General features: G+C 69.1%; 44 protein-coding genes. 16 read left to right on the top strand and 28 right to left on the bottom strand.

Going from position 1 to position 57,671, the window contains the following annotated elements; all coding sequences use genetic code 11:
- Together TSH20_RS01550 and TSH20_RS01545 are read right to left on the bottom strand one after the other, a co-directional pair.
- The gene (locus TSH20_RS01550) at nt 1–213 is read right to left on the bottom strand and encodes a hypothetical protein (protein WP_085089665.1); all 213 of its coding nucleotides are present in this window, start codon (nt 211–213) and stop codon (nt 1–3) included.
- Between the two features lie 169 nt (nt 214–382).
- On the bottom strand, nt 383–2,371 hold the full coding sequence (locus tag TSH20_RS01545) for a PAS-domain containing protein (RefSeq protein WP_109073073.1): 1,989 nt from the start codon (nt 2,369–2,371) through the stop codon (nt 383–385).
- 265 nt (nt 2,372–2,636) lie between these two features.
- On the opposite strand from TSH20_RS01545, the gene TSH20_RS01540 reads away from it, so the two are divergent.
- Nucleotides 2,637–3,101, top strand: a complete 465-nt coding sequence (locus TSH20_RS01540; protein ID WP_109073072.1) for a hypothetical protein — start codon at nt 2,637–2,639, stop codon at nt 3,099–3,101.
- Nucleotides 3,102–3,369: 268 nt separating this feature from the next.
- Here TSH20_RS01540 and TSH20_RS01535 read toward each other — a convergent pair whose 3' ends face one another.
- The 22 genes from TSH20_RS01535 to TSH20_RS01430 form a co-directional block, all read right to left on the bottom strand.
- The gene (locus TSH20_RS01535; protein WP_109073071.1) at nt 3,370–6,489 is read right to left on the bottom strand and encodes an efflux RND transporter permease subunit; all 3,120 of its coding nucleotides are present in this window, start codon (nt 6,487–6,489) and stop codon (nt 3,370–3,372) included.
- Nucleotides 6,486–7,751, bottom strand: coding sequence for an efflux RND transporter periplasmic adaptor subunit (locus TSH20_RS01530; RefSeq protein ID WP_109073070.1), 1,266 nt, complete (start codon nt 7,749–7,751; stop codon nt 6,486–6,488). The genes TSH20_RS01535 and TSH20_RS01530 overlap by 4 nt, the downstream gene beginning before the upstream one ends.
- Nucleotides 7,752–7,792: 41 nt before the next feature.
- Nucleotides 7,793–8,401 (bottom strand): TetR/AcrR family transcriptional regulator, encoded by a 609-nt coding sequence (locus tag TSH20_RS01525; protein ID WP_109073069.1) that lies wholly within the window; start codon nt 8,399–8,401, stop codon nt 7,793–7,795.
- A gap of 243 nt (nt 8,402–8,644) precedes the next feature.
- The gene (locus TSH20_RS01520; protein WP_109073068.1) at nt 8,645–10,210 is read right to left on the bottom strand and encodes a BON domain-containing protein; all 1,566 of its coding nucleotides are present in this window, start codon (nt 10,208–10,210) and stop codon (nt 8,645–8,647) included.
- 268 nt (nt 10,211–10,478) lie between these two features.
- Nucleotides 10,479–10,880 carry a response regulator gene (locus TSH20_RS01515; protein ID WP_109073067.1) on the bottom strand — a complete coding sequence of 134 codons (402 nt, stop codon included), beginning with the start codon at nt 10,878–10,880 and terminating at the stop codon, nt 10,479–10,481.
- A gap of 73 nt (nt 10,881–10,953) precedes the next feature.
- Complete coding sequence (locus tag TSH20_RS01510) at nt 10,954–11,292, bottom strand: STAS domain-containing protein (protein ID WP_085089672.1); 339 nt, start codon at nt 11,290–11,292, stop codon at nt 10,954–10,956.
- 104 nt (nt 11,293–11,396) lie between these two features.
- Nucleotides 11,397–13,550 (bottom strand): PP2C family protein-serine/threonine phosphatase, encoded by a 2,154-nt coding sequence (locus TSH20_RS01505; protein WP_109073066.1) that lies wholly within the window; start codon nt 13,548–13,550, stop codon nt 11,397–11,399.
- A 9-nt stretch (nt 13,551–13,559) separates the two neighbouring features.
- Entirely contained in the window at nt 13,560–14,993 is a 1,434-nt protein-coding gene (locus TSH20_RS01500) for a HAMP domain-containing protein (RefSeq protein WP_109073065.1), read from the bottom strand.
- A complete protein-coding gene (locus tag TSH20_RS01495) occupies nt 14,990–15,880 on the bottom strand; it encodes a hypothetical protein (RefSeq protein WP_247871532.1) in 891 nt (296 codons plus the stop codon). Before TSH20_RS01495 ends, TSH20_RS01500 begins: the two co-directional genes overlap by 4 nt.
- Entirely contained in the window at nt 15,881–16,672 is a 792-nt protein-coding gene (locus TSH20_RS01490) for a GNAT family N-acetyltransferase (protein ID WP_109073063.1), read from the bottom strand.
- 10 nt (nt 16,673–16,682) lie between these two features.
- The gene (locus TSH20_RS01485) at nt 16,683–17,765 is read right to left on the bottom strand and encodes an ABC transporter substrate-binding protein (protein ID WP_109073062.1); all 1,083 of its coding nucleotides are present in this window, start codon (nt 17,763–17,765) and stop codon (nt 16,683–16,685) included.
- Between the two features lie 5 nt (nt 17,766–17,770).
- Nucleotides 17,771–19,927, bottom strand: a complete 2,157-nt coding sequence (locus tag TSH20_RS01480; RefSeq protein WP_109073061.1) for an MFS transporter — start codon at nt 19,925–19,927, stop codon at nt 17,771–17,773.
- Nucleotides 19,924–20,694, bottom strand: a complete 771-nt coding sequence (locus tag TSH20_RS01475) for a hypothetical protein (protein WP_109073060.1) — start codon at nt 20,692–20,694, stop codon at nt 19,924–19,926. The genes TSH20_RS01480 and TSH20_RS01475 overlap by 4 nt, the downstream gene beginning before the upstream one ends.
- 30 nt (nt 20,695–20,724) lie before the next feature.
- The gene (gene tssK / locus TSH20_RS01470; RefSeq protein ID WP_109073059.1) at nt 20,725–22,059 is read right to left on the bottom strand and encodes a type VI secretion system baseplate subunit TssK; all 1,335 of its coding nucleotides are present in this window, start codon (nt 22,057–22,059) and stop codon (nt 20,725–20,727) included.
- A gap of 54 nt (nt 22,060–22,113) precedes the next feature.
- The gene (locus TSH20_RS36080; protein ID WP_109073058.1) at nt 22,114–23,394 is read right to left on the bottom strand and encodes an FHA domain-containing protein; all 1,281 of its coding nucleotides are present in this window, start codon (nt 23,392–23,394) and stop codon (nt 22,114–22,116) included.
- 4 nt (nt 23,395–23,398) lie between these two features.
- Nucleotides 23,399–23,968 carry a hypothetical protein gene (locus TSH20_RS01460; RefSeq protein ID WP_247870529.1) on the bottom strand — a complete coding sequence of 190 codons (570 nt, stop codon included), beginning with the start codon at nt 23,966–23,968 and terminating at the stop codon, nt 23,399–23,401.
- A 64-nt stretch (nt 23,969–24,032) separates the two neighbouring features.
- The gene (tssI, locus tag TSH20_RS01455; protein ID WP_109073056.1) at nt 24,033–26,153 is read right to left on the bottom strand and encodes a type VI secretion system tip protein TssI/VgrG; all 2,121 of its coding nucleotides are present in this window, start codon (nt 26,151–26,153) and stop codon (nt 24,033–24,035) included.
- Between the two features lie 145 nt (nt 26,154–26,298).
- Nucleotides 26,299–26,775, bottom strand: coding sequence for a type VI secretion system tube protein Hcp (locus tag TSH20_RS01450; RefSeq protein WP_109073055.1), 477 nt, complete (start codon nt 26,773–26,775; stop codon nt 26,299–26,301).
- Between the two features lie 155 nt (nt 26,776–26,930).
- Nucleotides 26,931–29,621: a type VI secretion system ATPase TssH gene (tssH, locus tag TSH20_RS01445; RefSeq protein WP_109073054.1), complete on the bottom strand. Its 2,691-nt coding sequence runs from the start codon at nt 29,619–29,621 to the stop codon at nt 26,931–26,933.
- A gap of 152 nt (nt 29,622–29,773) precedes the next feature.
- Nucleotides 29,774–30,877, bottom strand: a complete 1,104-nt coding sequence (locus TSH20_RS01440; protein ID WP_109073053.1) for a methyltransferase domain-containing protein — start codon at nt 30,875–30,877, stop codon at nt 29,774–29,776.
- 4 nt (nt 30,878–30,881) lie between these two features.
- On the bottom strand, nt 30,882–31,265 hold the full coding sequence (locus TSH20_RS01435; RefSeq protein ID WP_109073052.1) for a PAAR domain-containing protein: 384 nt from the start codon (nt 31,263–31,265) through the stop codon (nt 30,882–30,884).
- 18 nt (nt 31,266–31,283) lie between these two features.
- Nucleotides 31,284–31,595, bottom strand: a complete 312-nt coding sequence (locus TSH20_RS01430) for a hypothetical protein (RefSeq protein ID WP_109073051.1) — start codon at nt 31,593–31,595, stop codon at nt 31,284–31,286.
- 279 nt (nt 31,596–31,874) lie between these two features.
- Between TSH20_RS01430 and tssA the strand changes: the two genes are divergently transcribed.
- The 9 genes from tssA to TSH20_RS01385 all read left to right on the top strand — a co-directional run bounded on the left by tssA (nt 31,875) and on the right by TSH20_RS01385 (nt 42,667).
- Nucleotides 31,875–33,014: a type VI secretion system protein TssA gene (gene tssA, locus TSH20_RS01425; RefSeq protein WP_109073050.1), complete on the top strand. Its 1,140-nt coding sequence runs from the start codon at nt 31,875–31,877 to the stop codon at nt 33,012–33,014.
- A gap of 44 nt (nt 33,015–33,058) precedes the next feature.
- On the top strand, nt 33,059–33,565 hold the full coding sequence (tssB, locus tag TSH20_RS01420) for a type VI secretion system contractile sheath small subunit (RefSeq protein ID WP_085089690.1): 507 nt from the start codon (nt 33,059–33,061) through the stop codon (nt 33,563–33,565).
- A 4-nt stretch (nt 33,566–33,569) separates the two neighbouring features.
- Entirely contained in the window at nt 33,570–35,063 is a 1,494-nt protein-coding gene (gene tssC / locus TSH20_RS01415; protein ID WP_085089691.1) for a type VI secretion system contractile sheath large subunit, read from the top strand.
- Between the two features lie 7 nt (nt 35,064–35,070).
- Nucleotides 35,071–36,621, top strand: a complete 1,551-nt coding sequence (gene tssC, locus TSH20_RS01410) for a type VI secretion system contractile sheath large subunit (RefSeq protein ID WP_109073049.1) — start codon at nt 35,071–35,073, stop codon at nt 36,619–36,621.
- A gap of 37 nt (nt 36,622–36,658) precedes the next feature.
- Nucleotides 36,659–37,456, top strand: a complete 798-nt coding sequence (locus TSH20_RS01405) for a type VI secretion system accessory protein TagJ (RefSeq protein ID WP_109073048.1) — start codon at nt 36,659–36,661, stop codon at nt 37,454–37,456.
- Between the two features lie 151 nt (nt 37,457–37,607).
- Nucleotides 37,608–38,084, top strand: a complete 477-nt coding sequence (gene tssE / locus TSH20_RS01400) for a type VI secretion system baseplate subunit TssE (protein ID WP_085089694.1) — start codon at nt 37,608–37,610, stop codon at nt 38,082–38,084.
- Nucleotides 38,077–39,909, top strand: coding sequence for a type VI secretion system baseplate subunit TssF (tssF, locus tag TSH20_RS01395; RefSeq protein ID WP_109073047.1), 1,833 nt, complete (start codon nt 38,077–38,079; stop codon nt 39,907–39,909). The genes tssE and tssF overlap by 8 nt, the downstream gene beginning before the upstream one ends.
- Entirely contained in the window at nt 39,873–40,958 is a 1,086-nt protein-coding gene (gene tssG, locus TSH20_RS01390) for a type VI secretion system baseplate subunit TssG (protein ID WP_109073046.1), read from the top strand. The genes tssF and tssG overlap by 37 nt, the downstream gene beginning before the upstream one ends.
- A gap of 167 nt (nt 40,959–41,125) precedes the next feature.
- Nucleotides 41,126–42,667 carry a class I SAM-dependent methyltransferase gene (locus TSH20_RS01385; RefSeq protein ID WP_109073045.1) on the top strand — a complete coding sequence of 514 codons (1,542 nt, stop codon included), beginning with the start codon at nt 41,126–41,128 and terminating at the stop codon, nt 42,665–42,667.
- Between the two features lie 22 nt (nt 42,668–42,689).
- Here TSH20_RS01385 and TSH20_RS01380 read toward each other — a convergent pair whose 3' ends face one another.
- A complete protein-coding gene (locus tag TSH20_RS01380) occupies nt 42,690–43,406 on the bottom strand; it encodes a tetratricopeptide repeat protein (protein WP_247874414.1) in 717 nt (238 codons plus the stop codon).
- A 300-nt stretch (nt 43,407–43,706) separates the two neighbouring features.
- On the opposite strand from TSH20_RS01380, the gene tssJ reads away from it, so the two are divergent.
- From tssJ to TSH20_RS34500, 6 genes are all read left to right on the top strand, one after another.
- Nucleotides 43,707–44,399: a type VI secretion system lipoprotein TssJ gene (gene tssJ, locus TSH20_RS01375; RefSeq protein ID WP_109073165.1), complete on the top strand. Its 693-nt coding sequence runs from the start codon at nt 43,707–43,709 to the stop codon at nt 44,397–44,399.
- Nucleotides 44,396–45,919, top strand: a complete 1,524-nt coding sequence (icmH, locus tag TSH20_RS01370) for a type IVB secretion system protein IcmH/DotU (protein WP_109073043.1) — start codon at nt 44,396–44,398, stop codon at nt 45,917–45,919. The genes tssJ and icmH overlap by 4 nt, the downstream gene beginning before the upstream one ends.
- A 17-nt stretch (nt 45,920–45,936) precedes the next feature.
- A complete protein-coding gene (tssM, locus tag TSH20_RS01365; RefSeq protein WP_109073042.1) occupies nt 45,937–49,578 on the top strand; it encodes a type VI secretion system membrane subunit TssM in 3,642 nt (1,213 codons plus the stop codon).
- Complete coding sequence (locus TSH20_RS01360; RefSeq protein ID WP_109073041.1) at nt 49,560–51,566, top strand: serine/threonine-protein kinase; 2,007 nt, start codon at nt 49,560–49,562, stop codon at nt 51,564–51,566. The genes tssM and TSH20_RS01360 overlap by 19 nt, the downstream gene beginning before the upstream one ends.
- Nucleotides 51,567–51,592: 26 nt before the next feature.
- A complete protein-coding gene (locus TSH20_RS01355) occupies nt 51,593–52,024 on the top strand; it encodes an ATP-binding protein (protein ID WP_158281934.1) in 432 nt (143 codons plus the stop codon).
- Between the two features lie 397 nt (nt 52,025–52,421).
- On the top strand, nt 52,422–52,607 hold the full coding sequence (locus TSH20_RS34500) for a hypothetical protein (RefSeq protein WP_136704195.1): 186 nt from the start codon (nt 52,422–52,424) through the stop codon (nt 52,605–52,607).
- 40 nt (nt 52,608–52,647) lie between these two features.
- Here the strand turns inward: TSH20_RS34500 and TSH20_RS01350 are convergent, their stop codons facing one another.
- The 3 genes from TSH20_RS01350 to TSH20_RS01340 are packed head-to-tail and all read right to left on the bottom strand — an operon-like array spanning nt 52,648 to nt 57,343.
- The gene (locus tag TSH20_RS01350) at nt 52,648–52,842 is read right to left on the bottom strand and encodes a hypothetical protein (RefSeq protein ID WP_109073039.1); all 195 of its coding nucleotides are present in this window, start codon (nt 52,840–52,842) and stop codon (nt 52,648–52,650) included.
- 59 nt (nt 52,843–52,901) lie between these two features.
- Entirely contained in the window at nt 52,902–54,800 is a 1,899-nt protein-coding gene (locus TSH20_RS01345) for a response regulator (RefSeq protein WP_109073038.1), read from the bottom strand.
- Between the two features lie 8 nt (nt 54,801–54,808).
- On the bottom strand, nt 54,809–57,343 hold the full coding sequence (locus TSH20_RS01340) for a response regulator (RefSeq protein ID WP_247871530.1): 2,535 nt from the start codon (nt 57,341–57,343) through the stop codon (nt 54,809–54,811).
- Between the last annotated feature and the right edge of the window lie 328 nt (nt 57,344–57,671).

Genomic DNA, 57,671 nt, shown 5'->3' with positions numbered 1-57,671 from the left:
TCAGGTCCGCTTGGATCCGGCGGTCATCTTCCAAATGGCGACGAAGAACAGCGCGGTGCCGAGAAGGGCGGCGTAGAGGATGATGCTCGGGTGGAAGATGAAGCCGATCGGCAGGATCAGCAGCATCAACGCCGCAGCCAACAGCCCGAGCAGGAAGATGCCGGGGTTGAAGTGCTCATAGATCGGGGCGTTCAGGTCGGTGTGGGTCGCCATGGTATGTGCTCCATTCCGGTGCCGCGATGCGCGGCTTTGATGGGTAATATGAGCACAGCCTAATGAGTCAATGATCGGGCGGCATTGCGAATTCGCAAGGGTTTGGCAGTTCCTGTTGATTTGCATTGATGGCACAGGTGGACATCTCCGCACGCCGCCAACGTCTGCCCTACCCCACCGGAAACCGCAGCACGAAGCGCGTGCCCTTCCCCTCGCCATCCTCCAGCGCGATGCTGCCGCGCATGGTGCCGGTCATGATGTTGGCGCAGATGCTGAGGCCCAGGCCGCTGGCGCCCAGGCCGCGCTTGGTCGTGAAGAAGGGGTCGAAGATGCGGGAGCGGATGTCGGCGGGAATGCCCTTGCCGTCGTCAGCGTAATGCATTTCGATCCAGCCGGCCGGCTGCTCGCGGGCGGACAATAGGATGCGGCCAGGCTCGCCCTCGTCAAAGGCGTGGACCAGAGCGTTGATGATCAGGTTCGACAGCACCTGCGCGAAGGAGCCGGGATAGCCGTCGACGATCAGGCCGGCGGGAATGTCCAGTTCCACAGTCACGCGGGTGCGGCGCAGGCGCGGGCGCAGACTCAGCAGCACTTCGTCGACATAGGCGGCGAGGTCGAAGGCGCGGCGCTCGCCGCTGGCCTGGTCGGAGGCGACCTGCTTGAAACTCTGGATCAGGCCGGTGGCGCGCTCCACGTTCGACAGGATCATCCGCGTCGATTCCCACGCGACGTCCAGGAAGTCCCGGAAATCGCTGCGGCGGATGCGGTTCTCCTCGAACAAGGTGCGGATGCGGCCGACCTCCTCCGCCAGATGAGAGATGGCGGTCAGGGTGACGCCGATGGGGGTGTTCACCTCATGCGCCACGCCGGCGACCAGTTGGGCCAGCGAGGACAGCTTCTCCGCCTGGATCAGGCTGGCCTGGGCGTCGCGCAGTTCGGCCTCCGCCCGCTTTCTCGCGGTGATGTCGAGCGCCACGGTAACGATGTGGGTGACCTCGCCGTCATCGTCGGTCAGCGGCATCTTGGTGGTCAGCCAGTCGCGCATCGCGCCATCGCCGTCGGGGGCGCGGTCCTCGTGGAAGGGGACGCCCTGGCCGCTGTCCACCACCAGCCGGTCGAGAGCGGTGGCGCGGTCGGTGGAGGGGCCGGGCGGCGGAGCGGCAGCGGGGCCGTAGGTCTCGCGGTAGTAACGGTTGGTCAGGCGCACCGTGCCGTCGCGGTCCTTCACGTCGATCAGGGCCGGGATGGCATCGATCACCCCGGTCAGGATCTCGCGGCCCTGACGCAACGCCTCGTCGGCGATCAGGCGGTCGGTGATGTCGGTGAAGGTCCGCACCTGCCCGCCGTCCGGCAGCGGCACCACCCGCACCTCGATGAACCGGCCGTCGCCCTGGGGCCGGGCATAGACGAACTCCCGCTCCGGCCGGCCGATACGGTCCATCAGATAGACGGTCTTGGCGTCAAGGTCGTCGCCGAAATCGGGGGCGCCGGACGGCAGTCCGACGATGCCGTTGGCGATCTGGTGCCGCACCACGTCGGGCAGCGCCGGGTTGGCGCGCATCAACTCCTCGCCAACGCCCAAGATGTCCAGCGCGTTGCTGTTCCAAGCGATGTAGTGCAGGTCGCGGTCGAGCAGGACGATGCCCTGCCCCATATTCTCCAGTGTCAGGCGCAGCAGATGGCGCTGGGTGGCAAGCTCGTCCTCCGCCCGCCGACGCTCGGTCACGTCGGAATAGGTGCGGAGGAATCCGCCGCCGGAGGTCGGACGGGTCCGCACCTCCAGCACCCGGCCATTGGGGCGGCGGTGCTCGTACAGGGGCGGATCGCCGCGGCGCGCACGATCCAGATTGTGGGCGGCAATGGCTTCGGGGTCGCCGGGACCGTATTCGCCGCGGTGGGCGAGGTAATGGACGATGCGGGCATAGTCGGCGCCGGGCATGTAGCCGCGCGGCACCTCGAACATCTCGTAAAGCCGCCCGTTGATGACGCGCACCGTCAGGTCGGCATCGACCAGCATCACGCCTTGGTCCATCTGCTCCAAAGCCAGCACGGCGAGATCGTCGCCGGTTGCGGGCTCCGGCCCAGGTCCGTCACCCGGAAGAGGACGGGTCGCCAGATATTCAGGACTCTGGGGAAGGTCGGGAATCTGGGCCGGCAAGGTCTGGGTGCCATCCGTCGTTTCGCTGGTCCGCTATCGAACGGGCTACTGTAACAGCCCCATTCCCTCCTGCCGAGTTCTCCTCTGCGCCATGGAGTCGCAATACGGAGACATTTGTGGGGCATTTTAAGTATTTCGGAACCTTTGCCACACTACCCTGTTTCGAATCGCAGGTGGTTTGTGCAAGATCGCCGGATGAGCAATACTGCGTCGGCGCTGCTGCGCTTCTCCCGTGTTCCATCGGCTGTTTTGAGGTAACCGCCCCTTGTCCGGACTGGCCGCCCTTCCCGCACCGACCGGCACGTCGCCCAACGCGGGCCTCGCGAAGCTGCGTCAGATGCTGGCGAGCGACGCCGCGGCGGTGCAACCAATCCGCCGCATCCCGGGCGAAGAGGAACGCAAGCGCGGCAAGGACGGCACCGAGGCGACCGGCGACGCCCTGCAGAGCAGCGGGCGCGCCGATGCCGACTCGACGGCGACACGGGCGAAATCGTCGGCGGGTTCGGCCGGCGGATTTGCCATCGGCGGTGCGGATGAGAACGCCGGACCGGTCAATGGCGGGCCGGTGCCGCTGAACGCTCTTCCCAATGCCGGCTATGTCGCGCAAAGCATCCATCAGGAAGCCATGGGCAGCGGCCTGACCATCGAACCCTGGTCGGAGGCCATCGACGCCTACCGCCGCGCCGATGCCGGGGTGAACACGCCGATGGTCACGCAGATCGCGGTGTAAGGTTCCGGACGGTTGCCCCCGGCTATGGCGTTCATCCACTTCCAGACATAGCTAAGTCTCTGGAAGCAAGGGAACTTCGCGTCATCCCCGCGAAGGCGGGGATCCAGAGTCTCCAGTGCAGGTGCTTCCAAAGTCTGGATTCTCGCCTTCGCCGGAGAGACGGCCAATGAAGTAATTTTATTCCAATGCTTCACACGACGCCGAGATGTGGCCGAGATGTGTAAGTTGATCTCTCCCACCAAGGGAGAGGGAAATACAGTCTCCCCCATCAATCGTCCCCGCTGGCCGGCATCGGGCCGTGGGGCAGGTCCGCCTTCCGGCTGCGGAACAGGTTGCCGACGAAGTGGCCGAAATCCTCCATGTAGAGGTAAAGTGACGGCGTGATGTAAAGCGTCAGCACCTGCGACACGCACAGCCCGCCGACCACGGCGAGACCCAGCGGCTGGCGCAGTTCGGCGGCGGCGCCGTGGGCGATGGCGATGGGCAGGGTGCCCATGATCGCCGCCATGGTGGTCATCATGATCGGGCGGAAGCGCAGCAGGCAGGCCTGCTCGATGGCGTCGCGCGCCGCCATGCCGTTGCGCCGCGCCTCCACCGCGAAGTCGATCATCATGATCGCGTTCTTCTTCACGATGCCGATCAGCATCAGGATGCCGATGATGGCGATGACGCTGAGTTCGGTGTCGAACAGAATTAGCGTCGCCAGCGCGCCGATGGCCGCCGAGGGCAGGCCGGACAGGATGGTCAGCGGGTGGATGAAGCTCTCGTACAGCACGCCCAGCACGATGTAGATCACCAGCACCGCCGCCGCCAACAGCAGCGCCTGCCCCGCCTGAGCGTCCTGGAACACCTGGGCGGTGCCCGCGAAGCCGGTGGTGATGGTGGCGGGCAGCCCCATCTCGCGCTCCGCCCCGCGGATCAGGTCGACCGCCTGCCCGAGCGAGGCGCCGGGCGCCAGGTTGAAGGACAGGGTGACGGCGGGAAGCTGCCCCTGGTGGGCCACCGCCAGCGGACCGGCCGTGCGCTCCACCCGCGCGAAGGCGTCGAGCGGCACCAGCTTGCCGCTGGTGGTGGAACGGACATAGATGCGCGACAGCGAACTGTCGTCGCCCTGGTATTTCGGCTCCAGTTCGATCAGCACCTGATAGTCGTTGCTGGGGGTGTAGATGGTCGAGACCTGCCGCTGGCCGAAGGCGCTGTAGAGGGTCGAGCGCACCTGATCGACGCCGATGCCCAGCGTCGCCGCCTTCTCGCGGTCGATGTGGACATAGGCCTGGGGGTTGTTGAGCTGAAGGTCGCTGGTGACGTCCTGCAGGATGGGGATGCCGCGCAGCGCCTGCTCCAGCCGGCCGGACCATTGGTACAGCTCGTCCAGGTCCAGGCCCTGGATGGTGTACTGATAGAGGCTCTTGGATGCACGGCCGCCGATGCGCAGGTTCTGCACCGGCTGCATGTAGACCGCCATGCCCGGAATGCCGGCGACCTGACGGCGAAGCTGCTGGATCACCTCGGTCGCCGACGGACGCTCGTCGCGCGGCTTCAGGGTGATGAACATGCGGCCCTGGTTGCCGGTGTTGCCGCCGGTCCCGACGGAGGAGATGACGTCGACCACCGCCGGGTTGGCCTTGACGATGGCGGCGACCTGCTGCTGCCGTTCCGCCATCGACGGGAAGGCGATGTCGGCCCGCGCCTCCGTCGTCACGAAGATCTGGCCGATGTCCTCGGTCGGGAAAAAACCCTTGGGGATCGCCTGATAGAGCAGTCCGGTACCGATGATGGTGCCGATCATCACCAGCCCCATCAGCGGCCGGTGGCGCAGGGTCCAGCGCAGGGTCCGTCCATAGCCGTTCAGCAGGGCGGAGAAGCCCGCCTCCAGCGTGCGGCCGAACCACCCTTCCTTCTGGTCATGGGCGTGGGTGAGGAAGCGCGAGCACATCATCGGCGTCAGCGTCAGCGACACGAAGGCCGATGCGGCGATCGACATGGTGACGACCAGGGCGAATTCATGGAACAGACGCCCGACCACGCCGCCCATCAGCAGGATCGGGATGAAGACGGCGACCAGCGACAGGGTGATCGACAGGATGGTGAAGCCGATCTCGCGGGAGCCCTTGATCGCGGCCTCGAACGGCTTCATCCCCTCTTCGACATAGCGGACGATGTTCTCCATCATCACGATGGCATCGTCCACCACGAGGCCGACCGCCAGGGTCAGCGCCATCAGCGAGATGTTGTCGACGGAAAATCCCAGCAGATGCATGCCGCCCGCCGTCGCGATCAGCGAGATCGGCACGGCCAGTGCCGGGATCAGCGTCGCCGACAGCCGGCGCAGGAACAGGAAGATCACCAGAACGACCAGCACGATGGTCAGGCCCAGGGTGAACTGCACGTCCTCCACCGCCTGACGGATCGACTGCGAGCGGTCGTTGACCACCTGGATGGCGGCGGCGGCCGGAAGCTGGGTCTGGAAGACCGGGACCAGCTCGCGCACGCGGTCCACCACGTCGACCGTGTTGGCGTCGGGCTGGCGCTGGACCGCCAGCATGATGCTGCGGGTGCCGTTCAGCCAGCTGGCGGTGCGGTCGTTCTCCACACTGTCCAGCACCTTCGCCACGTCGCCCAGCCGCACAGGGGCGTTGTTGCGATAGGCGACGATCAACTGGCGGAAGGCGTCGGCGTCGGGAAGCTGCGGGTTGGCGGCGATCACCAGCTGCTGCTGCTGGCCTGTCAGGGTGCCGACGGGGGTGTTGGCGTTGGCGGCGGCCAGCGCCTTCTGCAACTCGTCGATACCGATGCCGCGCAAAGCCAGGGCGTTGGGGTTGACCTGAATCCGAACGGCGTATTTCTGCGAGCCGTAGATCTGCACCTGGGCCACGCCCGGCAGGGTCGCGACCTTTGGCTGGATCAGCGTCTCGGCGATGTCGTTCAGGCGAGCCAGCGGCAGGGTCGGCGAGTTCAGCGACAGGAACAGGATCGGCTGGTCGGCCGGGTTGACCTTGCGGTAGCTGGGCGGCGTCGTCATCTCCGCCGGCAGCCGGCGCTGGGTGCGGGCGAGGGCCGCCTGCACGTCGGCCGCCGCCGCGTCGATGTCGCGTTCCAGCACGAATTGGATGGTGATGCTGGTGTTGCCGAGCGTGCTGTTCGACGTGATGGTGTCGATGCCGGCGATGGTGGAGAACTCGCGCTCCAGCGGGCTGGCGATCGACGCCGCCATCGTCTCCGGCGAGGCACCGGGCAGGCTGGCGCTGACGCTGATGACCGGGAAATCCACCCGCGGCAGCGCCGCAGTGGGCAGCTGGCGGTAGGCCGCCAGACCGCTCAGCACCAGCGCCGCCGTCAGGAGAATGGTCATCACCGGACGGCGGATGCAGAGTTCGGAGAGGTTCACGTCGCACCCCCGGTGGTCTGCGTCCGGGTGCCGGCGGTCTCCTCAACGGCGGAGCCCTGCCGCCGGCCGCCTTCGGCCGTCTCACCGGATGGGGGTGCGGCCGGCTTGCCGGCGCGTTCGCTGATCTTGGCGCCGGGGAACAGGCGCGACTGGCCGTCGACCACCACCCGCTCCCCGGCCTGCAGGCCGGAGGCGACGACGCTGAGGCCGCCATGGCTGCGCTCGACGGTAACCGGGCGGACCTCCACCGTCTCGTCGGGCTTGACGACATAGACGAAGCGGCCCTTCTGGCCGGTCTGCACCGCCAGATCGGGGATGGTCAGCGCGTTCTGCTCGACCCGCAGGGTCAGGACGGTGTCGACGAACTGGCCCGGCCACAGCCGGGTGTCGGCGTTCGGAAACTCGCCCTTGACCAGAATGGTGCCGGTCTGCTGGTCGACCTGGCTGTCGACGAAGGACAGCTTGCCCTGCGCCGTCTCGCCGTGACTGCCGGCGATGCTGGCAGTCACGGCAGGCGAGCCGGCGGCCATCGCGGCGCGGATCGCCGGGAGGTGCTTTTCCGGAACGTTGAAGGCGACGTTGATCGGACGAAGCTGGGTCAGGGTGACCAGCGGGTTGGCGTCGGCGGCGCGCACCATGGTGCCGACCTTGGCGGTGATGGTGCCGGTACGGCCGTCCATCGGCGCGGTGATGCGGGTGAAGCTGAGCGCCACCTTCGCCGCCTCGATCGCCGCGAGGTCGGCCTTCACCGTGCCTTCCAACGCATCGGCGGTGGCGACGGCGGCGTCATAGGTGGTGCGGGAAATCGCGCTGGTGCGCACCAGCTCCCCATAGCGCTTCACGTCGCCCTTGGCCTTGTCCAGATTGGCGCGGTCGCGTTCCAGATTGGCCTGGGCCTGACGCAGCTGGGCGTCGAGCGAGCGGCTGTCGAGCGTAAACAGAATGTCGCCGGCCTTCACCTCCTGCCCCTCGGTGAAGGCAACGGTCTCCACGACGCTGTCGACGCGGGCCTTGATGGCGATGGCGGCGATGGGCTGGACGCTGCCGATGGTGACGATCTGCTCCGGCACCGCCTGCACCGCCACCTTTTGGGTCACCACCGGCACGGTGCGGGCGGATGCCTGCGCCTGGGTCTTCGCCCCATTCGCCGCCCCACCCGCCGTGGTCCCGCTGCCCGCCCCGCCGGTGTGGGACGCATACCAATAGTACCCGCCGCCGCCGATCAGTGCGGCAACAAGCAGGACCAGGAAAAACCGTCTCATAGGCGAGGACTCCAGACGCCGGAGCCGGGGTCCGGCAGCGCTTATATGAAGGGGGGCAGGTTGGTGATGCCGGACATCAGAAGATCGATGACGGAGCGCTCCAGCGCCTCGCGCGGGCGGTCGCCCACCTGCATGATCCCGCCACGGACCATGCCGATGATCAGCAACGGAACGATCTCCAGATCGATCTTGCGGAATTCACCCGACTGCATGCCCTCCGCCAGGACCTGTTGCAGGGCCGTCGCGCTGCGCTGGCTGCGGCGGCGTAGGATGCGGCGGCTGCGGTCGGCCAGATCGGACTGATCGCCGCCCAGCAGCTTCAACGTCTGCAACTGCTCGCTCAGCGTGCCGACCAGGGCGGAGACCATCGCCGACAGGCGGACGGAGGCGGGAACCTGCTGCGGCGCCAGTTCGGCGTTCAGCTTGTGCTCCAGCCCGCCCAGAGCCCGTTCGAGCGATTCCAGATACAGCTCTTCCTTGGAGGGGAAGTAGCGGTAGAGCGTGGCCTTGCCCACGCCAGCCCGCTTCGCCACCTCCTCCACCTGGACGGAGGCGTAATCGCGGCCGGCAAACAGCTCCGCCGCGGCGTTGAGGATCACCTCGCGCCGGCGAGCGCGCCAGTCAGGTATCTCTTCCGCATCAAGAGGCATGAATGGAACTCACGGGTTTCAAAACTGACGATAGTCGAGATCCTTAGAGTGTCAAGGAACCAGTCTCCAAGAAAAATGAATTCCGCGTCATCTGCGGAAAACCCTTGCCCGGCAAGGGACTGACGGCGTGACGACGGCAGGCGCCGTTCCCTCGCGAAAAAGGCGCGAAGCCCGACCTGCCCAGGCGGAGATGCCTGGGAGGCCGGGCTTCGCGCCCTTGTATCGGAAGGCGATGCCTGCCGGTCAGCTTCGGGTGCTGGGAGAGCGGCCGGTGCCGGTGGAGCCGGTCACGCCCGTGGTGGAGCCGGCCATCGACCCGGTGCCTGCGGAGGCTCCGGCCGGGCCGCCACTGGTGCCGGCGCCGGTCCCCGTGCTGGTCGGCGAAGCCGAGCCGGTGTTGGCGCCGGTCCCCATGCCGAGCCCGGCGGCGCTGCCTGCGGTGGTGGTGTCGGAGCCCTGATGGCCGCCGGTGGTCCCGGACATCGACGTGGAGGTGGTGCCGCCGCCCGCGGTCGCCATGGCGGAGGCCCCGGCGCCGGTGGAACTGCCCCAGCCGGTGGCGCTCTGGTTGCCGGTCTGGCTGCGAACGCGCAGGTTGTTCTGCACGTGCGACACGCCGGACACCGATTCGGCGACATCCTCGGCCCGGCGCTTGGTGTGGCGGTCGGGCACCATGCCGGTCAGCGTCACCTCGCCGCCGCTGACCGTCACCTCGATGTCGGAGGCGTCGATGTAAGCGTCGTCGGTCAGGCGGTCGCTGACATCCTCGCGCACGCGCTCGTCGGAACGGCTGTAGCCGCGCGGGCCACGGCCGCGATGCTGGGAGGCACGGCGTTCGTCCTCGCGGCGGCGGCGTTCGGCATCGTCGTCGCCGAACCAGGAGGCGATTTCGTCGCCGGCCTGTTCCCAGAAGCCGCGATCACGGTTCCGGCCACGGTCGTCGCCCCGGCGCTCGTACCGGTCGTCGGCATAGCCCCCGCCATAGTCGCTACGGCTTTGCCCGCCGCGGAGCATGCTGCTGCGATCCTCGACCCAGGAGCGGTTGCGGTCGTCACGCTCGTAGCCGCCGCCCCCTTGGCCGCCGCCGTAGCTGGTGGAGGAGCTGCCGCCGAAATCGCGCCGGCTCCAGTCGCCACGCTCCCAATCGCCACGGTCGCGGCCGGCTTCGTAGCCGCCGCCATAGCCGCTGCTCTGGGTGCCGCCCTGGGAACCATAGCCGCGCGAGCCGTAATCGCGGTCACGTTCGCCATACTCGCGCCCGCCATAGCCGAGCGTGCCGCGGCCACGCACGCCACGGTCGCCCTCGCCATAGGGGCGCACGCCGTAATCGCGGTCGCGGTAATCGGCGTTGCCGACATCGCGGTTGGTGTAATTGCCCTCGGTCCCGGCATTGCCGGCGCCGGCATAGCCGCCATAACCGCTGGACCCGGACCGCCCGCCATAGCCGGCGCCGTAGCCGCCGCGGCTCATGTCACGGCCACCGCCGAAGCTGCGGTCATAGACGCGCTCCATCTCGCGGGAGGTATCGCCGCGGCGGTCGTCGCTGTCGGAATAGGACTCGCGGCCGTAGCCGCCGGATTCGTTGCCGACGTGCCCGCCATAGCCGGCGTCGCGGTAGCTGCGGCCCTGGTCGTCCTGGTGGCGGTGGGCCTGCGTGCGATACATGCTTTCGTGACGGCGGTCGTCGTCTTGGCCATAGACGCCGGTGCGCTGCGGCCCCTCGCCCCAGTCGCGATGCCGGTTCGGCTCCCGGTCGTCGTCGCGCCAGTCGCGGCCTTCGCCCCGCCACCGATTCTCGTACTGCGCCATCGTGGTCGGCTCCCTCTTTTCCGGATTCTTGGAGTGCGGGCTTCGCGCCACGAAAGGCGTGGGCGCGCCCGTCCTTCCCCGAACAACAGGAGCGGTCAAACGGCGTTCCGGATTTTCAGCGGCCGCCCCCCGGCGATATCGAGAGTTCTGGCACGGCGCTTGCGTGGTGCAGAGCGGTTGGTTCCACGCATCACTTGCGGCTTCGGCGCTTCATGCACCGAAGCCGTTTTCTTTTGCGCCCCATTATTGGGCAGACGTGTCGATCTGCTTAATTTGGCAGCGGACGGTCGAGCAGACGGGCAACCGCGGCCCCCAACTCTTCATTGAGGAAGGGCTTGTAGATGATCTCATCCGCATTGAACATGCGCGTCATCTTCAAGAGATAGCCCGCCGGCATGTTGGGCGCCCCGCCGGACATGGCCAGGATCTTCACGTCGGGCTGAGCGCTGCGGGCAGCCTTGATGAGTTCGATCCCGTCGACCTCCGGCATCAGCACGTCGGTGACGATCAGGTCGAAGCTGCGGCGGTCGAGCGCGCGGATGGCCGCGCGTCCGTTCTCCGCCTCGGTCACCTCGAAACCGCGCCCTTCCAGATAGCCGGCGACGGACAGGCGGACGGCCGGAGAATCCTCCACGACCAGGATGTTGGGCCGAATGGCACTTCCCATCATACACCCGGTTCCTTTTGGGAACCGCCTTATCGAAAAGCCGGCAACGGCCGGCGGAAGCCCGCCCCTTATCCCCTCACCCGCCGAGCGCCGCAACCGCCGCAGCCGCGTCGGCATGGATCTCGAACAGGGACGAGAAGCCGCTGACGTCGAACACCTCGCGGATGTGCGGCGCCATGGCTGAAAGGGCGATCGAGCCGCGCTTCGTCCGTGCCGCCTTGGCGGCGACCAGCAGGCAACGAAGCCCGGCAGAACTGATGTAGGAAAGCTGGGCCATATCGACAACAAGCCGCGTGCCTTCGGCGCCGATGGCCGACAGCAGAGCCGATTCGAATTCGCCGGCATTGCCGCTGTCGATCCGCCCCTCCGCCCGCAGAACGGTGACGCCGTTGACCGACTGTTCGGTGATGTTCATACCCTGCCCTCGCCTCGAATTACCACGTTGGTGCTTATACCATGTCGGCTGGCGCCCGACGATGCATTCGCGGTGCAGCGGATGCTTCCTCCCGGCCGCCGCCGTCAGGCGACCGGATCGGACAGCGCCGCCAGGGCGGACACCGGAGCGTCCGCCGCCCCGCGCCAGCGCAGGACGAGACAGGTGATGTCGTCGGACTGCGGCGCCCCGGCGGTGAAGCGGGCCACATCGGTCAGCACCCCGTCCAGCCCGTCGCGGGCGGACGCGCTGGACTGGCCGGCGACCGCGGCGGCAAGGCGGGGGTCACCGTACATCACCTCCTCGCCGTTGAACGCCTCGGTGACGCCGTCGGTGAACAGGAAGACCATGTCGCCGGTGTCGAGCATGACGCTCTTCTCGCCGAAAGGCATGTCGGGCATGGCGGCCAGCGCGATGCCGGGGGTGCGCTCCAGCTCCTTCACCGCGCCGGACGCGGTCATGCGCAGCGGCGGGTTGTGGCCGCCGTTGGAATAGGCCAGCACGCCGGTGCGCAGGTCCAACTCGCCATAGAAGACGGTGACGAACATCATCTGTTCGTTCTCCGCCGCCAGCAGGTTGTTGACCCGGCGCATCGTCTCCGCCGGGCCGACGCCCGATTCGGCGATGGCGCGAAGCATCGTGCGGGTGATCAGCATGAAGAAGGCGGCCGGGATGCCCTTGCCCGACACGTCGGCGATGACCAGCGCCACCTTGTGCTCGGAGATCGGGAAGAAGTCGTAGAAATCGCCGCCGACCTCCTTGGCCGGGATCATGCGCGCCGCAATGTCCAGCTCGGCCAGATCGGGGAAGACCTGGGGCAGGATGGTCAGCTGCATGGTTCGGGCGATCTCCAGCTCCTGCTGCAGGCTGATGAGGCGGCGCTTGTCCTCCAGGGCCTCGCGCAGGTCGCGCACCATCTGGGTCAACTGCACCTGCTGGGTGCTGACCCGCGTCGCCAGACGGGAGAAGCCCAGCGCCAGCAGGCCAAGCTCGTCGCCCACCCCCTTGGATTGCGAGGACTGGGCATCGTGGGTCTCGGCCTCGATCTGGCGAAGCTCCTCCAGCAGGGTCTGGCGGGCATCCTCCTCCAGCGTGACGGCCAGCGCCTCCATCTGGCGGCGGATGAAGCGTTGCTGACGGCGCAGGCGGCGCTCGCGCTGGCCGGCGCTGCGCTCGATCTCGCGCATCACGCCGCGGAAGACCTCCACCGCGCCGGCGATGCGGCCGATCTCGTCATTGCCGGCCGGCAGTTCGACATAGCCCATGGACCGACCGTGGGAGAGGTCCTGAAGCGCCTTCACCGCCCCGTCGAGCGTGGAGAAGTTCCGCCGCAGGAAGCCATAGAGCAACCCCAGCGCGCCCAGCAGCACCAGCCCGACCGCCGCGACATAGGCGACCGACCACAGCGCCTGCTCCTCCACCGCCTGGGTGACGTCGGTGGCGATCAGCACGGTGGCGACGCGGCCGCCGGCGAGATCGGCCACCGGCAGGCTGGCCAGCGCATAGCGGCGCCCGCCATCGGCGACATGGGTGATGCTGCGCTCTGCCGGTCGGACCAGCGGCTTGACCGCCGGCCAGAGCGGATCGGTCTCTCCATCCAGGGCGGCGCCGCTGCGGCTGACGGCGAAGACGCGCCCGCCGGTGGTCCGCCGCAGCACGTCGAGCGCGGCGACGAAGTCCAGGCCGGCCACCGCCGCACCGGTGACGCCGGCCCCGCTGCCCGCGCCGCCGCCGGCCCCGGTCCCGGCATAGATCGGCACGCCGGCCACCACCACCAGGCGCTCGCCATCGACCAGACGGACGCCGCGCGCCAGCTTCTGCCCGGACAGGATGGCGTCGAGCGCGCCGCGATTCAGCAATGGCGCCGGATCGAAGGCCGGATCGCTGCTGTAGAGCAGGTCGCCCGACTTCGACAGCAGGTTGACGTCGGTGATGCCACCGGTGGCGGGGGCGGCGAGAATCCCCAACGCGGCGACCCGGCGGTCGAGCGCGCCGCGCTCCTCCACCTCGACCGCGCGGGCGATCTCGGCGTCGCCGGCCAGCCGGCCAAGCCCCTGGTCGATGCGGCCGACGGCGCCCGAAACGGCGAGCTGCCAGGAGGTTTCGAGCCGTGCCAGTTCAAGCTCGCGCGCGCGCTCGTCGGCGGCGTCCTCGCGCAGGGCGGCGAACCCGAGAAGCAGGCCGGCCACGATGGTGACGGTGGCGAGCACGAACAGGATGATGCGGGTCTGGAGCAGCATGGGGGCCTCTCAGCTCCGCGGAACAACGATAGGCCGCGCCAGCAGCAGGGCCAACCCGGCGGGAAGCAGGGCCGACGCGGTAAGCAAGCCGCCGTCCCAATCGACCGCCACCGCCCAAAGCAGCGCGGCCAGGACACCGACCGCCAGCGCCCGCAGGATCGATGGAAGACCACCGTCCCCGGTCTGCCGCCGCACATAGGACAGCGCCAGCCCGGCGGCGAAGCCTCCCGACGCCGCACCGAGCAAGCCCGGAGCGAGCGCCGATAGGGCGCCGATCGCCAAGACGGCCGCCGCCAGCAGAAGCAGCGCGGTCAGCAGGGCGGCAATCCGGCGCAGGCGGGCGGGAACCGCGTAACCGGCGGCCAGACCGGCAAGCGCGACCGCCGGCAGAGCGGCGAGCATGCCGCCGGACAGGTCCGCGGCACCCGCCCCAATGCCCGGCGCCAGCATCGCCGCGGCGGACGCCGCCAGCAGGGCGAAGGAATGGATGTCGTCGGCGCGGGAATCGACCTCGCGCCGGGGAGCGGCCTCAAGACCGGAGCCAAGCGCCTCCAGTGCGGAGCGGCGGGTGCGGTCGACGGCCTCGGCGACCTCCGGGTCGAAGACGGCGGCACGAACCTCTTCCGCATGGGCGGCGAAGCGTTGGCGGCGCTCGTGCAGGCCAAAGACCACGGCGTTGAAGGAGAAAAGCAGACGGCCGACCTGATCGCGCGGACGGCGGCCCAGCAGCGTGGCGAAACGGCCGGCCGCGGCCTCCTCCATCGCGCGGGCCAGCCGGCGCAGCGGCGCGCGGAAGCTGGCACGGGCCAGCACGCCGGCCAGTTCGGCCAGCAGCAGCAGGACCGCCAGACCGCCCAGCGCCACGGTCGCCAGCTCGCCGGCGATCTGACCGCGCACCTGACCGGGCTGTACGCCAACCAGCACATGGCCGGCGGGCGGCTGCCCCACCCCACCGCCGCCGCCTTCCGAGGACAGGCGGCCGATGCGCACCGGCAGGCGCAGGATCAGGAAGCCGTCGCGCTCGATCGGCTGGAGGGTCGCGGCGCGGGTCTCGGGCGTCGGCAGGCTGCGCAGCGAGGCGGCCAGCGTTTCCATCTGCTTGCGGTCGGGAAGGGAGCCGCCGGTGGCCGCCGATTGGAGAAGCGCGCCGTCGGCGCCGGTCAGCGCCAGGAAGCCGATGTCAGCGTTGCGGTCGGCGATGCCCTGGAGAAAGGCGCCGACCCCCTCGATGCGCGGAAGCGGGATGCCGTAGCCGATGGCGCGTTCCAGATCGTGCTGAACCGCCTCCGCCACCGCGGCGGCCTTGCCGGCGCGCGCCTCGCCCAGCTGGTCCTGCGCCAGCCAGGTGCCGAGAAGCCCGACCCCGGCCATAGCCAGCGCCGCGGCCAGCAGGATGACGGCGGGAATGCCGAGCATGAAGGAGCGGTGGCTGCGCGATGTCATGCGAGTTCGTCCAGGCGGGCGACTTCGCGCTCCGCCTCGTCGAGGATGGTCAGGCGCCGCCGCACCGCATCGGTGAAGGCGGGTGCCGGCAGGCCGAGTGCCTGGGCGGTGGATCGGGCCATGGATTGGGCAGCGGAAGGGGCGGGAAGAGCGGTCGCACCCTCCCCCAGCCCTTCCAGTGTGGCGGCGAGATCCGCCAGAGACCGCCGCGGCCCGGCGGCGATGCCCAGCCCGGCCAGCCAGCCGACCAGCGCCAGCGGCAGCACAATCAGAACTGCGCCGATGGACAGGGTCAGGGCATAGTGGCGCATCGGCTCGGCCATCGCGCCGGACGGCATGCGCACCAGCACGCTGCCGGCCGCGGTATCGAAGCTGGTGGCGAGACCGACGCCATAGACCCGCTCGGCCCCGCGCACCTCCGACCAGAAGCCGCTGACGTCGCCGTCAGGGCCGCCAGGGCTGTCGGACGCCGATGCCGGGCGGGGCGGCAGCGCCTCCCCCACCTCCACCGCGTTGGTGGAGAAGAGAATGGTGCCGGCCTCGTCGAGAACGGCGACGGACTGGATGCCTGGAAGGGCGGCGCGGGCACGGGCCAGCAGCACATCGACCTGCGGCAGGTCGCCCAGAGCCAGGCCGAGATTCAGCTGGGTCTCGAGCGACGTTTTCGCCTCGCTCAGCACGAAGCCGACCTGGGAGGACACGGCCTCGTCCAGGCGGCGCGCCTGTTCGCGCGTCCACAGCACGACGGCGGACAGGCCGGCGACGAACACCGCCACCGCCACGAACGCCGCCAGCCGCGCCCCGAAACTGCCCGATCCCATCCCGGTCTTCTCCCTCCGGCCGATCCGCAACGGCGCGATCAGCGCCACCCAATCAGTGCGGCCCAATCAGCGCGGATCGCGCTCCCGGCCGCACAGCGCGTACCAGCGTTGCGACGCCCCCTCGCCCGCCGCGACGCGGCCCCAGACATGGCCGCGGTCGAACACGTCCCAGCGGGAGGCCAGTTCCTCCACCGCGACCAGTTCGGCGCTGGCGGTGTCGAAGACCGGGTCGACGGTGAAGTCGCGGTGGACCAGCAGCCGCACCAGATCGCCGCCGACGCGGACCAGCCGCTTCGGATAGATGCCGTGCCGCGCCAGATGACCCCAGCTGCGGTGGTTGCGCGTGCTGACGGTGGTGACGAGATGCCGGCGGCCGAGCGCCTCCGCCACCTCGATCCGCCAGTCGATCAGGCGGTGATGCAGCCCGCGCCCGCGCTCCGACGGATCGACCATCGCCGATGACATGTGCGCGACCCAGGGCAGCTCCGCTTCCGGCAGATCGAGGTCGCGACCCCGGTTGGGATCGGTGGCCGACGGCAGGCCCAGTGCGCCGTAGGCGACCAGCACACCCTTGCGGAAGATGCCGGCAGTCAGGCCCCGGTCGCCCAGATGGTCGGTGACGAAGTTCCCGACCTCGCCCGCCATGCGGTAATGGTCGGGGTCCTCCAGCGTCGCCACCACGCGGACGCGGAAGTCGGCGAGCAGGTTGGAATCGTCCAGGTCCATCATGCGGACGCTCAGCCCGTCCGGCAGGTCGGCGGCCAGCGCCCGCAGGCGGACGGCGGCGACCGCGCGCGCGGCGTCGCCGCGCAGGGGGATCGCGCCGAACGGCATGGGGACGGGGGGCAGGACGCTCATAATTCGCCACTCACGATTCGATGATTTCCGCGAAGTTCAGGAGGCCGATTGGCGGGTAATATTCCAGTGCCCGCACGGTGGCCATGTTGATGATGACGGAGAAGCGCTTCAGCGTTTCCACCGGGATTTCCGCCGGCTTGACGCCGTCCAGCAGGATCTGCGCCGCCTTGAAGGCGGTGAAGCGGCCGATGCCGTAGGCGCTGCTCGCCAGCGCCAGCATCGCCTTGTCGGTGCGCACGATCAGCTCGGTGACGGAGAAGGTCGGCAGATGCAGCCGCAACGCCTCCGCCGCCACGACACTGCGGTTGTGGAAGGCGATGAAGGTGTCGGGGCCGATATACAGCATCTCCGCCCCGCGCTGCGCCGCACGGGCGATGGCGTCTGGAACCGCGGCGGAAATCGGCTCGCCCCGGTCGTTCAGGGGCACCGGCTCCTCGATCAGTTCCAGCCCGCGCAGGGCCGTCTCCGCCCGCAGCCCCTCGATGGTGAGGACGGAGTTGCGCTCCTGCGGGTTGTAGACGACGCCCAGCCGCTTGATCGGGCGATAGGCCTGGATGGTGTTCAGTTGGACCGCGATGGGGGCGATGTGGATGGTGCCGGTGACGTTGCGCCCCGAACGGGCGAGGTCGGGTACGATCTTCGCGTCCACCGGGGCGGCGACGAAGGTGAAGACGACCGGGATGTCGGTGACGTATTTGCGCGGATCGGGTTGGTCGAAGGGACCGATGAGGCCGCGGGTCTGCGGCGTGCCCCAGCTGTAGATCAGATCGGGGCGGGTGTCCTTGATCTCTTCGATGATGCCCGGCAGCTTGGCGGTGTCGCCGCCGGTGTTGCGGATGGTGTAGTCGACCTTCAGGCCGCGGCGCGCCAGATAGTCCTTGAAGCCGTATTCGTTGTCGCTCTCGCCGCGGCCCAGCACCATGGTGATGCGGAAGGTCCTGTCCGGCACACCGGCGGCGAGCGCCGACCCGATCAGCGCGTTGCCGGCCAGCGGCAGGCCCGGCAGCGCCAGCCCGCCGGCGGCGGCCAGCCGCAGCAGCGAACGGCGGCGGATGCGGAGGAGGTCGTCCTCGTCGAAGAAGTTCGCGCTCATCGCGGTCAAGCCTCCTGCGGCCGGGTCGCTGGGGTGGCCGGCCGGCCGGTGCGGAAGAGAATCCAGAACAGCAGGGCGCTCGCCCCGCACAGAAGGCCGATGCCAAGCATCGCCTCCCGGTAGGAGGTGGCGACCGCCACCGCCATCGCGGTGACGGGGCCGAGCGCGCCGCCCAGCCGCTCGATCAGCCGGTACCAGCCGATGGCCGCGGTCTCCTGCAGGCCGCCCTCGCGGGCGATCTGCGAGACCAGCGTCAGCTGCGGCGCGCCGACCAGCGCCTGTGACAGCCCGAACAGGGCGATGGCCAGCGGCGGCCCCCACAACGCCTGGGTCGCGACGATGGGCAGGCAGCTGGCCAGCGTGCCGATGCCGCCGGCGGCGATGAAGCCGCGCCGCGCCTGCCAGCGGTCGGACAGGCTGGCGGCCAGCGGTGACACCAGGATGAAGGCGACGAAATACATCATCTGCACCCGGCCGATCTCCGCCTTGGTGGCGCCGTCGGCGGTCAGCAGAAGCGGGACGAGGCAGAAGAGGAAGGCGGTGGAGGCGATCTTGGTCGGGATCGCGCTCAGCACCATCAGGGCGGAGAAGCGGAAGTCGCGGAACAGCGGCAGCGCGCTGCCCATCGCCGGACGCGGCGCCGCGCCGGCCGGACGCGCGGCGGAACGGCCACGCAGGAGCAGCAGGCTGACCGACAGGCCGGAGCCCAGAGCCAGGACCGCGCCCAGCAGGAACGTGGCGCGGAAGCCCGCCTGATCGGCGATGATGCCGCCGCCGACCGGGCCGCAGACGCCGGCCGCCAGCAGGGCGCCGATGAACATCGCCATGCCCGCCGCCCGGTTGCGCGGCGTGGTGTGGTCCACCACGATGCCCTGCGCGGTGATGAGCACCAGCCCGTAGCCGAGCGCGGTCAGGCAGCGCCACAGCATCAGTTCGAACAGCGAGCCGGCATAGGCGGTCAGCGCCAGGCTGACGGAGCCCAGCAGCGCCCCGATGGTGAAGGAGCGCGCCCGGCCCCAGCGTTCGGAGAAGCGTGCCCCGCCCGGCTGCGACAGTGCCCAGATCAGCATGAACAGCGTGATCGGCAGGCTGACCACCATGTCCGGCGTCAGCCACGGCACCTCGCCGGCAAAGGATTTGGCATAGGCTGGCAGGAAGGGGCGCGACAGCTCTTCCGACAGGCAGAACAGGAAGACCGGCAGCCGCAGGAAGACGAGGTTCAGCGGCGTCGGCGGCGGCGTGGCGGCCTGCGGATCGCGGAAGCGGAACCGGCCGGCGAGCGCGGCCAGCCCGGCCTCCGCCCGGTCGACCCGCGGATCGTCATTGCCCAGCCGGCGCCGCAGCTCCGCCACCCGCGCGGCGAGCCCGGCATGGCGGGCATTCACGCTGTCGAGCGCGGCCCGCACGCCCCCTTCCAGCGCGCGGTCGTCATTGGCCCCGGCGGATTGCGCTCCGGCGGGTTCGGGGATCACGGGCAGGGTGGCGCGGAAATCACCCTCCTCCGCCCGGTCGGCCAGCAGCCGCAGGGTCAGCACCCGCCGCATGGCGAGATTCACCACCAGCTGCAGCACTTCGAAGATCAGCAGGACGGAGACGATGACCACCGACAGCACGTCGAGCGCCAGATCGGTGGAGGCCTTCGCCAGGAAGGCGCTGTCGATGCCGACATGCAGCGCGCCGGCCGATGCGCCGGTCCCGCCCAGCGGGTTCTCGACATCGACGAAGCCGCTCACCAGCCGCCCGTCGGCGGGGCCTGACAGGCGGCCGGCCGGCACGGACGACAGCCCGGCGAGCGGCTTGCCCGCCGTCGCCACGATGCGTCCGGCAGGATCGGTCACCGCGATGTAGGCGATGTCGTCGTGGCGATCAACCTCCGCCGCCAGCAGGGCGTCGAGGCCGGCCATGCGGTCCAGCGGGATGCGGACGCCGAGGCCGCGGTCGATCTGCGCCGCCAGCAGGCCGCCGACCGTCTGCGCCTTGCGCGCGAGTTCCGGTTGGAAGAGAGGGTCGAAGCTGCGCAGCGACAGCCAGGACGCCGCCCCCGCCGCCACGAGCAGGACCGCCACCGTGACGATGGTCAGCCGCAGCACCAGCGCGCTGATCGGGTCGCGCTGCCGGGCCGGCGCGGCCTTCGCGGCGCTGGACTGTCCTTTTCCGGTCATGGCACGGCCCCTTTCGGCATCGGCGATGCCATGTTCACCGATGGACTGCCGAGGGGAGCCATCGCATCCAGCTCCCGCTCCAGTTCTTCCATCGCTCGGTCGGCGTCGGCGATGCCATGGTTCAGACGGTCGCGCACCACGCCGAGCGGGGCCGCGCCGGCGGCCAGTCCGCGGCGACCGCCGCCCTGGCGCACGACGATGAACACGGCGGCGAATGTCGCAAGCGCGGCGATCAGCACCAGGGCCAGCGTACCGAGGCGCAGCCCGTCTTCGACCGCCGCGACCCGCGCCTTCAGGCCGGTGAGGGAAGAGCGCAGGATCACCTCGCCCACCGTCTGGCCGAAGCTGTTGCGCACGCCGGTGCCGATGACCAGCACGTCGCCGTCGACGCGCTGGCGCAGCGTGCTGCCGGGATCCTCGCTCCAATGGACCGGGCTGGGGCGGCCGACGCTGTTGCGGTCGGACGCGAACAGCACGATGCCGCGGTCGTCCACCACCTCCACCCCGAGGATCTCCTCGCCGGAGGCGGCGCGTTCGGCCTGCGCCTGCAGATCGACCAGTTCGGACAGGTCGAGCCCCAGCGTCAGCCCGTATTCGACCCGGCGCCTCATCTCGTCCGCCACCACCGTCAGGCGGGACGTCGTGACCTCGCGCAGCTTCTGTTCGAACTTCAGCCCGGACAGGGCGACCGACAGCAGAACGGCCGTCGCCACCGTCGCGGCGATGACGGCGCCCGTGCGCAAGGCCAGCACGCCGCCGAGCCTCATCGCATCCCTACATGACGAATTGGTGATACATCAGCCACGGATCGCCCAAAGCTCCATCGCCACTTGGGGGAAGTCACCCGCTAGATGAACCGCGATTCCGCCCGATGTTGCAAGCTGTTTCCAAATCGGGCTACCGCGTTCGAGTTCGAAATACACGGCCCCGGCATGATAGGGCAGTTGCCGGGGTGCGACGGGCAGCGGTCTTACTCGGATGCCAGGCAACTGGACATTGACCAGTTCGCGGATTTGTTCGACCGGACCGATCTTGACCAGCGCCGGGAAGTTGCGGCGCAGCGCCTCTCCCGGCATGTCCGCCCGCACCGCCAGCACGAAGGTGGCGGTGGTGATGAGCGAGCGGTCGGCGATGGTGCCGACGCGGATGCCGTATTTGCGTTCCAGCAGGTCGATGGGGATGGCGGTCTGTTCCAGCACCGCGCTGAGCGAGCGGCGGATCTCCGCCATCACCGGCTCCATCGTAGCCTGCAGGTCGTCGTGCCGATAGGGCGGGAAGGCAGGTGGCCGCTTGTTGACCGCGGTGAAGGTGGCCAATTCGCCGGCCAGCGACAGCATCATGCCGTGCAGCCGTTCCGGATGGATGTCGGGCATGCGGGCGATGTTGGCGAACAGCGGTTCGGAGCGGTTGGCGACCTGAAGCATCAGGAAATCGGCCATCTCGCCGGCGCCGCGCCCGTTGGACCCGGCGACGCGGGCGGCCAGCGCCTCCGACCGGCTGTTCAGCAGTCCCTGGATTTCGGTGACGTAGCCGGCCAGCGGGGCCAGCGCCTGGACGTTCAGGGCCGGCGGGATATAGCGCTCGTCCAGCGTGGCCCGGCGGTCCGACCGCACCTCCTGGATGCGGGCGAGGCCGAGGCAGTGGTAGCCGGCACGCTCCTGCCGTTCCAGCCGGTAGCGCAGGCGCAGCCGCCCGGTGCGGATGCGCGACACGCTGGCCGACCCGGCGATGGCGTCGACCGTCTCCGTCTCCTCGCCGACATAGCGGGTGGCGGCGTCGGCGCTCTCGCCGACCTCGAACTCCACGCCGCCGCGCTGGCGCACCGGCAGGGCCAGATAGACGATGCTGTTGGCCAGCGTCTCCGGCAGGTCGAGCGGCGGCGGCGGATCGTCGTCGTCGGGGATGTTGATCGGCGTCCCATCCTCCAGGATGCCCTTGCAGCGCAGCACAGCGAACTTGCCTACGGCCAGAAGCTCGCGGTTGATCGTCAGCTCGCTGATGCCCCAGGCGAACGGGCGCAGGCCGGCCACCCGACCGCGCACCAGCCGTTCGACGTAACGGTCCTGCTGCTGGAAATGCTGCGCCCGCAGGAACATGCCTTCGGACCAGATGACCTTGTCGTCCCAACTCATGGGCGCTTTCCCTCTTGCAGGCTGGTGGTCGTCGTCATGGGTCGTCTTCCGCCGTCAGCCGCCGAGCGCGTGGCGGTGGATGGGCAGGAGCCGGTGGTAAAGCGCCGCCAGCCGGGCGCCGCCGTCGGCCGTCTCGCCCGTCAGCTCGCGCACCGCCGCCAGCAGGGCCGACTGGTGGGCGGCGCCGTCGGCCGCGGCCGACTGCAGCAGCGCCTCCGCCTCGGCGGGCGGCAGGGCACGCAGCCGGGCCAGCGCATCGTCGGCGTCCGCCGCACGGAGCAGGGGCGAGGCCCCCTGCGCCAGCGTGTCCTCCGGATCGAGGCCGAGCAGCGATTCCAGCGCCGCCTGCCGCCGAACCAGCGACAGCACGACGTCGGCCAGCGCGCGGGCCAGGGGGTCGGAACCGGGGCCGGATGCGAAGCCGGAATCAAAGCCGGTGTCAGCGGCCGGCGGCGCGGAGGGCGCCGGGCGTGCACCGAAGGCGGGCGGCACCAGCGGATCGTCCGCCCAATCCTCCGGCGGAAGGCTGTCCGCCTGGGGCTGCGGTGGCGATGCGGGGAGCAAGGCCGGCATTGCCGGCGGCGAGGGCTGGGCCGGCGACAGATCGACCGGATCGTCCAGCCAGTCGTCGGGGATGGACAGTCCGCCGCTGCCGCCGCCGCTTCCCTGGTCGAAGGCCGGCTGTTCGGGCGCCACGCGGATGGTGCCGAGGCTGTCCGGCGAGAAATCGCGCTGGGCCGCGCCGGCCCAGTCGGCATCGCGGCCGTAGGCGTCGGGCTGCGCCGCTGCAGCCGTCGGCTGCCAACCGCCGGACGGCTTGTCGCTCCATCGGTCGTCGGCGCGCGGCAGGTCGCCGAACAGATCCTCGTCTTCCGGGATCGGCATCACCGGCACCGCGCCGCTGTTGAAGGCCGGCACGGCGAAGGGGTCGTCCTCCGCCGCCTGCGCCGTATGCGTCGGGGTGTCGGAGCCGCGCAACACCGCCAGGAAGGGATCGTTGGCGGCCGGCGCCTCTTCCGCGGCGAAGCCGGCGCGCATGACGAAGCCGCCCAATCGCAGCCGGTCGCCCTCCCCCACCACGGCGGAATTGCCGCGGCCGATCGGGGCCGGCGCGTCGTTGAGGAAGACGCCGTTGGTCGAGCTGTCGATGACGATGTAGACGCTGCCCTTGAACTCCACCATGCAGTGAATCTTGGACAGCGTCCGTTCCGGGTCGTTCAGTATCCAGTCGCAATCGGGGCCGCGTCCGATCACCAGCCGGCCGGTGCCGAGGTCGCGAGCGATGTCGGCGCCCTGCGACGGCGGGCATTGGATCAGGGTCAGGCGAAGCTTCATCGGATCACGCCCCCACCTTGCCGCTGCCGCCGTTGGCGATGTCCAGCGCCTGGGCCAGCGACGCGCGATGCCGGGCCTTGATCTCCTTCGGCACCGCGGCGGCGGCGAGCAGCACCGCGGCGGCGGCGGCGGTGCCGGTCAGCCCGTCACCCGGCGGCACCACCACCGCCGCATCGGGCGGAGCGAGGCTGCCGCCGGACCAGAAGGCGGCCATGGCGGCATTGGCGCAGGCCGTCTCGAAATTCATCGCTTCTGCGGGGGCGAAACAGGCGCGGCGGTTCTCCTCCGTCGGGCGGAAGACCCAGGCCTCAGCCGCCTCCAGCGCGGCCCCGTCGGCAGGCGCCGGTTCAGGAGGAAGCGCGCCGCGGGCGGCCAGACAGCCCCACCACACCGCCTCGCGCCGCGGCAGCGCCATGCCCAGCAGACGGATGGCGTCCGCATACAACTCGGCGTCGATCAACGCCTTCAGGTAGGCGGATGTCGGGGCGTTCGGCGCGAACAGCGCCTTCGCCTCCGCCGACAGGTCCAGCCCCGCGACCGCTTCGGCCGCGCGGGCGAAGCGCAACTTCGGCAACAACCCGATGTCCACCGTCCCAAACCCCGCTTGTGAAGACCGCCCCACTCTGGGCGGTGTTTCGTCAATTGATGGTTACCACGCCGCCCTTGACCTGGACCATCGCGTCACCGTTCACCTGGGTCATCGCACCCTTGATCTGCACCTGGCTGTCGCCGGTGACCTTGACCATCAGGCCTTTGACGGTGACGCCGGTCTGGTCGATCTTGACGCTGTTGCCGCCGACCTTCAGTTCGATGGAGGTCGTGGCCTCCATGGTGATCTTGCCGGTGCTGGCCTTCACCGACACGTCGCCCAGCCCGAGCTTCAGCGCATAGTCGCCCTGCTTCACGTCGATCGCCATGTTGCCCTGGCCGACGGTGAGGCTGTCGTTTCCCTGCCCGACCTCCACCGTCCGGTTGCCCTGGCTGACCGTGTGGGTGTCGTTGCCCTTGCTGACGGTGACGGTCCGGTTGCCTTCCCCCACCGTCAGGGACTGGTTGCCGGTCGACACCTCGTGGCTGTCGTTGCCTTCCGACACGGTGACGCTGCGGTTGCCCTTGGCGATGGTGACCGACTCATTGCCTTCCGACACCGTCTCGGTGCGGTTGTTCTTGATGGTGATGGTCTGGTCGTGATCGACGGTCAGCGTGTCGTCGTTCTCCACCATCCGGGTGAAGTCCTTCTGGGCGTGGAAGTAGATCTCCTCCGCGTCCTTCTTGTCCTCGAATCGCAGCTCGTTGAAGGTGGCCGTGTCGCCGCCCTTGCTGGAGCGCGTCTTGATGCCGCTCTGCGTCTTGTTGTCCGGCAGCGTGTAGGGCGGCATGTTCTCCGCGTTGTAGACGCAGCCGACGATCAGGGGACGGTCGGGATCGCCGCCGATGTAATCGACCAGCACCTCCATGCCGACGCGCGGGGTGAAGATGGTGCCCCAGTTCTTGCCCGCCATGGTCTGGGCAACGCGCAGCCAGACGAAGCTCTTCTCGTCGTTGGTGCCCTTGCGGTCCCAATGGAACTGCACCCGCACCCGGCCGTACTTGTCGCAGTAGATCTCCTCGCCGCTGGGACCGACCACGGTCGCGGTGTCCGGCCCATGGGTGCGCGGGCGCGGAACCGGCGGTGGACGGAACACGGTGGCGTCGGGGATCGCGGCGAAGCGGCAGGAGAAGGACGGCGGAACGCCACCGTTGCCCAGATGGCTCTGGTCCTGTGCGCTCAACGCCAGTTCTGTGAGGACATAGCCCTTGCCGACCTCGGCCGTCACCGCATGGCCGGTCATCGAGATCTTGCCGCCGGCGAACAGGCCGCGGTAGGTGGCGCTGCCCTCCACCCGCTCGTATCCGGTCTCCGTCTCCTCCATGCGCAGGCGCGACAGGGTGGTGCCGTCGGCCTTCACCATGTGGCCGCCGGGATAGCCGAACATCTCGTGCGACTTGAAGGCGGGAACGCTGAGCACCGTCGTGGTGCTGGCGGTCAGGTCGGTGCTGGGCGTTTCGAAATTATAGTCCTTCAGCGTCCATTTGCCGGACACGTAGGATTGCGAATGCGCCCAGCCGTCGATGGCCAGCGTGTTGCCCTGCACCGAGGTGGCGTGGATGACATCCTTGTCCAGGCAGTCGGTGTAGCCGGAGGCGCTGTCGCTCAGCACCAGCGTGTGCTTGCCGGCCTCGTGCTGGAAATAGAAATAGATGCCCTCGTCCTGCAACAGGCGGGCGATGAAGTCGAAATGCGTCTCGCGGTACTGGACACAGACCGGCCGGGCGTTGTGCGTGCCGGACAGTCCCTGCTTCTTCACCTCGGTCACGCCGCAGTCGGACAGCATGGCGTCGACGATCTGCACGACGCTCTTCTCCTGGAAGACCTGGCAGTCGGAGCGCAGCGTGGCCAGCCACAGGGTCGGCACGATCTCGGCGGTGTATTGGCGATAGCCGCGCAGGGCCAGCGGCCCGGCGGAAAAGCTGCTGACGATGCCGTTGACGATGCGGGGATCGCCGCCCTTGCGCGCGATCGACAGCGTCAGCGACTTCCCCAGGATGTCGGCCGGCGCGATCGTCATCCGCGGAGAGATCATCGTGATGGTGTAGCGGAACAGGCGCGACAGCCCTTCCTCCCCCTCGACGGCCACCGGGATCAGCACGTCCGCGCCCAACGGCGAGGTCAGCGACAGAAGCCGGCCGGTCTGCGAGATGGTGGGCGCATCCGACATGCGGGCTTGGTCCTATGTGTGTGGAAGAGATTGATTTGGAAAGGCATTGCCCCCACCCCTACCCTCCCCCGCTTCGCAGGGGAGGGGGACATTCCCTCCCCCGCCCAGCGGGGGAGGGTCGGGGTGGGGGCAAGCGGAGCCGAACTTAGGCGCTCTTGGTCGTCGACAGGTCGTAGGAGACCGAGATCGGCGTGCCGGCCTTGTTCTTGTCGTCGTACGGGATGAACTTGTACTCCATCTTGGTGAAGCTGATGGAGATCGACTCCGACGGACGGTCGCCGCCCGACGACATCGAGTAGGCCGAGACCAGGGCGTTGGTCAGCGTGTACTCGGCATAGGTGTTGCCCGGGCTGCCAGTGGTGACGAGGTGGATCTGCACCTTCTTGCCGATGGCGCCGGTGCAGGATTCGACGAAGAACTTCGGCGAGGAGCTGTCCATCAGCTTGGTGATGGTCACTTCCGACACCGACGGCTCCGACGCCTCGCGGTTGGTGGTCGAGCCCGACGGGGTGCTGATGGCGCGGCCGACGCCCCACTGCAGCGAACCGACGTCCAGCCACTTCTTGTGGGTCTCGTGCGTGGCCTCGCCGTCGATGCCTTCGTACTTGATGTAGATCGCCATGTTGGTCTCCTCGCTCTCTCTTGAAGGTCGGTCTTAACGGGTAAGCTTGATCTGTGCAGTATGGTTACGAAAGAATTGAGGCGGGTGCTGTGACGGGCGTCACCGCCCGCCTGTTTTTTCTCGCCCCCGCCCCGGCTCTCCCGCTTCCGGATGGGTCAGGCGATGTCGTAGACGAAGCGGTCTTCGCCATCGACCGAGACGTGGACGCGGGTGATCGGTTCGCCGTCGCCCATGCGGGCGAGGATGCGGGACGAGATTTCCGGCAGCAGCGTGCGGCTCAGGATGGTCTCGATGTTGCGGGCGCCGCTCGACACCTCCTGGCAGCGGCTGACGATGCTCTGGACCAGATCGTCGGAGTAGGAGAAGGCGGCCTTGTAGTTCTGCACCACCCGCTTGGCGATGCGGTTCAACTGCAGGACCACGATCTTCGCCAGATTCTCGTCGGACAGCTGGAAATACGGGATGACCGTGCAGCGGCCGAGGAAGGCCGGCTTGAAGCTCTTCTGCAGTTCCGGATGCAGCGCCTCCAGCAGCCCGTCGGCGTCCGGCGCGGTCTCCGGATCGGCGCACAGCTTGTGGATCAGGTCGGTGCCGGCGTTCGACGTCATGATGATGACGGTGTTCTTGAAGTCGATGTCGCGGCCTTCGCCGTCCTTGATCGTGCCCTTGTCGAACACCTGGAAGAAGATGTCCTGCACGCCGGGATGGGCCTTTTCCAGCTCGTCCAGCAGCACGACGCTGTAGGGCCGGCGGCGCACCGCCTCGGTCAAGACGCCACCTTCGCCGAAGCCGACATAGCCGGGAGGCGACCCGAGCAGCAGGGAGACCTTATGCTCCTCCTTGTACTCGGTCATGTTGATGGTGGTGACGTTCTGCTCGCCGCCATAGATCAGGTCGGCCAGGGTCAGCGCCGTCTCGGTCTTGCCGACGCCCGAGGTGCCGACCATCAGGAAGACGCCGATCGGCTTGCGCGGGTCGGTCAGCTTGGCCCGGCTGGTCCACATCGCCTGGGCGATGGCGTCCAGCGCATGGTCCTGGCCGATGATCCGCTCCTTCATGCGGTCGGCGAGCGACAGGATGGTCTTGATCTCGTTGGAGACCATGCGGCCGACCGGAACGCCGGTCCAGTTGGCGACCACCTCGGCCACCGCCTGCCCGTCCACCGCGACCTTGACCAGCGGGTCCTCGCCCTGCAGCGCGGTCAGCTCGGCGGTCAACGCGCTCAGCTTGGCGTTCAGCGCCTCGGCGTCGAGCGGCTCCGCGGGAGCTGCACCCTCCGCGGCCGGGGCCTTGGCCTGCTCGTGCGCGGCGACCAGCTGGTCACGCGTCTCGTTGATCGCCTTGACCAGCTCCAGTTCCTTGGTCCAGCGCGCCTCCAGCGTCGCCAGATCGGCCTGGGTGGCGGCGATCTTGTCCTTCAGCGCGGCGAGCAGTTCGGCATGGTCGATGCCGATGGCCTCCTCGCGCTCCAGGATCGCGACCTCGGTCTCGGTCAGCTGGATGGTGCGGCGGCGGTCCTCGATGGCCGGCGGGGTCGCGGTCTGGCTCATCGCCACGCGGGCGCAGGCGGTGTCGAGCAGGCTGACCGCCTTGTCGGGCAGCTGGCGCGCCGGGATGTAGCGACTGGACAGGCGGACCGATTCGATCAGCCCTTCGGTGACGATGCGGACCTTGTGGTGCTTCTCCAGCGTGGCGGTCAGGCCGCGCATCATGTCGACGGCGACCGGCTCCGCCGGCTCCTCCACCTTCACGACCTGGAAGCGGCGGGTCAGCGCCGGGTCCTTTTCGAAATACTTCTTGTATTCGGCCCAGGTGGTGGCGGCGATCGTGCGCATCTCGCCGCGCGCCAGGGCGGGCTTCAGCAGGTTGGCGGCGTCGTTCTGGCCGGCCTGCCCGCCGGCGCCGATCAGAGTGTGCGCCTCGTCGATGAACATGATGATGGGCTGGCTGGAGCCCTTCACCTCGTCGATGACACCCTTCAGCCGGTTCTCGAACTCGCCCTTCATGCCGGCGCCAGCCTGCAGCAGGCCGAGGTCGAGCGACAGCAGGCGGACGTTGCGCAGGTCGGGCGGCACGTCGCCGGCGGCGATGCGCAGCGCAAAGCCTTCGACCACCGCCGTCTTGCCGACGCCGGCCTCGCCGGTCAGGATCGGGTTGTTCTGGCGGCGGCGGGTCAGCACGTCGATGATCTGGCGGATCTCGGCGTCGCGGCCCAGCACCGGATCGATCTTGCCGTTCTTGGCACGGTCGGTCAGGTCGATGGTGTACTGGTCGAGGTTGGGGGTTGCCCCGCCCGCCTTCGGCGCACCACCGGCCGACGCCGCGGCGGCACCGCCACCGGCAGCCGCGACCGGGGCGCTGGTCCGCGCCTCCGCCGTGTCGGCGACGATCTTGGGCAGGTCGCGGCGCAGAGCCTCGGCGGTGATCTTCGCGAACTGGCCGGACATGTCGCGCGCCTGGGCCGACAGCGATTCGTCGGACAGCAGAGCCGTAAGCAGATGGCCGGAGCGCACCGCCCCCTCGCCATATTGCAGGGAGGCCAGCACCCACGCCTCGCGCATCAGCTGGACGAGGTTGGGCGACAGCGCAGGGGCGCGGCTGTTGCCGGTCTTCAGCTTGTCCAGCACCCGCGTCAGGTCGGCCGACAGCCGGCCGGCGTCGATTTCATAGACGCGCAGGATGGCGGAGATGTCGCCGTCCGCTGCACCGATCAGCTGGAGAAGCCAGTGCTCGATCTCGCAATTGTAATGCGTGCGCGACAGCGTCTGACCGGCCGCCGCCTCCAGCGCCCGCCGGCACAGAGGATTCAGCCGGGAAATCATGCTCTGCAGATCGACCGCCACCATGGCTCCACCCCCTTCTCGTGCTTTCGAATCTTCAACCCATGCGAGCAGAACGCCCTTGGCGTCCGCTCCATCTCGACCGGCCGGCCGGTTCGTCCTGTGGCTGTACCGCGAACTCTGGCCAAGCTATTTCGAAAAATCCACAGCAATGCTTCTCAAGCCGAATGAAACTTTCCAGCATCTTTCTCGGAACATGCGCGCAACATCGTCAAATTCGTCATATATTGCATAAATGCGCGGTCATGCATACGCACTGTCCAAGGAACATCGATCGGCTCTCCTTGAGCGTGCAGCCTCCCGACCGATTGCGGATGGGCCCCCGGCGTCAGAAGCCGGGCCAGCACCGCTTCGCAGCGGCCGGCATCGTCGCCGCGCTGGGAATGGCCGCCGAGCCAAGCCTCCACCGGCGTCGCTTGGGTTGACCAATCGAAGGGCGTCGCCAGAATCGCGCCGCCACCGTCCGCCACCGCCCCGTCGATGGCGTGCAGAAGCGCCGGCGGCGAAGCCACGCAATCGAGCACGTTCATCGCCGCAACCAAGGCAAATCGCTGCGGGGCGAAAGGAGGGAACAGCGCGTCGCCGATCCAGAAATCGACCCGCTCCGCCCCGGCGAACCGGGCCTCGATCCGCCGGCGGTCATAGGCGATGCCGGAGCGGCGCAGCGGAAAGACCGCCTCCCCCCGCTCCATCACCCGCCGCGCCAGCATCAGCAGCGGCCAGTGCAGGTCGAGCCCGACCACGAGGCCACCGGTCCGGTCCGCCAGTTCGAAGCTGGTCCGTCCGGCGCCGCAGCCGAGGTCCAGCACCGGCCCGGCCGGCAGCGCGCCCAGGCGCTCCAGCCCGGCGTCAAGACAGCGCACCACCGACCCAGCCCCGCCCGGCGGCGTCGCGGGGTCAAGGTCGCCGTAATGGTCCCAGCCATAGCTGGACAGGTGCTGGCGCGTGGCGTTGAAGGCGCTGTCGGGGCCGAAGCCATCGCCCAGCACACCCTCCATCGCCGCCGGCAGGTCGGTGCGCGTGGTCAGCAGATGGCCGTTGGCCGCCATCCAGCCGCGCAGGTCGGGAACCAGGATCGGAACGCCGTCGACAATGGGATATTCCATGGCGCAGGCGTCGTTGCCGCACACCAGAGTGCCCCAGCGCACATCCTCCGCCGTCGCCTGCTCCACCATGCCCAGCGCCAACGGCACCGCGGCTCCGCGGGTGGCGAGGCAGCGCGGGCAGACCGGGCGCAGACTCTCGAAATGGCCGAGGCGCATGCGGTCAGCCGCCGATGATGACGGTGGGGCAGCCGGGCGGCAGCACCTTGCCGACCGGTGCGGGGATCGGGGCGACGCAGCTGGTGTGTGCGGTCATGTCGTTGATCCGGGCAGCCGGCAGGCTGTTGATGAGAACGGTGCCCGACCCTTGCGAAATCATGCCGGGACCGGCGGGAACGCAGCCGGGCAGCACGCAGGGGGCGGAGATGTCGGTCAGCCGCGCCGCCGGCATCTTGCCGATCAGCACCGTCGGACTGCCCAGGATGATCGCCAGCGGCAGGCCCGGATGGGGTGCCGGCGCCGGCACCGGGGCCGGCGGGTGGATCGGTGCGTGGCAGTGCGGCGTGTCCTGCTTGATCAGGTCGCCGAGGCGGGCAGCGGGCGGCATCCTGGTGACTCCGGCCGGTCAGAACGGCGATTCGCCGGCAGCCACCGGGCAGCCGGACAGGAAGGGCGACGGGACGCCCGGCGATTGCGGCAGAAGCGGGCGGCCGGCGCGGAACATCATCCGCGACACCACCGTCTCGCCATCCTCCGCGAAGAAGAGGCACGGTCCCTCCAGCACCCCCGCGGCGATGCCGACCCGCGCCAGCAGCCGGCCGGAGGGGTCGCGCTTTTCCACCAGCACAGGCATGCCGGTCTCCTCGGGCACGGCCACATCGGCCGGCAGGCCGATGGCGATGCCTTGCGGGTTGTACGGATTGGCGCCAGGAGTCATCGCAAAAGGCATCCCGAGGAGCTTCGTTCCGATGTCAGACCGGCAGCATTCATCCGCAATTGCGTTTCGTCAAGCTTGTCGGGCTAGCCCACCGGCTAATTTGTTACGCAATTGCAATATTTCGTTCGTCCAGGGCTGCCATGACGAATAGCCTTGTCGAAACGTTGTAAGTAACGCTATCAATTTTGCGGCTTGAACGCTTACTCCCAAACTGGCGGGAGCGCCGGCGGTCGGCTATTGCTTCTTTCATATGAATGCGGAAAGGGTGTTCTCCTTAACATGGCGTCACCGCAAATTTTCGACATTGAAGAGCTTCTGCAGCCGATCGAAGGTGAATCCGAGTCCGGAATCGACCTGCGCGAGAATGCCTCGGCCGACTACTACACGGTAAAGGATGCGCGCAGCGCCGCCCGCGCCGCGGAACGCTCCATGGATGTGGAGGACGATGCCGGCGGGCTGCTGCCGGAATGGCGCACCATCCTGGAGGTCAGCCCCAGAATCCTGCGCACCCAGGCCAAGGACCTGGAGGTCACCGCCTGGTACATCGAGGCGCTGCTGCGGGCGGAGGGCTATGCCGGCCTGCGTGACGGCTTCGCGCTGGCCCGCGGCCTGGTGGAGCGGTTCTGGGACGGGCTGTATCCCGCCCCGGACGAGGACGGCATCGCCACCCGCGTGGGCCCGCTGACCGGACTGAACGGTGAATCGGCCGACGGCACGCTGATCCAGCCGATCCGCAAGGTGCCGCTGACGATGGGGGACATCCCCTATTCACTCTGGCAGTACGAGCAGGCGGTGGAGCTGGCGAAGATCACCGACGAAGCGCGCCGGCAGGCGCGAATCGACAACGGTGCCGTCACCTGGGAACAGTTCGAGCAGAGCGTGCGCGAGACGCCGGCGTCGGAATTCAAGACGCTCGTCGAGGACATCCAGGGCGCCATCGACGAGTTCGAGGCGCTGGGCAAGATCCTCTACGACAAGGCCGGCTACGATTCGCCGCCCGCCGGCAACATCCGCAACGTGCTGGCGGCGGCGCTGGACGCGGTGAACTACGCCGCGCGCGACCGTTTGGCGACCCTGTCCGGCGACGAGCCGGAGGCAGCGGCCGACAGCCCCTCGGGATCGACCGAGCTGGTGGCGGCCGGCGGCGGGGCCGTGGCCGCGACGGCGAAGGTCCAGGCCAGCGGGGCCGTTGCAACGCGCGAGGAGGCCTTCAAGGTCCTCTTGCAGGTCGCCGATTTCTTCCGCAAGACGGAACCCCATTCCCCCATCTCCTACACGCTGGAGGAGGTGGTCCGCCGCGGCCGCATGTCGTTGCAGGAACTCCTGCTGGAGCTCATCACCGACGAGGAAACGCGGCGGCAGTTCTTCATCGCGTCCGGCGCCAAGGCGCCGCCGCCGGCAGAACAATCCGGGTATTGACGATCATCGCCTATCCTACGGCGTGAGCAGGGAGGTCCGATCACATGGCGAGTATCCACCAGAAGCTGGATCGCGTGCGCAAGCCCCGCGTCCACATCACCTACGACGTCGAGACCGAAGGCGCGACCGTCGTCAAGGAGCTGCCCTTCGTCGTGGGCGTCCTCGGCGACTTCTCGGGCGATCCGACCGAGCCGCTGAAGCCGCTGAAGGACCGCAAGTTCATTCAGATCGACCGCGACAACTTCAACGACGTCATGGCCCGCATGACGCCCGGCCTGAAGATGAAGGTCGACAACACCCTGGCCGACGACGGCACCCAGCTGTCGGTCGATCTCGCCTTCAAGTCGATGGAGGATTTCGAGCCGGGCCGCGTCGTCCAGCAGGTCGAGCCGCTGCGCAAGCTGCTGGAGACCCGCAACCAGCTGCGCGACCTGCTGAGCAAGGCCGACCGCTCGGAAGAGCTGGAAGGTCTGCTGGAGCGCGTGCTGCAGAACACCGACGAGCTGAAGGCGCTGAGCGGTGAGCTCGGCACCGAGACGAAGGAGGGCTGATCCCATGAGCGACGCTCAGACCCAGGGCGCTGCCGCCGCCGGCGCGGTCGCCGAAGGTACCGGCCTCTCGATCCTCGACCAGGCCATCGCCGCCACCAAGCAGACCGAGCCGGACCGTGCGCAGGAGCTGCTGCGCACCCTGACCCAGGAAGCGCTGGCCGGTACGGTCACCTTCAACAAGAACCTGGGCCAGACGATCAACAAGGCGATCGCCGCGATCGACGCCAAGATCAGCAAGCAGCTCAACGCCATCATGCACCACGAGAAGTTCCAGAAGCTGGAAGGATCGTGGCGCGGCCTGAACTATCTGGTCATGAACTCGGAGACGGGCTCGACGCTCAAGATCCGCGTCATGAACTGCCCGAAGAAGGACCTGTACAAGGACATCTCGAAGGCGGTCGAATTCGACCAGAGCAACCTGTTCAAGAAGATCTACGAGAACGAGTTCGGCATCGCCGGCGGCGAGCCCTACGGCGCCCTGATCGGCGACTACGAGTTCACCAACCACCCCGACGACATGGAGCTGCTGACCGGCGTCTCCAACGTCGCGGCGGCAGCCTTCGCGCCGTTCATCTCCGCCGCCAGCCCGAAGCTGTTCGGCTTCGAGGACATGACCGAGCTGTCGAAGCCGCGCGACCTGGAGAAGATCTTCGACAGCGTCGAGTACACCAAGTGGCGCAGCTTCCGTGAGAGCGACGACAGCCGCTTCGTCACGCTGACCATGCCGCGCGTGCTGGCCCGCATGCCCTACGGCGCCAACACCAAGCCGGTCGAGGAGTTCGAGTACGAGGAGGCCCCGTACGAAGGCGGCATCGCCCGGCCGATGGCCCACAACGACTATTGCTGGATGAACGCCTCCTACGCGATGGGCCAGCGCCTGACCAACGCCTTCTCGCAGTATGGCTGGTGCACGGCCATCCGCGGCGCCGAGGGCGGCGGCAAGGTCGAGAACCTGCCCTTCCACACCTTCACTTCCGACGACGGCGACAGCGACGCCAAGTGCCCGACCGAGATCGGCATCACCGACCGTCGCGAGGCCGAGCTGTCGAAGCTGGGCTTCCTGCCGCTCTGCCACTACAAGAACCAGGACTACGCAGTCTTCTTCGGCGCCCAGACCACGCAGAAGCCCAAGAAGTACGACCGGCCGGAGGCGACCGCGAACGCCGCGATCTCCGCCCGCCTGCCCTACATCATGGCGACCTCGCGTTTCGCCCATTACCTGAAGATCATGGCGCGCGACAAGATCGGCTCCTTCATGGAGGCGAGCGACTGCGAGGCGTGGCTGAACCGCTGGATCCTGAACTACGTCAACGGCAACGAAGCCGCGGGCCAGGAGATGAAGGCGAAGTACCCGCTGGCCGAAGCCAAGGTGCAGGTGAAGGAGATCCCGGGCAAGCCCGGCTCCTACAACGCCGTCGCCTGGATGCGCCCGTGGCTGCAGATGGAGGAACTGACCACCTCCATGCGCATGGTCGCCCGCATCCCGCAGGCCGGCTGATAGCCGCATGAGCGAGGCAGCGGCCGACTTTCATGCCGACGACGCGGAGGCGACGGTCCTTGAACGGCCGTTGCGTCTGCGGGCGGTCGACATGGCGATCGGCCGCGACGACCCCGGCCTGCTCGACGCCTTCCTGGCGGCGGATGGGCCGGGCGAGGCGCTTCGCCTGTGGTTCGGGATCACCCTTCCCGTCTATGACAGCCTGGACACGCTGCGCGCCGCGCTCGACCGCGACATCGCGGCCATCGACGCGCTGCTGACCGAGCAGGTCAACGCCATCCTGCACCACAAGCGCTTCCAATCGCTGGAGGCGTCGTGGCGCGGGGTGCGCACGCTGGTGAAGCAGGCGCAGACCGCCGAGACGGTGGTGCTGCGGCTGCTGAACCTGACCTGGGCCGAACTGTGCCGCGACCAGGAGCGCGCCATCGAGTTCGACCAGAGCCAGCTGTTCAACAAGGTCTACAGCGACGAATTCGGCATGCCCGGCGGCCGTCCGTTCGGCGTGCTGCTGTGCGACTACGCGGTGCAGCATCGCCCGACCAAGGAGCGGCCGACCGACGACGTGTCCGGCCTGAAAGGGCTGGCGCAGGTCGCCGCGGCGGCTTTCGCCCCCGCCATCGTCGGGGCTGCGCCGGAGCTGTTCGGGCTGGAGACCTTCCACGAGCTTGGCCTGCCGCTGGACCTGAAATCGGTGCTGCGGCAGACGGAATACCAGCGCTGGCACCGCTTCCAGGAGACCGAGGATTCGCGCTTCATCGGCGTGGCGTTGCCGCGCGTGCTGATGCGCGAGCCCTATGGCGACGATCCGCAGGCCCGCCACGGCTTCCGCTACCGCGAGGAGTCCCTCGGCGGGGAAGGCGGAATGCGGCTGGAGGACCATTGCTGGGGCAACGCGGTATACGCCTTCGGCACCGTGCTGATCCGCTCCTTCCTGCATCATGGCTGGTTCGCCGACATCCGCGGCGCCCAGCGCGACGTGGTCGGCGGCGGGCTGGTGACCGAACTGGTGGTGCCGGACTTCGCCACCGACGCCACGAAGGTGGCCCAGAAATTCTCGGTCGAGGTTTCGATCTCCGACCAATTGGAACGGGACCTGGACGATCTCGGCTTCATCCCGATCAGCCGCTGCAAGGACACGCCCTATCTGGTCTTCTACGGCAACCAGTCGGTCCAGCGGGTCGGGCAGTACACCAACATGACGGCGACCGCCAACGCCCGGCTGTCGGCCATGATGCGCTACATGTTCTGCGTGGCGCGCTTCGCCCATTTTCTGAAAGTGATGGTGCGCGACCGCGTCGGCGCCTTCGTCACGCCGGAGGAATGCGAGCGCGACCTGCAGAGCTGGCTGCACGGCTATTGCCTGGGCAACGACGACGCCAGCCTGGACCAGAAGGCTCGCTATCCCTTGCGCGAGGGCAGCATCCAGGTCCGCGCCATCCCGGGCAAGCCCGGCAACTATCAATGCGTCATCCATCTACGGCCGCACTTCCAGCTCGATCAGGTCTTCTCGACCTTCAAGCTGGTGACGGAGCTGGCCCAAACCGGCGGGGCAGCCTGATCCGTATCGGGCGCGCCATCCAGGGGAGAAACCGATCATGAGCGAAACCGCAGCCCAGCTCTTCCAGGCGGGCCGCCTCGACGAGGCGATCACCGCGCTGAACGGCGAGATCAAGAAGAAGCCCACCGACCTCGACCGCCGCGTCTTCCTGGCCGAACTGCTGAGCTTCGCCGGCAACCTGGAGCGCGCCGACCTGCAGCTCGACACCATCGGCACGCAGGAGCCGCAGGTCGCCGTCACCATGGCGCTGTTCCGCCAACTGGTGCGCGCCGAGCAGGCTCGGGGCCAGCTGTTCGCCGACGGCCGGGTGCCCGAGTTCATCGACCAGCCCGCCGACCATCTGCGCCTGCATCTGGAGGCGCTGGTGGCGCTTCGCGCCGGCGACACCGTCGACGCGGTGACGAAGCTGGCCCAGGCGGAGGAGATGCGCCCGCCGGTGTCCGGCAGCCATGACGGCACGCCGTTCGAGGATTTCCGCGACCTGGACGACCTGACCGGCGGCTTCTTCGAGGTCTTCACCAGCACCGGCAAGTATTTCTGGATCGCCACCGAGACGGTGGAGCTGGTCGAGTTCCGCGCGCCCGAACGGCCGCGCGACCTGCTGTGGCGCCCGGCCCACATGACGGTGCGCGGCGGCCCGGACGGCGAGGTCTATCTGCCGGCGCTGTATGGCGGCGCCCCCGCCGATGCCGACGCCGCGGTGAAGCTCGGCCGCGTGACGGAATGGTCGGAGGACGCACCGGTGCGCGGGCAAGGCCAGCGCTGCTTCCTGGTGGGGGAAGAGGCGGTGCCGATGATGCAGCTGGGCACGCTGGAGTTCTCTGGGGCGGTGTGAGGCTCCTGATGCCGGTGCCCCCACCTAACCTCCCCCGCTGGGCGGGGGAGGGACTGCCGCTGCCCTTCCAAACAAGCACTCATTCCCTCCCCCGCCCAGCGGGGGAGGGTTAGGGTGGGGGCAAGCGAGAACGCACCTTCCGAAGGTCACCATGGATCGCAACCAATCCATCACCCTGTCCGTCCTGGACCGTCTGCTCGACGACACGCCGGAGCACATGGCGCCGCGGCCGCACACCGTGGCGGATCTGCGGGCGGCGATCCGGCGCGACCTGGAGAACCTGCTGAACACCCGGCGTCGGGTGCTTGGCTGGCCGGACGATCTGACGGAGCTGGCGGACTCGATCCTCGGTTATGGCTGCCACGACCTGCTGGTCGAGAATGTCGGCACCGAATCCCGCCGGCGCGAGGTGGTGGCGCAGATCGAGGCCGCGATCCGGCGGTGGGAGCCGCGCTTCGCCCAGCTGGCGGTGAGCATGGTCGAGAACAGCGACCCGGCCGACCGCACGCTGCGCTTCCGGATCGAGGCGCTGATCCATGCCGATCCGGCGCCGGAGCCGATGGTGTTCGATTCGGTGGTCGATCCCACCTCCAACATGGTCACCGTGACGAGCAAGGCCCGTGGCTGACGAACTCCTCCCATACTACAACCGCGAGCTGACCTATCTGCGCCGCATGGCGGCGGAGTTCTCGGAGGCGCATCCGAAGATCGCCGGCCGGCTGCGGCTCAGCGCCGACGCGGTGGAGGATCCGCATGTCGCCCGGCTGCTGGAGGGCGTCGCCTTCCTCAACGCTCGCATCAGCCGCAAGCTGGACGACGAGTATCCAGAGCTGGTCGACACGCTGCTCGACGTGCTTTATCCGCACTATCTGGCGCCGATTCCGTCGATGGCGGTGGTGCAGATGCGGAGCAGCGCGGACCTGACCGGCGCCCACACCGTGCCGAAGGGGACGGAGCTGGAGACCGAGGCGCTGCGGGGCGAGACCTGCCGCTTCCGCACCGTCTATCCGGCGACGCTGTGGCCGGTCGATCTGGATCAGGCGGTGCTGAGCGGTCGACCGCTGGTGGCGCCGCCCAATCCGCGGGCGGGCGATGCGGTGGCGGCGTTGCGGCTGACCCTGCGCTGCCGCGTGCCGGAGATGACCTTCACCGAACTGGGTCCGGAAACCCTGCGCTTCTTCCTGCGCGGCCAGCCGCAGCAGGTCTATGCCCTGCACGAACTGATCTTCAACAACGCCGTCTCGGTGGCGCTGGCCGACGATCCGCACGACCCGAACGCGGTGATCCTCGGCCCCGACGCCATCCGTCCCGTCGGATTCGGCGACGAGGAGGGCATGCTGCCCTACCCCGCCCGCTCCCATGGCGGCTACCGGCTGCTGACCGAATATTTCGCCTTTCCCGAGAAGTTCCTGTTCTTCGACCTGAACATCTCGCCGAAGGTGCTGCGCCGCGCCGGCAACACGCTGGAGGTCTTCATCTATCTGAACAGCACCGACGGCGACCTGGAGCGCGCGGTGTCGAAGGACAACTTCGCCCTGGGCTGCACGCCGGTGGTCAATCTGTTCCGCCAGCGGGCGGAGCCGGTGGCGCTGACCCAGACCCAGCACGAGCACCGGGTGGTCCCCGACGCCCGCCGTCCCGGCGCGCTGGAAGTCTATTCGGTCGACAGCGTGCTGGCCACCGATCCCGACGGCAAGCAGCGGCGGTTCCTGCCCTTCTACGGCCTGCGCCATGGCGGGATGGAGGCGGTCAGCCGCACCTATTACACCGCCAGCCGCCGCCCGGCCGGCGGGCGCGATCCGGGAACGGAAGTGCATCTGGCGCTGGTCGATCTCGATTTCGATCCGTCCAGCCCGGCGGAATCGGTGCTGTCGGTCGAGACGACCTGCCTGAACCGCGACCTGCCCTCGCAACTGCCCTATGGCGGCGGCCATCCGCACCTGAAGCTGATGGAGGGAATGGCGGCGGTGTCCGGTGTCGCCTGCCTGACGCCGCCGACGCCGACGCTGCGCATCGCCGAGCGCAAGGGCCACCGCTGGCGCCTCGTCTCCCACCTGCTGCTCAATCACCTGTCGATCTCCGGCGGGGCGGAGGGGACGGAGGCGCTGCGCGAAATCCTGCGGCTCTACGACTTCCGCGATTCGGCCGAGACGCGCGGCATCGCCGACGGCCTCGTCAAGGTCACGACCAAGCGCGGCACCGCGCGGGCGCCATCGCGGCCGGGCGATGTCGCCTGGGGCGACGCCATCTGCCGCGGCATCGATGTCGGCATCGAATTCGACCCGCAGCGCTTCAGCGGCAGCGGCATGTTCCTGCTGGCGATGATCCTCGACCATTTCCTGGGGCTGTACTGCTCGATCAATTCCTTCACGCGGCTGACCGCTACGGTCAAGGGCCGCACCGGAGTGCTCCGCACATGGCCCGCCCGCGCCGGCAATCGCCCGCTTCTGTGATCGACCGGCTGTTCCGCACCCCCCACCGCTTCGACTTCTTCCAGGCGGTTCGGGTGCTGGAATGGCAGGCCCGGCGCGATGCGCGCGACCCGCGCAACGCCCGCCGCCACGCCGTGGGCCACGACCATGACCCGCGCGAGGAGGTGGTGCGTCTGCGCGCCGAAACCTCGCTGACCTTCCCCGGCAATCAGGTGGCGGGGACGGAGCCGGGCCAGGACGGCCGGCCGCCGACGGTGATCGGCGCCTTCATGGGGCTGGTCGGGCCGCTGGGCGTGCTGCCGCAGCACTACACCGAGATCATGATCCGCTCCTTGCGCGAGCGGAACCGGTCCCTGCGCGACTTCTTCGACGTCTTCCATCACCGCAGCTTCTCGCTGTTCTACCGCGCCTGGGCCAAATACCGGCTGCCGGTGTCCTTCGAGCGCGGGCAAGGATCGCGGGAGCCCGATCCGGTCAGCACCACCCTGTCCAGCTTCGTCGGCATCGGCCAGCCGTCGCTGACCAAGCGGCTGGTGGTGGAGGACGAAACGCTTCTGCATTATTCCGGGCTGCTGTCGCGCGGGACCCGCTCGGCCGTCGATCTGCAGGAGATGCTGTCGGATTTCCTCGGCCGGCCGGTGACGGTGGAGAGCTTCGTCGGCGGCTGGCTGCCGATCGCGGCGGACGGGCAGACGCGGCTGCCGACGATGGCCGAGCCGGAAGGCCGGCATTGCCGGCTGGGCATCGACGCGCTGGCCGGCGACCGCGCCTGGGACGTCCAGGGCAAGTTCCGCCTGCGCATCGGCCCGCTGAACCACGACCAGTTCCGCGACTTCATGCCGGAAGGCCGCGAGTTCCGGAAGCTGCAGGATCTGGTCCGCATGTATGTCGGGCCGGAACTGGATTTCGAGCTTCAGGTGACGTTGCAGGCGCCGGAGGTGCCGGGCGCCCGGCTGGCTGCCGGGGAGGACGACCGCGACGCCACGCGGCTGGGCTGGAACGGCTGGGTGCTGCACGCGCCGAGCCCGGTCGAACGCAAGGACGCGGTGTTTCCGATGCAGGATTTGTGAGTGGTTGCCCGCTTGCCCCCACCCTCCCGCTTCGCGGGTCCCTCCCTCCCCCGCTTCGCAAGGGAGGGACAGCTTGCCCCCTCCCCCGTGTCGGACGGACCTACGGTCCGCCGAGAGCGCGGGAGGGTCGGGGTGGGGGTATCGACCTGAGCTGAAACGAGGACCCAATGAGCGACTGGAGCGCCGGCTATGTGTCGGACATCGAATATCTGCCGGGCTTCTACCGTGAACAGGGGCCGGCGCATCTGACGCTGAGCTGCCTGATCAACGGCATCGCCCCGCCGTCCACGGCGAACGGGTTCGACTATTGCGAACTCGGCTGCGGCCACGGCACGACGGTGGCGCTGTTCGCGGCGGCCAACCCGCAGGGGCGGTTCCATGCGGTGGACTTCCACCCCGCCCACATCGCCCGCGCCCGCGATGCCGCCGAGGCGGCCGGCCTGACCAACATCAGCTTCCATGAGGCGAGCTTCGCCGAAATGGCAGAGGGCGAGGGGCCGGAGCTGCCGGAGTTCGACTTCGTCACGCTGCACGGCGTCTACAGCTGGGTCAGCCCGATGAACCGCGGCGCCATCGCGCGCTTCCTGGCGAAGAAGCTGAAGCCGGGCGGGCTGGTCTATGTCAGCTACAACGCCATGCCGGGCTGGGCGCCGATGATGCCGCTGCAGCGGCTGCTCTACGAATATTCCGGGCTGGTCCACGAGCGTAGCGACCGGCAGGTCAAGGCCGGGCTCGACTTCGCCGAACAGCTCTACAAGGCCGGCGCCAAGATCCTGGGCGACGAGGCGATGTTCGGCAAGCTGCGCGGCGAGACCAAGACGCAGAGCGCCACCGACCAGTCGGTCTATCTGGCGCACGAGTATCTGAATGGCAGCTGGCAGCCGCTCTATCATGTGGATGTCGCGCGCGAACTGGGCGAGGCGAAGCTGACCTATGCCGGTTCGGCCACCCTGTTCGAGAATTACCCGGACCTCGCCCTGACGCCCGACCAGCGCAAGGCGCTCGACAGCATCGGCGTGCCCAGCCTGCGCGAGACCTTCAAGGATTACTGCGTCGGCCGGCCCTTCCGTCGCGACGTCTTCGTGCGCGGCGCCCGGCGCATCAGCGTGGCCAAGCGTGACGCGATGCTGATGGACATGGCGATGGCGCTGACAATCCCGCGGGCCGACGCCCGCACCACCATCCAGGTGCCGCTGGGCGAGGCGACGCTGGAAGCCAAGCATTACGAACCGATCTTCGACGCGCTGGCCGACGGGCCGCGCCGCATCGCCGAGCTGATCGACCTGCCGGAGGTGCGACGGGCAGGCGGCAACCTGTCGGCGGTGGAGATCGCCGGCATGCTGACCGGCTCCAACCAGGCGATCCCGGTGCCGAACCCACCAGAGCGGGCGACGCCGCTGCCGGGCGTGCTGGCCCACAACCGCGCTGCTGCTAACGAACTCGCCACCAGCGAGGGGCGCAAGAGCAGCGCCTTCGCCGCTTCGATCGGCGGGGCCGGCCTGCATGTCAGCACGATGGAGGCGCTGCTCTATGACGGCCTGTGCGAAGGCGTGCCGGAGACGCTGGACGCGCTGGTCGGCCACGCGATGCGCCGTCTGGCCGCGCCGGAAAATGCCGACGACGCCAGCCGCAAGGCCATCACCGACAGCATGGACTGGTGCCTGCGCAACAGCCTGCCGGTCTGGCGCAAGCTGGGCGTGATCGGATGACAGGGGCCGGTTGGGGCGGGCGTCAGCCCGGCGGCATCGCTCCGGCACGGGCGTCCTGCATGGGACGCTGTTCCGCCTGATGCCGCCACGCCATCGCCTCGTCCTCATCCTCCGCGCCGCTTTCCTCCGCGCCACCGGCCCAGGCCGGGACGACGGTCTGGCGCAGCTCGGCCAACGCGACCAGCGCTTCGCGGTCGCCGGCCGCGGCGGCGGCCTGCAGCCAGAGCGCGGCTTCGGCGGCATCGCGCTCCAAGCCGACGCCCTCGCGCAGGCAGAGGCCCAGGCGGTACTGGGCGGCGGGGTGGCCCTGTTCGGCGGCGGCGCGCAGCCAGCGCACCGCCTCGACTTCGTCGCGGTCGACGCCGCGGCCGTCGAGCAGGAGAAGGGCGAGGTTCACCTGGGCGGGGGCCGAATGCTGCAGAGCGGCCAGCCGGTACCACAACGCCGCCTTGGCCGGGTCGCACGGCACGCCGGCGCCATGTTCATGCATGAAGCCCAGGTTGTTCTGCGCCCCGACATCGCCCTTGGCGGCGGCACGGCGGTACCAGGACACCGCCCGGCGCGGGTCGGGCGGCACGCCGATGCCGTTGGCGAGCAGGAAGGCCAGCATGGTCTGCGCCGCGACATGGCCCTGACGGGCCGCGCGCCGGTACCAGGGCACGGAAGCGACGACATCGGACGTTCGCAGCATCTCCGCCAGCCGGTACTGCGCGTCGCTGTCGCCCAGTTCTGCTCTCATCCGGGTCCAAAGCGTGGGCATGGCAAGCGTGGACATGGCGCCGTTACCTTCGTCAATTGTCCCCCGGGGATCCGCAACACGAACAGCGCGCGAACCGGCTTTATTCCATTTGCCGCTTCGTTGTGGACCGTCCCGTCGCCCCGAGTCTGTCCCGCTGGCGGTCCCGGTTCAACCTCTCCAGCCGGCGGTCGAGGAATTGTCACGCCGGCGCCTTTGGTTAGGGATGACCATCCGTTCGTGCCCTGCTATACCCGAACGTATAAGGGGAAAGGTGTGGTGATGCAGAGGATTGCCGGCTGGATGCGGATCCGGAAGACGACATGGTCCGCTGCCGCCCTGGCCGCAGCGCTGGCGCTGGCCGCCTGCTCCTCCGCCCCGAAGCCGCCGCCGCCGACCACCATCCGGCTGACGGTGGTGGGGGCGAAGGCGCTGAACCCCGATCCCAGCGGCCGGCCGTCGCCGGTGATGCTGCGGCTCTACCAGCTCGGCCCCAGCGACGCCTTCGCCAACGCCGATTTCTTCCAGGTCATGGACCAGGACAAGGCGACGCTCGGCCCCACCCTGCTTGACCGGCAGGAACTTGCGGTGCAGCCCGACGGCCGGCAGACCGTGACGATCCAGCCCAAGCCGGACGTCAAGACGCTGGCCATTGCTGCCGCCTTCCGCGCCTATGAGGAAGCCGGCTGGCGCGCCCTGCAGCCGGTGGAGCCGAACAAGGCGAACAATTTCGTCCTGACCGCCAAGGGCAGCACCATCTCGCTGGTCCGGCAGGATGGCGAGGACGGCGACGCCACAGCCGCCGACGGCGAGGACAAGGGCGACAAACCCGACGCGGAGAAGCCAGCTGCGGACAAGCCCGCCGCTGAAAAGCCGGATGCCGAAAAGCCGAAGGCGGAAAAGCCCAGCGCCGAAAAGGCTGAAACTGCGCCGAAGGTCTCCACCGACCAGCCGCCCGTTGCCAAGCACAACCTGATCGTGAAGGGGCCGTCATGAGCGTCCGGCCGCCGCCCGACAAGAACCCGTTCGACGAACCGGACGACATCGACGCCACGGTGATGCAGCCGATGGCGTTCCAGCGCCCGTCCGCACCGGCCGGGGGTGCCGCCGCTGCCGCTCCGGCGGCCGGATTGGTACCGCCCGCCTTCGGCCAGGGTGCTGCGTCCTACGCCCCGTCCCCCTCGCCGACAGCCTTCTCGCCGCCCGCCTTCGCGTCGGCCAAGCCATCCACTCCGGCGGCATCCGCCCCTGCCGCCTCCGGCTTTGCTCCATTCTCTCCCGGTTTCCGGCCGCTCGACGATGCGACGCTGGCGGCGCTGACCGCTGTCAGCGACAACCCGCTGGTCACCGCCGCCGCCCCCATCCTGGCGACGGTGGTGCGGCTGCGCGACCTGCCCCAGCACCGCGACGTGGAGTCCCTGCGCGAGCGGGTGATCGCGGAGATGCAGCGGTTCGAGGCGGCGACGGTGCGCGCCGGGCTACCCGCCGCCCAGATCCGCAGCGCCGGCTATGCGCTGTGCGCGACGGTGGACGACGTGGTGCTGGCGACCTCCTGGGGCAACCAGAGCCTGTGGGCGCACAAGAGCATGGTCTCCACCATCCAGAAGGAGACCTGGGGCGGCGAGCGCTTCTTCGACCTGCTCGACCAGATGGCAGAGGCGCCCGACCGCCACCTGATGGAGCTGGAACTTTACTACCTCTGCGTTTCGCTGGGGTTCGAGGGCAAGTACCGCGTTCTGCCGCGCGGCTATAGCGATCTGGCGAAGCTGCGCGACCGGCTGTACCGCGTCATCCGCAAGCAGCGCGGCGAGGCGGAGCGCGACCTGTCGCCCCACTGGCGCGGGCAGGCCGACGGCTTCCGTCCGCTGGCGGCCACCATCCCGCTATGGGTTCCGGCGGTGGTGATCGTGGCGCTGCTGGCGGCGCTCTATGCCTGGTTCGTCTTCGCGCTCGCCGACCAGTCCGATGCCGCCTACCGCCGCTTGGCCGGGCTGATCCCGGACAAACCGGTGCAGGTCGTGCGGATCGAGGCGCCGGCCACCCTGCCCGCCCCGCCGCCCAGCCGGACCGTGGCCGACCGCGTCGCCGCGGCGCTGGCCGCCGACATCAAGGCGGGGCTGGTCGAGGTCAGCGGCGGCACCGATGGCCGCGTGCTGGTTCGCACCCGCCTGAACGTCTTCGCATCGGGCAGCGACCGCATCGAACCCCGCTATGTCGAGCTGTTCAAGCATGTTGCCGAGGCGCTGCGCTCCGAAAAGGGCCGCATCGCCGTGATCGGCAACACCGACAGCGTCGCCATCCGTTCGCTGCGCTTCCCGTCCAACCAGGAATTGTCGGAAGCGCGGGCCGACAAGGTGCAGCGGCTGATGACCGAGATTCTGGGCGCCGACGCCGCGAAGGACGGTGGAAGCCGCCTGAGCGCCGAAGGGCGCGGCGACACCGACCCGATCGCCCCCAACACGACGGCGGAGGGCCGGCAAGCCAACCGGCGCGTCGACATCGTGCTGGCGCCCTGACCGATGGCGAAACACCGATGCTGAAATCCATCCTCTCCGCCCTGACCTCCCGCTGGTTCCTGACGCTGGCCGCGGCGCTGTGCCTGGGCGCCATCGTCTGGTTCCTCGGACCGCTCGTCGCCGTGTCCGGCACCTTCCCGCTGGAGGATGCGACCATCCGGCTGGCGGTGGTGTTCGGCATCCTGCTGGTGTGGGCGCTGGCGATGCAATGGTCGCTGTACCGCCACCGCAGCGCCAACGACCGCATGGTACAGGCGCTGACCAAGGCGACGCCGGCCGCCAAGGGCGATCCCGATTCCGAAGCGGTCGGCCAGGAGACCGACCTGCTGCGCGGCCGGCTGCGCGAGGCGCTGGACCAGCTGCGCAAGGCGCGCTTCGGCGGTAAATGGGGGCAGCGCTATCTCTACCAGCTTCCCTGGTATCTTCTGATCGGCGCGCCGGGGGCGGGCAAGACGACGGCACTCGCCAACTCCGGCCTGCGCTTCCCGCTGGCCGCGGAGATGGGGCGGGCGGCGCTGCGCGACGTCGGCGGCACCCGCAATTGCGACTGGTGGTTCACCGACGAGGCGGTGCTGATCGACACCGCCGGCCGCTACATCACCCAGGACAGCCAGCCGGCCATCGACGGCAAGGTGTGGAAGAACTTCATCGCCCTGCTGAAGCGCCACCGCCCGCGCCAGCCGGTCAACGGCATCCTGCTGGCCGTCAGCCTCGCCGAGCTTGCCGCCTGGAGCGAGCCGGAGCGCAAGGGCCATGCCGAGCAGCTGAAGCTGCGGCTGAAGGAGCTGCGCGGACAGGTCGGATCGCGCGTGCCGGTCTATGTGCTGCTGACCAAGGCCGACCTGATCGCCGGCTTCGCCGAGTTCTTCGACGACCTCAGCCGCGAGGAGCGCGAACAGGTGTGGGGCGTCACCTTCCCGCTGGACGACGGCAGGAAGGGCGACGACGCCCCGGTCTATCGTTTCGGCGAGGAGTTCGACGCGCTGACCGGCCGTATCGCCCGCCGTGTGCTGGATCGCGTCCATGGCGAATCCGACATCCAGCGCCGGTCGCTCGACACGCTGTTCCCGGCGCAGATCGCCGCGCTGAAGCCGGCCATCGCCGACCTGCTGATGGTGATCTTCGAGCCCAACCGCTACGAGGAGCGGGCGCTGCTGCGCGGTGTCTATCTGACCAGCGGCACCCAGGACGGCGCGCCGGTGGACCGGCTGTCGGAAATGGTGGCGGGGTCCTTCGGGCTGGAGCGGCCGGTGCTGCCGGCGGCCAGCGGCGGGCGCAGCTTCTTCCTGACGCGCACATTGCGCGAGGTGGTGTTCGCCGAGGCCGGGCTGGTCGGCGCCGACAGCGGGCTGGAGCGGCGGCGGCGACTGCTGCGCAGCGGGGCGATGGCGGCGATGCTGCTGGCCGGGCTGGCGGTCGCCGCCTTCTGGGCGAACAGCTTCGTCGGAAACACCGCGCTGGTCGCCGGGGTGGATGCCGCCGCCGCCAAGGCGCAGGCCGAGCTGGAGCCGCTCGCCGTCGCGCCGCGGTCGCTGACCAAGGTGGACGACACCGATTTCATCACCATCGTGCCGCCGCTGAACACGCTGCGCGCCATCCCCGCCGGCTGGACCGAACCGCCGCCGGTGGAGATGACCGGCGGCCTCTATCAGGGCGACCGGCTGGGCCGGCAGAGCGGGACGGTCTATGGCCGGGCGCTGAACGCCGTGCTGCTGCCGCGCGTCTTCCTGCGGGTGGAAGGGCAGCTGCGCCACGAGCGCGGCCGGCCCGAATATCTGTTCCAGGCGCTGAAGGTCTATCTAATGCTGGCCGGCAAGGGGCCGATGGACAAGGCACTGGTGTCGGAATGGATGGCGCTCGACTGGATGGCGTCGCTGCCCGGCCCCGCCTATGACGGCATCCGGCGCGACCTGCGCACCCATCTCGACGCCATGCTGGCCGCGCCGCTGCCCGCCATGTCGCCGGACGAGGCGCTGGTCGATGAGGCACGTCAGAGCCTGACCAACTATCCGCTGGCCGAACGCGGCTTTGCCATCCTGCGCGACCGTCCGGAGATCCAGGCGTTGGCCGACTGGCGGCTGGTCGACAATGCCGGGCCGCTGGCCGGGCGGGTGCTGATCCGCCCGTCGGGCAAGCCGCTGTCGGACGGCGTCCCAGGCCTCTACACCTATGACGGCTTCCACAAGGCGGTGCTGCCGGCGCTTCCCAAGGTCGCCAAGGCGCTGGTGGCCGAGAACTGGGTGCTGGGCCAGCCGAGCAGCGGACCGCAGGCCCTCGCCAGCGCGCAGCGGCTGGAACAGGGCATCCTCGCCGTCTATCTGGATCGCTACGCCCGCCAGTGGGACGAGATGCTGGGCGACGTGGTGATCGTGCCGCTGCGCAGCCTCAACCAAGCCGCCGACGTGCTGAACACGCTGTCCGGCCCGCAATCGCCGCTGAAGCTGTGGCTGACCGCCGTGGTTCGGCAGACCACGCTGGCGCCCGGCCCGAACGACAAACCGGCGGACGGCAAGGGGCCGGTGGCCGGCGGGCCGTTGGCTGGGGTGGCGCAGCAGGCGCAGGCGGGTGAGAAGGCGGTGGAGTCCACCGGCACCAACGCCGCCTATCTGGCGCGGCTGGCCGGCGTCTCGCTCCAGCCGGAGGGTCCGCCGCCGGGCCAGCCGATCAACGACCATTTCAAGGCTCTGCGCGAACTGGTGCAGGGCGAAGGCGGCGCACCGCCGAAGCTGGACGAGTCACTGAAGTTGCTGGGCGAGCTGTATCAGCAGATCGCGCGGGCCGCCAACGCGCCCGACCAGAACGGCGCGCTGCTGGCCGGTCTGGCCGGCGGTGGCGACAAGGGAGCCGTGGCGGCCCAGCTGCGCACTCTCGCCCGCGACCTGCCCGACCCGGTCGGCGGCATGGTCGCCACCGTGGCGCAGAGCGCGGCGACGGTCAGCGCCGGCGGTGCGCGGACGCAGATCAACAGGGCGTGGCAGTCAACCGTCCTGCCCTTCTGCCGGGCGGCGCTCGACAACCGCTTCCCCATGGTGCCGAACAGCCCGGTCGACGTGACCTCGGCCGATTTCGCCAAGCTGTTCGCACCGGGCGGCATGATCGACCAGTTCTTCAACACCAACCTGCGCCCCTTCGTCGACATGACGGTCAGCCCCTGGGCGTGGCAGAAGGTGGATCAGGTCGATCTGGGCATCCCACCCGCCGTGCTCGACCAGTTCGAGCGGGCGGCGCGCATCCGCGACAGCCTGTTCCCGGCCGGGGCCACCGCCGCCAAGGTGGTGTTCGAGATCACGCCGGTGGAGTTGGACGCCAAGGCAACCCAGGTGGCGATGGACATCGACGGCCAGACGCTGATCTATCAGCACGGCCCGCCCCGCCCGCAGGTGATGAAATGGCCGGGGGCGGAGGGCACCAGCAGCGTGCGCCTCGGCTTCGGCCCGCCGCTGCCGGGCGAACCGGCCGGCATCTCGCGTCAGGGTCCCTGGGCCTTGTTCCATTTCCTCGCCGACGGCAAGCTGGAGTCCACGCCGCAGCCCGACCGCTTCACCTTCTCGGTGACGGTGGGCACCCGCAAGGCGGTCTTCGCCCTGCGGGCCGACAGCGTGAACAACCCCTTCGGCAAGAACCTGCTGGAGAGTTTCCGATGCCCGACGGCGCTGTAGGCGGCGTGCTTCCCGGCCCCATCGGCCCCTATCGGGTCGAGGGGGTGCTGGGCCAGGGTGCGATGAGCGTGGTCTACCGCGCCACCGACGGGCGATCCGGACAGCCGGTCGCGCTGAAACTTCTGCGCGCTGAGCTGCTGGCGGCGGCGGAACGCAACGCCGTCCTCGCCCGCTTCGGGCGGGAGGCGCAGATCGGCCTGAAGCTGGACCACCCCAACATCGTCCGGGTCCATGACTACGGCACCTTGGACGCCGCCCAGGGCGACGCGCCCTACCTCGCCATGGAGCTGATCCAGGGGCGGGAGCTGAAGCAGTATCTGGAGGCCGACACCCCGCTGTCGGTGCAGCAGGGCGGCGCGCTGATGGCGGCGGTGCTGGACGCGCTGGCCTTCGCGCATGCCCGCAACGTCATCCACCGCGACATCAAGCCGGCCAACATCGTGGTGCAGGAGGATTTGACGCCGAAGCTGGCCGATTTCGGCATCGCGCAAATCTCCTCCTCCGACCTGACCCAGGCCGGCGACCTGCTGGGCACCCCCGCCTACATGGCACCGGAGGTGCTGCGCGGGGAGAAGGCCGACGCGCGCAGTGACCTGTTCTCCGCCGGGGTGGTGCTCTATTACCTGCTGGCGCAGCGGCGGCCCTTCTCCGGCTCCGTCGCCACGGTGATGCAGCAGATCCTGTTCGTCGAGCCGCCGCCGCCGTCGCACGGCAATCCGGAACTGCCGCCGCCCTTCGACACGGTGATCCTGAAGGCGCTGGCCAAGGCACCAGCCGATCGCTACGCCAGCGCCGCGGAGTTCGCCGAGGCGCTGCGCCACGCGCTGGCGGTTGCCAGCACCATGCGGGTGGCGGTACCCACAGCCGAGCAAACCCTGTTCAATGCCGAGGTTCCGACCGTCGCCCCCTTGCGCGACCGCGACGCGCTGGCCGCCGCGCTGGAAGCGGCCCTGCGCGCCATCCCCGGCCAGCCGCTGGACGCCCGCAAGCTGACCGAACTGCTGGACATGCTGGCCGACTGGCAGGCGGGCAGCGGCGGCGACGCCCAGCGCTGGCAATCGGTGCTGCTTGGCGCCGGGATCGAGCCGCTGACCGAGCTGATCGTCGCCTCCACCCCGGCGCCGCGCGCCGCCCCTGCCAGCCAGCGGCGCGACTGGATGCCGATGGTCCGGCTGTTCGCGGCGATGACGCGCGCGCTGGCCGGCACGCCGGCGGCGGATCGGGCGAAGATGGCGGCGGCCCGCATCGCCTTCGACCTGTCCGGCCGCTTCTTCCTCTATTCCGGCGAACTCAACCGCGTGCTGATGGACGGCGACAACCCGGACATCCAGATGCTGTCGCTCGACTTCCTGCGGCTGGAAATCCTGCAGCACGCGCTGGAGGAGCTGGGCGCCGAGGCCGAACTGGCGCAGAGCCGCAGCGCCATGCTGATGTTCGCCGTGCAGGTCATCCGCAAGGTGACGCAGATCCTGCGCGCCTGCACCGACGGCAACGACGGGCTGGCCCGCTTCGGCGTCGCCATCATCCTCGCCAACATCGAGGAGCTGATCGTCATGGCGCAGCGCCTTTTCGAGACCGGCGGCCAAGCGACCGGCGGCCTGCCTCAGGACGCGGTGGCCGAGTTCATCGCCGCCGCCGGCCGCTTCGCCAGCCTGTCGGTTGAAGAGCTGCGCGGCGAGGTCGCGACCGGAGCCGGCACGGCGGAGAGCTTCGCCGCCCGGCTGCGCGGCGTCGGCCAGCTCTATCTGTTCGCCACCCGGCTGACGGCGCCCGATTGCGCGGCGCTGATGCACAGCCTGTCGACCATGCTGTATGGCCTCGTCGCCGGGCTGACCGCCGATCTGGGCAATGCGCCGGTCGGCGACACCGGCGCACGAAGCCGTCTGGTGGCGCTGGCGGAGATGGCGAGCGGGCTCGGCTGGAGCGAGGTGGAGCGGATCGCCCTGACGGCCCTGCGCCGCTGGGCAGTGGCCGGCGTGGCGGCATAACGGGCGGAATGGAGGCAGAGGAGCGGATGAACGACACCCTGACGAACCGCCTGGAGATGGTCCTGCGCAATGACCTGTCCGAACTGGAACGGCTGGCCGCCGCGGTGGACGAGTTCATCGAGCGCAACGACCTGCCCCCCGCCCTCGCCTTCAAGTTCAACCTCTGCTTCGACGAACTCATCACCAACACCGTGTCCTACGGCTATGGCGATGCCGGCCCGCACGAGATTCTGGTGCGGATGGAAGCGGACGGCACCGAGCTGCGGGCGGAGGTGGAGGACGATGCCGACGCCTTCGACCCCTTCGCCGAAGCCCCACCCCCGGACCTGACCAGCGACGTCGGCGACCGCCGCGTCGGCGGCCTTGGCGTGTTCCTGGTCCAGAAGACGATGGACCACGCCAGCTACCGGCGCGAGGGCGACCGGAACCTGATCCTGCTGTCCAAGAGCATCGGCTGAGGGCCGCGGGGCTGAAGGCTTTCGAAAAGACGCAACCGGAAGCGGCAGCGCACTCTGCAAAACTCACTTCAAAAAATCGTCATCTATGCCTTGTCGACCTTACGGTTCGACCCAAAAGCCGGCAGTCCGGGCAAGTCCCCATCGTCGATAAGGTCATATTGATGGCCTTGCGGACTTCCCGCGGTTTTCATCGAATGTCGGCAAATTGCCTTCCATGACAATCCAGCAAAGCAGAGCGTTTCGCTCTGCAACAACCCGACACATGACAAGCCGGGCAAATTCTTGCAATATTGGGGATAGCCCCAGGTTGCGGGCGGGATCGGCCATTCAGGCTTCTCGCGGCGGGATCGGGGCAATGCCATGGAAGGCAAACGCTAACGTGTGGAGTCGACGCATCATGACCGGGTCGCAGTGCCAAGAGGCACGCCTGCGTCTTGGCTGGTCGACACGGATGCTGGCGAACAAGGCCGGCGTTCCGTGGTACGCCGTGATGAATCTCGATTACGGAACGGGCGAGGTCGACCCGGCCATCGTCGATGCCCTCGCCCGCGCCTTCAAACAGGCCGGCTTGGAGTTGCGCTGAGCCCAATGCCTCTCTCCCGCCCCGGGAGAGAGCTTCCCGTTCATTTCGTTTTTCCGGCAGTCTTTCCAGCTTTGCCCTTTTCCGCCGGGCGGTCGATGTGTTTGGCCGATTCGGTATCGGGGGTGATCGGTTTGCCGGTGTCCGACACCGCCTTGGCTGCGTCGAGCGGATCGGCGATGTCGCGGTCGGGTTCGTTGGACAGCACATTGCTGCTGGCGGGTTTCTGGTCTGCCATGGGATGGCTCCTTCGATAGGGTCTCGCACACCACAACAGCCCGGCGCGACGGAAGTCCCCTAGTCGCCGATCCCCTTCTGCGCCAGCACCAGGAAGACCTTCTCCTCCAACTGGTCGGGCGTGAAGGGCTTGGCGATGTAACCGCTGACCTGATGGGCGAGCGCCTTCTTCACCGCCTCCAGCGTCGCCAGCGCGGTGACCATCAGGAACGGCAGGTCGCTGCGGGACTCGCGGACCTGCTTCAGCAGGTCGAGACCGCTCAGACGCGGCATCATCCAATCGCAGATGATCAGGTCGTAGGCGGTCCCATCGGTCTGGAAACGCTCCAGCGCCTCCTGCCCGTCGGCGGCGCTGTCGACATGGCCGATGCCGAGGTCCTGCAGGACGGAGGCGACCAGGGCGCGCGGCCCGGCCTCGTCATCCACCACCAGAACGCGCTGCGCGGCGAGGTCGATGAAGGGCACGCCCACCATCGCCAGCGATTGCCGAAGCCAGTTCGCCCGCGCCGTCCGTTCCTTCGCCCCCGGCGCGTTCAGCAGCACATGGCGGACGAAGCGCGGGCGGTGGCAGTGGCGGTAGAGCACACGGGCCACCGCCAGCCGGCTCTTGCCGCTGCAGATCGCCCCCTCCCCCGCCAGCCGGACGATGTCGAGCACGCTGTCCACCGGCGGATCGTCCTTGGCCTGGATCAGCGGGGCCAGCACGCGCTGGGTGCGCAGAAAGGCGTTCTGGATGTCGTCGAGCTGGCCGCCGAGATACTCCCGCTCCTCCTCCGGGAAGGCGCTGGACAGCACCATGCGCTGCACCTCCGCCAGCCCCTTCAGCTTCTCGTTCCGGTCCTTCCAGCAGTCCAGCAGGCGGCCGGCGAAGTCGCGGCTGTCGAAGAAGCTCTTCAGGTAATCGGTCACCGCCTTGGCCGCGGAGGGCGACAGCGGCATCTTCTGAAGCACGAACAGGATGCGCAGCTTCTGCATGAAGTTGCGGCCGCGGGTGATCTCCGGGACCGTATCCTCGTTGACCAGCAGGGCGGTGCGGCGCTGAAGGGCCGCCTCGGTGCGGGCGCCGCCGACATAGGCGCCCTCGCGGTCGCGCAGGCGGGCGGACAGGTCGCTCAGCGCCAGGATCTCGCGCTGCACCGCCTCGATGCCGAACATGTCGCCGGCGCTGGCGATGGTGAAGCAGGCGGGCTTGGCCATCTCGCGGCGGAAGGCGGCGGCCAGCGCGTCACGCAGCCCCGGCATCGGCACCCGGCGCATCAGCGCGTCGAGCCGCCGGAACACCGGCGGGGCCTCGTCCGGCATCGGCCGGTCGGCGGCGATCAGCGTCACGATCAGGTCGATCAGCGTGACGAAGGGCGCATCGCGCGCGCAGGAGGCGGTGCCGGCATCGCTCAGCAGGATTTCGCCCAGCAGCCGTTCCAGCGGCGCCAGCGCGTCGGGATGCTCGGTGGTTTCCGCCAGATCGAGCAGCGATTCGGCCTTCTCGGCGAAGTTGCGGCAGGTGGCGATGTGCTGGGTGACGGCGGCGTCGAGCAGGAAGCGGCCGAGGAAGCCGCCGACCGACAGCAGTTCCGCCGCCGTGCCGGGATAGGCGTCGGGCAGGAAGTCGGGCGGCGGGTTTTCCTTCAGCCGCTCGCGCGACAGCCGGGCGATCTCGTTGACCAGCGGGGTCATCGCGCCTTTGCGGTCCATCGCCCGCTCGGCTTGGGTCAGGATGGCGACGAAGGTGGCGGTGTTGGACAGCGTCGTCTGGTGGCGCGGGTGGTGCAGCAGTTCCGTCGCGGTCAGCGCGTTCTCGTCCAGGAAGCGGCGGCAGAAGCGGCCGACGCCGTCGCGGCCGGCGGGCGTGTAGAAGTCGGCAGGCTCGCGGCAGGCGGCGGAGGCCGTCCCCTCCGCCTCGTCCGGCGCTGACTCCGCTGCCGGTCCCTTTGCCGGAGAGTCGTGACGGGACGCCTCCATCCCCGCCCTCACAAGGCCAGAAGATCGCGGAGCGCGGCCAGCAGCCGTTCCGGCGTCACCGGCTTCATCACGATCTGCCGCCCCTCCTGCGCCGTCAGCCCGGCCGCCGTCTCGCGCGAGGCATAGCCGGTCAGGAACAGGATGGGCAGAAGCTGGTTGCGGGTCTCCAGCGCGCGGGCCAACTCCAGACCGTTCATCCGCGGCATCGACACGTCGCTGACCACCGCGTCGAACAGGCCGCCGGCCTCGTCGTAGCGGGTCAGCGCCTCCTGCCCGTCAGACGCCTCCACCACCGTGCAGCCGGCCTCCTCCAGCACGAGGCGCAGATAGCGGCGGACCGAGTCCTCGTCATCGACCAGCAGGATGACCGCCCCTTCTCCCTCGGCGACGTGCAGCGGGTCGAGCCCGGCCGGTTCGGCGGGCGTATCGACGGCCGGCAGATAAAGGGCGAAGGTGGCGCCGTGCCCGGTCTCCCCTGCCATGTCCTCCAGCTCAACGGCACCGCCCGACTGCTGCGCCGTGCCGTAGACCATCCACAGGCCGAGCCCGGTGCCCTTCCCCGGTTCCTTGGTGGTGAAGAAGGGCTCCCAGATGCGGTCACGGATCTCCGCCGGGATGCCCGTGCCCCGGTCCGTCACGCGGATCACCACGTAACGGCCGGGCTTCAGACTGCGATGGCGGGCAAAGAAGGCGTCGTCGGGCGTCTCCACCGCCAGGGCGATGGTCAGGGTACCGCCGTGGGGCATGGCGTCGCGCCCGTTCAGCGCCAGGTTCAGCAGCGCCTGATTCAGCGTGACCGGGTTGACCAGCACATGCGCGCCCTCATCCTCCGCCAGGATCGCCACATCGATGCCGGCGCTGAGCAGCGGTTTCAGGAAGACGCGCAGGTCGCGCACCAGCGGCGCGACGGCCACCACCTCGCGTTCGTCGGTGACGCGGCGGTGGGAGAAATCCAGAAGCTGGCCGGTCAGCGCCGCCGCCCGTTCGGATGCCTTGGCGATCTCCTGCACGCAGGTCAGCACGCGGTCGGGATCGGCGGGGTTGCGTTCCGCCAGCCGGGCGAAGCCGCCGATGGCGGTCAGCATGTTGTTGAACTCATGGGCGATGCCGCCGGCCATCCGGCCCACCGCCTCCATCTTCTGGGCGCGCTGCAGCTCGCCCTCGACCCGGCGACGGTCGGTGATGTCGTTCAACACCAGCAGCACCGCCGGCCCGCCGGAATAGACGGCCTGGCTGGCAGCGACCTCCAGCCGGCGGCGCTCGCCGTCGGGGCGCAGGGCGTCGCATTCCAGCCGCTGCTCCTCGCCGTCGGCGGCACCGGAGAGCATCGTCGCCAGCGCGTCGCCATCCTCCAGGAAGCCGGCGAGCGGCAGGTCTTCCAACGCCTCGGCTGCCATGCCCAGGATCGCGGCGGCGGCGCCGTTGGCGAAGCGGATGGCGGCGCGGTCCCAGATGACGATGCCGTAGGGCGCCAGTTCCACCAGTTGGCGGTAGCGCAACTCGCTTTCGCGCAGGGCGGCGACGGTCCGTTCGAGGCGGGCGGTCTGGTCGGCAAGCTCCTGCTCCCGCGTCTTCAGCTCGGTGATGTCCATCAGGATCTTCACCACGCCGCCGGTGCCGGTGGCATGCTCGCTGATACGGTACCAGCGCCCGTCGGACAGCCGGCCGTCGACCGGAGCGGAATGCTGCAGGTGGCGGGTCAGCCGCTGCTCCACCCAGGCGCCGATGTCGTCCGCGCCCTCCAAACCGCCACGCTCGGCCGCCGCGCGCAGGATCTCGGCAAAGCTGCGGCCGGGGGTCAGCATGTCGGCGATGGTGGGATAGGCGCGGCGGTACTGCTCGTTGCAGATCAGCAGCCGGCCGTCGGCGCTGAACAGGACGAAGCCTTCGGACACGCTGTCGATGGCATCATGCACCACCGCCTGCATGAAGCGCGCCTCCACCAGCGCCAGCGTTTCGACGGTGGCATCGACGCCGCAGCCGCGATAGCCGCGGAAGCGCCCGTCGGCACTGCGCACCGGATCGGCGCTGAGCCGCAGCACGAGGTCGCGGCCGTCCACCCCCTCGAAGCTGACCTCCAGGTCGCGGAAGGGCCGGCCGGCCTCGATGTCGGCACGGTATTCGGCCCAGGTCGCCTCGTCGGCGACCAAGGTCCCCAGGTCGAACAGCGAATCGCCGAACACCGTCCGCGGATCGCAGCCGAGCAGAGCCGTCAGCCCGCCCGACAGCGACAGATAACGGTGGTCCGACCCGGTTTCCCAGAACCAGCCGGGGGAGACGGCGGCAAAGTCGCGGGAACGGGCGCGCAGCCCCTCCAACTCGTCCCGCGCCTGGAGCAGGGCGGCGTCGGAGCGGGCCAGGGCCGAGGCGGCGGACCCGGCACGAACCGCGCTCCACAGGGACAGCCCGCCGGCGACCGCCAGCGCGGCGGCGGCCGGCAGATCGATCCGGCCGGATACGGACAACGCCAGAAGCGTGCCGATGCCGGTCAGCCCGGCCAGGGCGCCGGGAAGCGAGGCGGAAAGACGGGACGGCCCGGTCACCGGTTCAGCGGCACCCGCAGTGCGGAGCGGTCGGTCGGTGTCTGCAACGTCCACAAAGCCTCCGTCGGTCCGGAAGATCGTCCGGCAGCAATGCCGCCGAACTGTCCCGTCTTAGAAGGTCAGGCGTTAACAGCAGGTTTAGCACCCCAGCTTTGGCACGGATGCGACAGCCTGAAGCAGTTCCGGCGACCGGCGGGAGATCCGGGATGCGACGGTGCCCGTATCAACGGGTTGACGTTGAAAAGCCGGTGAGTTTCGCAAGGAAGGACCCCACCATGCCCCCCGCCACTCCCCCCGCTACTCCCACTGGCGCCCCGAAGGCCGACGT

Origin of the sequence: Azospirillum sp. TSH20 (assembly GCF_003115935.1) — a bacterium.
In the GTDB taxonomy this organism is placed as follows: domain Bacteria; phylum Pseudomonadota; class Alphaproteobacteria; order Azospirillales; family Azospirillaceae; genus Azospirillum.
The sequence above is the reverse complement of the archived record's forward strand: the minus strand, read 5'-3'. Positions and strand labels throughout refer to the sequence as shown.

Coding starts and splice junctions, on each gene's coding strand:
- TSH20_RS01550 (WP_085089665.1), bottom strand. CDS start 213: ATGGCGACCCACACCGACCTGAACGCCCCGATCTATGAGCACTTCAAC.
- TSH20_RS01530 (WP_109073070.1), bottom strand. CDS start 7,751: ATGAGACGGTTTTTCCTGGTCCTGCTTGTTGCCGCACTGATCGGCGGC.
- TSH20_RS01525 (WP_109073069.1), bottom strand. CDS start 8,401: ATGCCTCTTGATGCGGAAGAGATACCTGACTGGCGCGCTCGCCGGCGC.
- TSH20_RS01520 (WP_109073068.1), bottom strand. CDS start 10,210: ATGGCGCAGTACGAGAATCGGTGGCGGGGCGAAGGCCGCGACTGGCGC.
- TSH20_RS01515 (WP_109073067.1), bottom strand. CDS start 10,880: ATGATGGGAAGTGCCATTCGGCCCAACATCCTGGTCGTGGAGGATTCT.
- TSH20_RS01510 (WP_085089672.1), bottom strand. CDS start 11,292: ATGAACATCACCGAACAGTCGGTCAACGGCGTCACCGTTCTGCGGGCG.
- TSH20_RS01505 (WP_109073066.1), bottom strand. CDS start 13,550: ATGCTGCTCCAGACCCGCATCATCCTGTTCGTGCTCGCCACCGTCACC.
- TSH20_RS01500 (WP_109073065.1), bottom strand. CDS start 14,993: ATGACATCGCGCAGCCACCGCTCCTTCATGCTCGGCATTCCCGCCGTC.
- TSH20_RS01490 (WP_109073063.1), bottom strand. CDS start 16,672: ATGAGCGTCCTGCCCCCCGTCCCCATGCCGTTCGGCGCGATCCCCCTG.
- TSH20_RS01485 (WP_109073062.1), bottom strand. CDS start 17,765: ATGAGCGCGAACTTCTTCGACGAGGACGACCTCCTCCGCATCCGCCGC.
- TSH20_RS01480 (WP_109073061.1), bottom strand. CDS start 19,927: ATGACCGGAAAAGGACAGTCCAGCGCCGCGAAGGCCGCGCCGGCCCGG.
- TSH20_RS01475 (WP_109073060.1), bottom strand. CDS start 20,694: ATGAGGCTCGGCGGCGTGCTGGCCTTGCGCACGGGCGCCGTCATCGCC.
- tssK (WP_109073059.1), bottom strand. CDS start 22,059: ATGAGTTGGGACGACAAGGTCATCTGGTCCGAAGGCATGTTCCTGCGG.
- TSH20_RS36080 (WP_109073058.1), bottom strand. CDS start 23,394: ATGAAGCTTCGCCTGACCCTGATCCAATGCCCGCCGTCGCAGGGCGCC.
- tssI (WP_109073056.1), bottom strand. CDS start 26,153: ATGTCGGATGCGCCCACCATCTCGCAGACCGGCCGGCTTCTGTCGCTG.
- TSH20_RS01450 (WP_109073055.1), bottom strand. CDS start 26,775: ATGGCGATCTACATCAAGTACGAAGGCATCGACGGCGAGGCCACGCAC.
- tssH (WP_109073054.1), bottom strand. CDS start 29,621: ATGGTGGCGGTCGATCTGCAGAGCATGATTTCCCGGCTGAATCCTCTG.
- TSH20_RS01440 (WP_109073053.1), bottom strand. CDS start 30,877: ATGCGCCTCGGCCATTTCGAGAGTCTGCGCCCGGTCTGCCCGCGCTGC.
- TSH20_RS01435 (WP_109073052.1), bottom strand. CDS start 31,265: ATGCCGCCCGCTGCCCGCCTCGGCGACCTGATCAAGCAGGACACGCCG.
- TSH20_RS01430 (WP_109073051.1), bottom strand. CDS start 31,595: ATGACTCCTGGCGCCAATCCGTACAACCCGCAAGGCATCGCCATCGGC.
- tssA (WP_109073050.1), top strand. CDS start 31,875: ATGGCGTCACCGCAAATTTTCGACATTGAAGAGCTTCTGCAGCCGATC.
- tssB (WP_085089690.1), top strand. CDS start 33,059: ATGGCGAGTATCCACCAGAAGCTGGATCGCGTGCGCAAGCCCCGCGTC.
- tssC (WP_085089691.1), top strand. CDS start 33,570: ATGAGCGACGCTCAGACCCAGGGCGCTGCCGCCGCCGGCGCGGTCGCC.
- tssC (WP_109073049.1), top strand. CDS start 35,071: ATGAGCGAGGCAGCGGCCGACTTTCATGCCGACGACGCGGAGGCGACG.
- TSH20_RS01405 (WP_109073048.1), top strand. CDS start 36,659: ATGAGCGAAACCGCAGCCCAGCTCTTCCAGGCGGGCCGCCTCGACGAG.
- tssE (WP_085089694.1), top strand. CDS start 37,608: ATGGATCGCAACCAATCCATCACCCTGTCCGTCCTGGACCGTCTGCTC.
- tssG (WP_109073046.1), top strand. CDS start 39,873: ATGGCCCGCCCGCGCCGGCAATCGCCCGCTTCTGTGATCGACCGGCTG.
- TSH20_RS01385 (WP_109073045.1), top strand. CDS start 41,126: ATGAGCGACTGGAGCGCCGGCTATGTGTCGGACATCGAATATCTGCCG.
- TSH20_RS01380 (WP_247874414.1), bottom strand. CDS start 43,406: ATGAGAGCAGAACTGGGCGACAGCGACGCGCAGTACCGGCTGGCGGAG.
- tssJ (WP_109073165.1), top strand. CDS start 43,707: ATGCGGATCCGGAAGACGACATGGTCCGCTGCCGCCCTGGCCGCAGCG.
- icmH (WP_109073043.1), top strand. CDS start 44,396: ATGAGCGTCCGGCCGCCGCCCGACAAGAACCCGTTCGACGAACCGGAC.
- tssM (WP_109073042.1), top strand. CDS start 45,937: ATGCTGAAATCCATCCTCTCCGCCCTGACCTCCCGCTGGTTCCTGACG.
- TSH20_RS01360 (WP_109073041.1), top strand. CDS start 49,560: ATGCCCGACGGCGCTGTAGGCGGCGTGCTTCCCGGCCCCATCGGCCCC.
- TSH20_RS01355 (WP_158281934.1), top strand. CDS start 51,593: ATGAACGACACCCTGACGAACCGCCTGGAGATGGTCCTGCGCAATGAC.
- TSH20_RS34500 (WP_136704195.1), top strand. CDS start 52,422: ATGACCGGGTCGCAGTGCCAAGAGGCACGCCTGCGTCTTGGCTGGTCG.
- TSH20_RS01350 (WP_109073039.1), bottom strand. CDS start 52,842: ATGGCAGACCAGAAACCCGCCAGCAGCAATGTGCTGTCCAACGAACCC.
- TSH20_RS01345 (WP_109073038.1), bottom strand. CDS start 54,800: ATGGAGGCGTCCCGTCACGACTCTCCGGCAAAGGGACCGGCAGCGGAG.